This window comes from Paraburkholderia sp. BR10937 (assembly GCF_040965695.1).
Lineage (GTDB): Bacteria > Pseudomonadota > Gammaproteobacteria > Burkholderiales > Burkholderiaceae > Paraburkholderia.
Map to the genome: position 1 here is coordinate 1 of NZ_JBFRCL010000071.1, position 44,763 is coordinate 44,763.

Genomic DNA, 44,763 nt, shown 5'->3' on the forward strand with positions numbered 1-44,763 from the left:
TCCCAGCGCTGGTACGCCGAGCGATGGCTGTTCGCGGAGCTGGTGTCAGACATAAGCGTCTTCTGCCTTGCCGCCTAGAACGATCTGGCCGCTCTCGGCGAGGTTGCGCACGATCTGCAGGATGCGGCGCTGCTGTGCCTCGACTTCCGACACGCGCACCGGACCGCGCGCATCGAGGTCTTCGGCGAGCAGTTCGGCCGCACGCTGCGACATGTTCGAGAGGAACTTGGTGCGCAGCGCGGGCGGCGCACCCTTGAGCGAAATGATGAGCGACTCCGACTCGACTTCCTTGAGCAGCAGCTGGATCGCGCGGTCCTCGAGGTCGAGCAGGTTCTCGAACACGAACATCTGATCGATGATCTTCTGCGCGAGTTCCGCGTCGTACTGGCGGACGTTCTCGATCACCCCTTCTTCGTGCTGGCTCGTCATGAAGTTGAGGATTTCGGCCGCCGTGCGGATGCCGCCCATCGGGCTGCGCTTGAGGTTGTCGCTGCCCGAGAGGAGGTTCGTGAGCACGTCGTCGAGTTCGCGCAGCGCCTGCGGCTGGATGCCGTCGAGCGTCGCGATCCGCAGCAGCACGTCGTTGCGCAGGCGCTCGGTGAAGCACGAAGCGATTTCCGAGGCCTGGTCGCGGTCGAGGTGCACGAGGATCGTCGCGATGATCTGCGGGTGCTCGTTCTTGATGAGCTCGGCCACCGACCCCGAATCCATCCACTTGAGGCCTTCGATGCCGCTCGTGTCGCCGCCTTGCAGAATGCGGTCGATGATCGCGCCGGCCTTGTCCTCGCCCAGCGCCTTGTTGAGCACGTTGCGGATGTAGTCGTTCGAGTCGAGCGAGAAGGCGGTGTGCTGCTCGGCTTCCTTGACGAATTCCTGCAGCACGACTTCGATCTCTTCGCGCTTGACGTTCTTGAGCGCCGCCATGGCGGCGCCGATTTTCTGCACTTCGCGCGGACCGAGGAACTTGAAGACCTCGGAGGCCTCTTGCTCGCCGATCGACATGAGCAGCAGCGCGCTCTTGGTTGCGCCTTCAGCGTTCATCGTTCACCCAGCTTTTCACGACGGTTGCGACGATCTTCGGATCCTGGCGCGCGATGTTGCGCGCGTATTCCAGGTTGCGTTCGAATTTGTTCTTCTCGTTTTCGAAGGCGAGCAGGGCGGCTTCGCTTTCCGCGTTGTCTTCGCCTTCCGCGCCGGTGCCGCCAATGCGCACCGCTTCGGGGAGACCGTCGAGCAGCAGCGGCTCGCCGTCGGCCATGCCGGGCAGCGCGGGCGCAACCGGCTCGGGCGGCGGGAACGCGCGGCGCAGCGCCGGCTTCACCATCACGAAGTAGAGGAAGAGAGCCACCGCGCCAATGCCGAGCCACGTCGCAATCTGCTTGGCAAGCGCGAGGATGTCGGGCTGACGCCACCACGGCAGGTTCGCGTTCGGGTCGACTTCGGTCTGGAACGCGGCGTTCACCACGTTCACCGAGTCGCCGCGCCTGGCGTCGTAGCCCATGGCGTCCTTCACGAGTTGCTCGACCTGCGCGAGCTTCTGCGCGTCGAGCGGCTGCATGGTGGCGTGGCCCCTGGCGTCCACCTTCGGCTGATAGTTCACGATCACGGCGACCGACAGGCGCTTCACGTCGCCCGGCGCCTGTTGATAGTGGCGCACGGTCTTGTCGAGCTCGTAGTTCGTGGTGGTGTCGCGATGATCGGAGACCGGCACCGGCGCCGACGCGCCGTTCGCACCCGCAGGCGCGCTGATGGGCGCCGAGGCGGGCTGCGGCGGCTGGTTCGTGAGCGCGCCGGGCACGCCGCCCGCGCCGCTTTGCTGCATTTCCGTGGAAATGTTCTGCTGCTGGCTGCGGATCGCGGCGGCCTGCGGATTGGCGTTCGGACCGTAGGCTTCGGAGGTCTGCTCGAGCTTCGAGAAGTCGAGGTCGGCGCTCACCTGCGAGCGCGCGTTGCCGGCGCCGAACAGGGGCGCGAGGATCGCGTCGATGCGCGCCTGGGTGTCGTGCTCGACCTGGCGCACGTACTTGAGCTGCGAGGCGTCGAGGCCCACGCCCGTGGCGCTCTGGGTGAGCAGGTTGCCGTCCTGGTCGACCACCGTCACGTTGCGCACCGGCAGGTCCGGCACGGCCGAAGCCACCATGTGCGTGATCGCGGCGACCTGGCCGTCGTCGAGGATGCGGCCCGGATACAGGTTCACGAGCACCGAGGCGGAGGGCGCTTCGCGCTCGCGCACGAACACCGACGGCTTCGGAATGGCCAGATGCACGCGCGCCGACTTCACGCTCGCGATCGACTGGATCGTTTGCTCGAGCTCGCCTTCGAGCGCGCGCTGGTAGTTGACCTGCTCGGCGAACTGGCTGATGCCGAACTTCTGGTTGTCCATCAGCTCGAAGCCGACCGAACCGTTCTTCGGCAGGCCCTGGGAGGCGAGGCGCAGGCGCATTTCGTTGACCTGCTCGGCCGGCACGAGAATGGCGCCGCCGGCGTCCGAGAATTTGTAGGGAACGTTTGCGGCCTGGAGCGCAGTAATGATGGCGCCGCCGTCACGGTCCGACAGGTTGCTGTACAGCACCTTGTAGTCGGGCGCGCGCGACCACAGCACGAGACCCGCGACCACGGCCACGAGCACCGCCACGGCAAAAATGAGCGGCGCGCGCGGGTTGCCGCGCACGTTGCGCAGCGACGAGAGCGAGCCGAGGCGTTGCGCGAAGCCGCCGCCGAGGTCATCCGCGCCGCCCAGGCCTGCGCCCGCGCCAGCGCCGGGCGCGGCGCCCGCGCCAGAGGTGGCGAGGCCCATGCGGGCGTCGGGGTTGATCAAAGAATTGGCAGTCGAATCCATGCGACGGGTATCTCCGGAGGCTTCCAGGTCTCGCCTTGCATGGCGGAGACTTTCACGTGACGCATTATCCGGGGCCACTGGCAAGCCGATTGCGCGAATAGAGCCGGGTTTTCCCCCTAGTTTCGGGGCTGCCGAAACAGACCCGCTGCTATGCTCTCCTCCAGATTCGGCATCCTGTCAGTGCGCCGTCTCGGCCGGGCCCGCAGAATTGCTGCGCAAACGCTGCCACTCCGGCCCTGGGGCTCGTCCCCGGAATACCCTGCTGTCCCCTTTTCGTGGAGCAAACATGACCGTGCCAGTATCCCCGCTCACGTCCGCCTTGGCGCAAATGCAGTCGATGGCGACCCAGGCGGCCGGCGGCCCCACCGCAGCCGACGAAAAGTCGGGCGCGGCCACGGCCGGCGGGTTCGCGGCGGCGCTCAAGTCGTCGCTCGACCAGATCAGCGACGCCCAGCAGAAGGCCGTTGGCGAGTCGCAGGCGTTCGAACTGGGCGCGAACAACGTGTCGCTCAACGACGTCATGGTCGACATGCAGAAAGCCAACATCGGCTTCCAGTTCGGCCTGCAGGTGCGCAACAAGCTCGTGGCCGCCTATACCGACATCATGCAGATCCAGGTGTGACGGTGCCCGAAGCCTTCGCCCGCTCAACGCGCTAAAGCTTCTTCCCCTACGATCCGATAACCCGGCTAGAAGAGTCCGTCGCTCGTGCTTGCACAGCGCGTCGGACGACCGCATTCAAGCCAAACGTATCAAGGAGAAGCGCCGATGTTTTCCCCTGCCCAATCTGGAGCTAACGCCTATGCACGTGTGGGCGTCGAAACGGGGGTCATGGGCGCGAGCCCGCACAAGCTGATCGTTCTCCTGTACCAGGGAGCGCGCCAGGCCATCGCGCAGGCACGTATGCATTTGCAGGCCGGCAACGTCGGCCCGCGTTGCGAGGCGATCGCCAAGGCGATCCGGATTATCGAGAGCGGACTTCAGCTCGCGTTGAACGTCGAGGCCGGCGGCGAGATCGCCCAACGCCTGAATGCGCTGTACAGCTACATGACGAAGCGCCTGCTGGAAGCCAATATTAAACAGAGCGAGACCATGCTGGTCGAGGTCGATCGACTGCTGGCTACGCTCGAAGAAGCCTGGTTGGGGATAGCGCCGGAAGTGGCGAGGATGGCCGAACAGGCATCCGCGTCAGCGTCCGGCTCATTGATGAGATGATTTCAAAAGCAGACTACTTCGCCCGCTACGAAGCGATAGCGGCCGTGTCGGAGCAGATGCTCCACGCGGCGCGCGATGCGCACTGGAACGATCTGATCGGCTTGCAGGAGGAGTACCGGATCCTCGTCGATGCCTTGAAGGACGCCGAAGCCGTGGTGCGGCTCACGGTTACCGAACGGGCGCGCAAGTACGAGCTGATCCGCCAGATCCTCGCCGACGACGCCGCCATTCGCGATCTCGCAAGCCCTTGCATGGCACGGCTTTCGGCACTCTTTTACGGCACCGTGCAGCCTGCGCGGGTCTTGCAGGAAATCTACGGAGCCCGCTAGCGCGGCGCGTGGCGCCTCGCGAGGCAACGGCGCGCAACGCCCCATGAACCGGCAGCTCAGCGCCGTGCGCAGATCCGGAACACCATGAACGGAATCGACACCGGAGCCGCCGCGCTCCTCGCGAGCCGCATCGCGGCGCTCACGCCGGTCGGGCCGCAGAGCGCCTCCGGCGCGGCGCAGACGGGCGTCTCCGCGCTCGCCACGGGCACCGCCGCGCTCGCCGACGCCGCAACCAGCACCAGCAGTACGCAGGACTCGACCGAGACCGTGCTTTCGGCGGTTGCGCTGGCGCTCGACGCCATCATCCGCTCGGGCGGCGAAGCGACGCCCGCCGTGGTGGGCCGCGCGCCGCTCTGGGCCAGCCCCGACGCCGAGGCGGCGCCCGGCGGCGCGGCCACCTTGCCGCTGCCGGGTCTCGCCGGCGAGCAGGCGCAGGCGGCGCAAGCCGCGCTGCTCGCTGACGTGGCGCTCGCGGCCCAGGGTCTGGCCAGCGAGGCGCTGGCCGGAGCGGCCGACGCCGGAACCGATGCTTCCGCGCAGACGGCGTCCCCGCAAAACCCGCAAGCCGGGCAAACCGCCCAGACTGCGCAAACGGCACAAACCGCCGCCGCACAGGCCGGCCCGGTCGCCGCGCTCGCGGCGTCGCTCGCGCAGACGGTCAGCTCGAGCGGGCTCTTCTACGAAGCCCACCTCGCGCAATGGTTGCGCGGCCAGCTCTCGCCCGCCGAACTTGCCGACGAGCCGCAGAACCGTCTGCTCGGTGCGCACTCGCAACTGCCGCTCGACTGGAGCCCGGCCGGCGACGACATCGACGACGTGCAATGGACCGAGACCTTCTCCGACGCGCCGGGCGCCGCGCGCGGCGAAGCGGGCAATGCCCAGAACGCGGCCAACGCGCTCAATGCCGCACTGGCGCGCGCCTTCCCCGGGTTGGCCGATGCGCACGGCGAAACGGCCGCAAGCCAGGCCCAGGCGCGCGCGACGCTGGCCGACACCCTGTTGCCCGCCATGCACGAGGCCGCCGCGCAGGCCGCCGGGCCGACGGTCCATCCGGCCGTGATCCCGCTCGTGCGCCAGCAGCTCGATCTGCTCGCGACCGGTGAGTTTCGCTGGAACGGCGAGGCGTGGCCGGGCGTGCGGGTGGACTGGAGCATCCAGCAGGACGACTACGATGCCCGCGACCCGCACCCGGGCGCAGGCGGTGTGGACGCCGACGACATCCCATGGCGCACGCGGCTCACGCTTGCGCTGCCGAAGCTCGGCACCGTCGACGCGGAACTCACGCTGACGGGTTCGACGCTCGCGGTGCGCGAGCAGGCGAACGCGGGCGGCGCGGCGCGCCTCACGGCGGACAGCGAGTCGCTGCGCGGGCGGCTCGAAGCGCTCGGGCTCACGCTCGCGGGGCTCTCGATCCGCGAGATCGGCAGCGGCGCGGCGGCGAGCCCCGCCGAGGCCGCGAGAGCGGCGAGCGCCGCGAGTGCCTACGCCGCACAAACCACCTCCACCGCATCCGCCGCGCAGACCGCACAGGCCGGCGCCGCGGCGGAGGCGTCCGCCGCGCGACCGGGCGCCGACGCGCCCGATCAGCGGAACCACCGCCTCGACCACGACTGGGAGTTGTGATGAGCCGCACGCACCGCAAGAGCGCCGCCGCGCTCGCCTACGACGCCCCCGAAGGCGACGGCGCGCCGCGCGTGGTCGCGAAGGGCTACGGCCTCGTCGCGGAGATGATCGTGCAACGCGCGAAGGAAGCAGGCCTCTACGTGCACGAAGCGCCGGAGATGGTCTCGCTTCTCATGCGCGTGGACCTCGACGCGAAGATCCCGCCGCAGCTCTATCAGGCGGTGGCCGAACTGCTCGCCTGGCTGCATCGCCTCGAAGCGGACAACGACGCGAAGGCCAGGGCGGCCGCGCAAGCGCAAGCCGCCGCATCGGCCGCAACCGCGGCCGGCGGCGCCCCGCGCGAGATCAGCGACATTCGCAGGATCGCCGGCACCCGCCCAGCACTGCCCTTCAACCCCTCAACATCAACTTGATCAGCCAGGCGACGCGCTTGCCGTAGGGCGGCGCGATGAGCCCGCGCGCATTCAGCCGCGCCTGGGTGAAGACGGGCTTCATCTTCGAGAACGTGACGAAGCCCTCGTAGCCGTGATACGCGCCCATGCCGCTCGGGCCGACGCCGCCGAACGGCAGTCCCTCGGCGGCGATATGCATGAGCGTCTCGTTCACCGACATCCCGCCCGCCACCGTTTCGTGCGTCACGCGCTCGACCGTGCGCGCGTCGTCGGCATAGAGGTAGAGAGAGAGCGGGCGAGGGCGCGCATTCACGTAGCGCAGCGCTTCGTCGAGCGTGTCGTAGGGCACGAGCGGCAAGAGCGGCCCGAAGATTTCCTCCTGCATGAGCGCCGTCTGCGCGCCGACGTTCGTCACGATGACGGGCGCGAAGCGCCGCGTGGCGGCGTCGTGCGTGCCGAGCGCGTGCAGCTGAGCGCCGTTCGCCTGCGCTTCGTCGGCGAGGCGCTGCAGGCGCTCGAAGTGGCGCGCCGAGATGATCGACGTGTAGTCGCGGTTGTTCGCGAAGTCCGGATAGAGTTGCGCGAAGCGCGTGCGCGCGCGGGCGATGAACGCCTCTTCCTGGCCGCGCGGCAGCAGCACGTAGTCGGGTGCGATGCAGGTTTGCCCCGCGTTCAGCGTCTTGCCGAGCAGCAGGCTGTCGACGGCGGAGTTCAGGCGCGCGTCTTCGCCGATGATCACGGGCGACTTGCCGCCCAGTTCGAGCGTGACCGGCGTGAGGTTCGCGGCCGCCGCGCGCATGACCTCGTGCCCCACGCGCGTCGAGCCGGTGAAGAGCAAATGGTCGAACGGCAGCGCGCTGAAGGCGGCGCCCACCGACGCGTCGCCGTTCACGACCGCCACGTGATCGCGCGCGAAGGTCTTGCCGATCAGCTCCGCGAACAGCGCGGACGTGCGCGGCGTCAGCTCCGACATCTTGATCATGGCGCGGTTGCCCGCCGCGAGCGCACACACGAGCGGGCTCGCGGCCAGCTGCAGCGGATAGTTCCACGGCACGACGATCCCCGCCACGCCGAGCGGCTGCGGCACCAGCTTCGCGCGCCCGGGCAGCAGCCATTTGCCGACCGGTCTGCGGCGCGGCTTCATCCAGCGCGCGCCGTGCCTGAGCGCCGCATCGATCTCCTGCTTGAGGACGACGAATTCCGCGAGCGCGACCTCCGCCTTCGCGCGCTGGCCGAAGTCGGCGTTCATCGCCTCGGCGAGCGCGTCGCGATTCGAGAACAGCACGTCGCGCAGCGCCTTGAGATGGCGCGCGCGTGCGTCCCAGGACGGGAACGGGTCGCGCAGGAAGGCTTCGCGCTGCGCGGCGAGCAGCGTGTCGAGCGCGGCGCGCGGGTCGTCGGGGGCGCTGCGGGCGAAGTCTTCGGGCAGGTCCTGCTTCATGGTCGGTCCTCTTGGGTTCACCCACGCCTCTGGCGCGCGGGCGAACGGAAAAATCGGTTTGTCTTATCGGGGGCGCTGAGTGTCACACCGGGCGCGACGGAAACGCCCGCTCGATGATCGCGGCGTGATCGAAGCGCGCAGGCAGCGTACCGAAGACGCGGTCGCAGTCGGCGTCGTGCTCGTCGAGGCGCGTGGCGATGAACGCTTCGGCGATCTCCGGCGGTCCGTCGCGCAGCAGCATGGCCTGCGCGATCAGCACGATCTGCTGCGCGATGCGCCGCGCGCTCGCCTCGCGCGTGCCCGGCGCGCCGTTGAGCAGCACCGAGAGGCGGTCGAGCGCGGCGTTCAGAACCGGGTGAGTCTGCGCGTCGCGCCGCCACGCGAGAAAGAGCGCCTGGGCGGCGTCGGCCTCGCGCTCCAGCGCGCGCAGCACGTCGAGGCACATCACGTTGCCCGAGCCTTCCCAGATCGAGTTGACGGGCGCTTCGCGATAGAAGCGCGCCATCGGCCCTTCCTCGACGTAACCGTTGCCGCCCCAGACTTCCATGGCCTCGCCCGTGAACGCGAGCGCGCGCTTGCAGACCCAGAACTTCGCCGCCGGCGTGACGATGCGCCGCCAGGCGCGTGCTTCGAGCAACGTGTCGTCGGTATCGCCGGGTTTCGCTTCGGCGCTGTCTTCGAAGGCGCGCGCAAGACGCATGAAGAGCGCCGTCGCCGCTTCCGATTCGAGCGAGAGATCGGCGAGCACGTTTTGCATGAGCGGCTGCTCGGCGAGCACGCGGCCGAACGCGCTGCGGTGACGGGCGTGGTGGATCGCCTGCACGAGCGCCGCGCGCATGAGCGCCGCGCTGCCGATCACGCAGTCGAGCCGCGTGTAGTTCGCCATCTCGATGATGGTCGGCACGCCGCGGCCTTCGTCGCCGATCATCACGCCGTACGCATCGAAGAACTCCACTTCGCTGCTCGCGTTCGAGCGGTTGCCGAGCTTGTTCTTCAGGCGCTGCACATTGACCGCGTTTTTCGTGCCGTCCGGCCGGTAGCGCGGCACGAAGAAGCACGAAAGGCCATCGTGCTCAGTGGTGCGCGCGAGCACAAGATGCGCGTCGCACTGCGGTGCCGAGAAAAACCACTTGTGGCCGGTGAGCAGATACGCCGCGCCGCGTCCGGCTTCGATGCCCGCGGGGCGCGCCTCGGTGCGGTTGCTGCGCACGTCCGAGCCGCCTTGCTTCTCCGTCATGCCCATGCCGATCATCATCGAACGCTTCTGCGCGAGCGGCAGGTCGCGCGCGTCGTGCTCGCGGGTGTAGAGCGGCGCGCGCAGCGTTTCGAACAGCGCCGGTTCGCGCTGCAGCACGGCGATGCTCGCGAACGTCATGGTCAGCGGGCATAGCGAGCCCGATTCGAGTTGCGCGTGCAGGAAGTAGCCTGCGCAGCGCGCGGCCATCGCGCCGGGCTGCGGGTCCGAATACGGCAGCGCATGCAATCCCTGCTCGCGCAGCAGCGCGAGCAGTTCGTGCCAGGCGGGGTGGAATTCGATCGCGTCGATACGCTCGCCGCGCGGGCTATGCGTGTGCAGTTCGGGCTCATGGCGATTGGCGAGGTCCGCGAGCGCGAGCGTTCCGGCTTTGCCGAGCGTCTCGCCATGACGCGCGAGCGTTTCGCGGTGCCAGTTCGCGCCCGCGCGCGCGAGGGCCTCGCCGAGCGCCGCGTCGGTGGTGAAGAGGTTGTAGTCGGCGAGCGGCGGCGCCTGGTTCGTCACTTCGTGGGTCGTGCCGGGGCGATGCGTGACTTCCGTCGAGTTCATCTGCCTGTCTCCGATGCAAGGCTGCTGCGTGCGGCGTGCTTCACGCGCGGCCGTTCGTGTTGTATTCGCTGTCGTGACGGGGAGGCGTGCGCAGCGGCCGCTCCATGGGAAGCGTCCGTGAGGTGAGTGATTCTTGTGCGCTCCAGCGCTCCCTTTGCCGCTTGCTGGAATCTTGCGGGTTTCGGCTCTGGCGGCTGAACCGCCTTCCATCATAGGCGCCGATCCGCTGTCAGGTTTAGAGGGGATGCTCTGACATAAAAGCTGACCTCGGAATCAGACGCTTCCTACAATGCGCCATTGAAGCCGAAAACGAACGAGCGTGCAAATAGCGCGCCGGGGCCTCGCAAGGGGCTGGCGGACTGCAAGGGAGACGGAGACGATGCAATACGATTACATCATCGTAGGCGGCGGCTCGGGCGGCGCGTCGCTGGCGGGCCGGCTGGCCGACCGTTGCCCGCAGGCGAGCATCGCGCTCGTCGAGGCCGGACCGCACACGGCGCGCAATCCGTTCGTCAACATGCCGCTCGGCGTCGCCGCGCTCGTCCCGTTTCGCACGAAAAACAACTACGCCTATGAAACCGTGCCGCAGCCGGGACTCGCCGGTCGGCGCGGTTACCAGCCACGCGGCCGCGGCTTTGGCGGCTCGAGCACCATCAACGCGATGATCTACACCCGCGGCCATCCGCTCGATTACGACGAATGGGCGCAGCTTGGCTGCACGGGCTGGGCGTGGCGCGACGTGCTGCCGTACTTTCTGCGCGCCGAGGACAACGAGCGCGGCGCGAGTGCCTGGCATGGCGCGGGCGGCCCGCTGGCCGTAGCCGACCTGCGCGAGCGCAATCCGGTCGCCGCGCGCTTCGTCGAGGCCGCGCGCGAGGCGGGCTTTCGCCTGAACGACGACTTCAACGGCGAGGAACAGGAGGGCGTCGGCTTCTATCAGGTGACGCAGCGCGGCGGCGAACGCTGCACGGTGGCGCGCGCGTATCTGTATGGGCGCGAGCGGCCGAACCTGCATCTGATCGCCGACGCGACGGTCCTGCGCGTGAGCTTCGACGGCGCTCGAGCGAGCGGCGTGGAGCTTGCGCGCGGCGGCGCGATCGAAACCCTGCAGGCGCGGGCCGAGGTGATCCTCGCGGCGGGCGCGTTCAACTCGCCGCAATTGCTGATGTGCTCGGGCATCGGCCCCGCCGACGCACTGCGCGCGCTCGGCATCGCGGTGCGCCACGACGCGCCCGAAGTCGGCCGCAACCTGATCGACCATATCGATTTCACCTTCAACAAGCGTGTGCGTTCGAGCGACACCGTGGGCTACTCGCTGCGCGGCGCGGCGCGCATGACCGCAGGGTTCGTGCGGTATCTGCGGGGGCGGCGCGGCATGCTCACGACCAACGTGGCGGAGGCGGGCGGCTTCCTGAAGGGCCGCCCCGAACTCGACCGGCCCGACCTGCAGCTGCACTTCTGCACGGCGCTCGTCGACGATCACAGCCGGCGCCTGCACTGGGGCCACGGCTATTCGCTGCACGTGTGCGTGCTGCGCCCGGCGAGCCGCGGCACGGTCACGCTCGCGAGCGCCGACGCGCGCGTGGCGCCCGTGATCGACCCGCGCTTTCTCTCCGATCCGCGCGATCTCGACGCCCTCGCGCAGGGCGCGCGCCTCGCGCGGCGCATACTCGACGCGCCCGCGCTGGCGCAGCTGGGCGGCCGCGAACTCTACACACATGGCGAGCAGAGCGACGCGCAATTGCGCGAGACGATCGCCCGCCATGCCGACACGATCTATCACCCCGTCGCGACCTGCCGCATGGGCGGCGACGCGCGTTCCGTCGTCGATCCGCAGTTGCGCGTGCGCGGCGTGACGGGGCTGCGCATCGCCGACGCCTCGGTCATGCCGACACTCATCGGCGGCAACACGAACGCGCCGAGCGTGATGATCGGCGAGCGTGCGGCCGACTTCATCGCACAGGCGCAGTACGCGCCCGATACGGCGGCTCAGCGTGTCGACGCCTGACGTTGCGCTCCTTCAGCCAGGCTTGCCCGGCTGCTTCTCCATCCCCGGCGGATGCACGAAGTCGTCGAGAAACGTGAAGGGCTTGCCGTATTCCGAGCGCGCGACGTCGAGCCACGCGCGCGCCGCGTGCGAGAGATAGCCGCTGCGTTTCCAGCCGATCGCCATGTCCCAGGTGATCTGCGGCTCGCTCACGGGCAGGCAGGTGAAGCGCTCGGCGTCGAGCCGGCGCACGTACGGCGCGGGCAGTAGCGCAATGCCCACGCCCGCGAGCACGAGCGCCGCCATCAGGTCCCAGTGGCCGCTGCGCCCCACCACCTGCGGCACGAACCCGGCCGTGCGGCACGCGTTGAGCACGACGTCGTTGAGCGCGAGGCTTTCGCCGTAGAACACGAACGGCTCGCCGGCCAGTTCCCCGAGCGGCACGGCGAGCTTGTTGTCCCAGCGCGAGCCGCGCCGCGCGACGAGCCACAGCAGCTCGTGCGAGATCGGCAGGACGTCGATCAGCGCGGGATCGACGGGCAGCAGCACGCCGCCCAGCTCCAGCTCGCCCGAGATCAGCGCGGCTTCAATGGCGCGCGAGCCCTGCTCGAAAAGCTTCAGCTCGATCTTCGGATAGCGCTGGCGGAACGTGGCGATGGCGGGCGTGAAGAGCGAGCCGCCCATCGGCGGGATGCCGATGGTGAGCTCGCCGCGCCCGAGCGTGCCGAGATCGGCGAGTTCGGCCTGCAGCTGCGCCTGCGCGGCGAGCACGTCCTGGCCGCGCTGGTAGACGATGCGCCCGGCGTCGGTGAGCACCATCTGGCGCGCGTCGCGCAGCAGGAGCTGGGTGCCGGTCTCGTCTTCGAGCGCCTTCACCATCTTGCTGATGGTCGGCTGGGTGACATGCAGTTTTTCGGCCGCGGCGGTGAAGCTCTGTTGCCGCACCACCTCGATGAAATAGCGAAGCGCGCGCAGTTCCACGATCGGGACTCCACAAATGTGCAGAAAACACGCTCAGCCGGGTGCTGAGTTGGTGCATTCCAATATGGAATGTAGCAGATGATCTTAAGTCATTATGTTTATGCTGCGCTGCACCCTATACTGACTTCCATTCCAGTGTCACTTAGGGTTTGCCATGACTACCTCCAACGCGACCGCGAAAGTCTCCGAAAACGCCGAGCGTAAAGCGGGCGGCATGGCGAGCTTCGGGCGCCGTATCGGCCGCATTACCGTGCAATCGGCGCTGCTCGCAGGCGTCTGGTATGCCGCCGACGCCCTCACGCGCTTCACGCACCTGCCGGTGCCGGGTGGCGTGGTGGGCCTCGTGCTGCTGCTCGCACTGCTCTTTTGCGGCGGCGTCACGCCGCGCTGGGTCAAGGCGGGCGCCGACTGGCTGCTCTCCGACATGCTGCTGTTCTTCATTCCGGCTGCCGTGGCCGCCGTGAAATACGGTGGCCTCTTTCGCGCCGACGGCTGGCGACTCGCGCTCGTCGTGGTCGGCGGCACGCTGATGGTGATGGTGGCCGTGGCGTTTGCGGTCGAACAGGCCGCGAAGCTCGAGCGGCGCCTCGCGCTGCGCCGCGTGCGCGATTCGCGGCACTCGCGCCATCTGGCGCGGGCTTGAGGCTGCAACGTCCTGAATAGAGTGAGGATGATTCCGTCATGAACACGTTTTATTCGTCCCTGTTCGCCGACGACGCGGCGCGGCTCATCGCCGCCGGCTGCTTCATCCTCACCGTTGCGCTCTATTTCGCCTCGAAGGCGCTCTATGCGCGCTTTCGCTCGCCCTGGCTCACGCCGCTCGTCGCGGTCCCCGCGGTGCTCGGCGTGTTCGTGCTGGTGCTCCATATTCCGTACCCTGTGTACTTCCAGGACACGCGCTGGCTCATGTGGCTGCTCGGCCCGGCCACCGTGGCCTTCGCGGTGCCGATCTACGAGTACCGCGACCTGCTCAGGCGCCACTGGATCTCGCTCACCGTGGGCGTGACGGTCGGCATCATCGTGGCAGTGGGCGGTTCGCTCGCGCTGGCCAAGCTCCTGCACCTGTCGCCCGATCTGCAGCGCAGCCTGATGACGCGCTCGATCTCCACGCCGTTCGCGCTCGCGGTGTCGGACAAGATCCACGCGCCGCGTGACCTCACCGCGCTCTTTGTGATCGCCACGGGCGTGTGCGGCATGCTGTTCGGCGAACTGGTGCTGGGCCTCGTGCCGCTGCGCACGCGCCTCGCGCGCGGCGCGCTCTTCGGCGCGGCGGCGCACGGCGTGGGCACGGCGAAGGCGCGCGAGCTGGGCAGCGAAGAAGGCGTGGTGGCGAGCCTCACGATGATGATCGCGGGCGTGGTGATGGTGCTGCTCGCGCCGGCGCTCAGTTTCTTGCCGGTTTAAAGTCCTGCGGGCGCGTTCGCGCCCGCTTTTATCGGCAATGCGCACGCGCGCGGACGCCATCCCGATTTGCTACAATCTCGGCTCGCTTTCGAGGAGCGTTGCGACGGGTTTTCTGTAACCCGCCAGGCTCGAAAGTGCTTCAATCCGGTTGAATCCACTGAATCAACCGCACTGAAACGGCGCTCACGTCTTTAATTTCTAGTCACTTTTAGAAAGGAGGGCGTGATGAACGCCGCAGTTCCGCAAGATCAAGCCAAAGATTTCATCGTCGCCGATATGTCGCTTGCCGCCTGGGGCCGCAAGGAACTCAATATCGCCGAGACCGAAATGCCGGGCCTCGTGCAAACCCGCGAAGAGTACAAGGCGCAGCAGCCGCTCAAGGGCGCGCGCATCGCCGGTTCGCTGCACATGACGATCCAGACGGGCGTGCTGATCGAGACGCTCACCGCGCTCGGCGCCGATGTCCGCTGGGCCTCGTGCAACATCTTCTCGACGCAGGACCACGCCGCCGCCGCGATCGCGCAGGGCGGCGTGCCGGTGTTCGCATTCAAGGGCGAATCGCTCGACGAGTACTGGGAGTTCTCGCACCGCATCTTCGAATGGCCGAACGGCGAGTTCGCCAACATGATCCTCGACGACGGCGGCGACGCCACGCTGCTGCTGATCCTCGGCTCGAAGGCTGAAAAGGACCGCTCGGTCATCGCCAAGCCGACGAACGAAGAGGAAGTCGCGCTCTACAAGTCGATCGCCGCGCACCTCGACGTCGATCCGCAGTGGTACTCGAAGCGCCTTTCGCACATCCAGGGCGTGACCGAAGAAACCACGACCGGCGTGCACCGCCTGTACCAGATGGAGAAGGAAGGCCGTCTGCCGTTCCCGGCCATCAACGTCAACGACTCGGTCACGAAGTCGAAGTTCGACAACCTGTACGGCTGCCGCGAGTCGCTCGTGGACGGTATCAAGCGCGCGACCGACGTGATGATCGCGGGCAAGATCGCGGTCGTGGCCGGTTACGGCGACGTGGGCAAGGGCTGCGCGCAGTCGCTGCGCGGTCTCGGCGCCACGGTGTGGGTCACGGAAATCGATCCGATCTGCGCGCTGCAGGCGGCGATGGAAGGCTACCGCGTCGTGACGATGGAATACGCCGCCGACAAGGCCGACATCTTCGTGACGGCCACGGGCAACTACCACGTGCTGAACCACGATCACCTGAAGGCGATGCGCCACAACGCGATCGTCTGCAACATCGGCCACTTCGACTCGGAAATCGACGTTGCGTCGACGCGCCAGTACCAGTGGGAAAACATCAAGCCGCAAGTCGACCACATCATCTTCCCGGACGGCAAGCGCGTGATCCTGCTGGCCGAAGGCCGCCTCGTGAACCTCGGTTGCGCCACGGGCCACCCGTCGTTCGTGATGTCGAACTCGTTCACGAACCAGACGCTCGCGCAGATCGAACTGTTCACGCAGGGCAAGAAGTACGAGAACAAGGTGTACGTGCTGCCGAAGCACCTGGACGAGAAGGTTGCACGTCTGCACCTCGCGCGCATCGGCGCGAACCTGACCGTGCTGTCGGACGACCAGGCGTCGTACATCGGCGTCGACAAGAACGGTCCGTTCAAGCCGAACCACTATCGTTATTAAGCCGATACAACGCGATACAAAGCGGGCTGCCGTTTTAAGCCCGCTTTAAGCGGTCAAGCGGATGCTGACCCCAATCCCTGCGCGCGCAACGTGCGGGGATCGCGGGCGGCATCCGCCGCCGGCACCTGGCGATACAAAAGCAACGACGCAAAAGGAGTCCTTATGACCGTGCTGCTGACCTGGCTGATCAACGCGCTCGCGCTCCTGATCATCACCTGGCTCGTTCCGTCGATCCATATTCGCAGTTTCGGCACCGCGCTCATCGTCGCGATCGTGCTCGGCCTCATCAACGCCGTGCTGCGCCCGCTGCTGATCGTGCTCACGCTGCCCGTGACCATCCTCACGCTCGGCCTCTTCATCCTCGTGGTGAACGCGCTGTGCTTCTGGCTGGCGGCGTCGCTCCTCAAGGGCTTCGAGGTGTCGGGCTTCTGGTCGGCATTTTTCGGCTCGATCCTGTACAGCATCGTGTCGTGGCTGCTGTCGGCGCTGATTTTCGGCAACCGCAGCCTCGGCTGACGCGGGCCCGGGCCGCCCACGTGCGCGGCCCGGCCTCACTGGCCTCATCAACATGAAACCGATCGAACTCTCATTCGAATTCTTCCCGCCGAAGACGCCGGACGGCCTGGAAAAGCTGCGCGCTACGCGGGCGGAACTTGCCACGCTCAAGCCGAAGTTTTTCTCGGTGACGTTCGGCGCGGGCGGCTCGACGCAACAGGGCACGCTCGACACCGTCATCGATATCGCGAAGGCGGGCATCGAGGCGGCGCCGCACCTCTCGTGCATCGGCTCCTCGAAAGAGAGCCTGCGCGCGATTCTCGGCGAGTACCGCTCGCACGGCATCCGCCACATCGTGGCGCTGCGCGGCGACCTGCCCTCGGGCATGGGCGCGGTGGGCGAACTGCGCTATGCGTCGGAACTCGTCGCCTTCATCCGCGAGGAAACCGGCGACGCATTCCACATCGAAGTGGCCGCGTATCCCGAGTACCACCCGCAGGCGCGTTCGCCGCGCCACGACCTCGAAGCGTTCGCGCAAAAGGTCAAAGCGGGTGCCAATTCGGCGATCACGCAGTACTTCTTCAACGCGGATGCGTATTTCCGCTTCGTCGACGACGCGAAGAAGCTGGGCGTGGACATTCCCATCGTGCCCGGCATCATGCCGATCACGAACTACTCGCAGCTCATGCGTTTTTCGGAGATGTGCGGCGCCGAAGTGCCGCGCTGGGTCGCGAAGCGTCTGGAAAGCTTCGGCGACGACCGCGAGTCGATCCGCGCGTTCGGGCTCGACGTGGTGACCGACCTGTGCCGCCGTCTCGTCGAGGCGGGCGTGCCGGGCATCCACTTCTACACGCTCAACGCGGCGCCGGCCACCAAGGCCATTTGCGAGCGGCTCGGCTTCTAGGGCGCTTGCTCCCGCCCCGCCAGGCGGCGACGAACCGCGCGGTTACCGGACTCCCGGGCCGCGCGGTTTTCTTTTGGATAGCGCGATCCGGATTACTCCGGGTGCCCCAGGTCAGGCGCTCAGGCCCGCCCGGGAGCGCGCGTCAATTCGGCGCGCTATTGTCAGTTTCCGGCGCAACAAAAAGGGGCAAAGCTACGTTGCAGCGCACCATGCGACAACAAGCGATCCTGTCAACCCGGCGTTTTCCACAGGCGACGGGACTTTTGGCTTGCTTGTGACTGCGGCACCTGCTGTGTAAGATCGCGCTACGCTGGCGCAAGCCGGCACTGAACTGGAGGAAACATGAAAGAAAACAAACTGTTGCGTGCTGCACGAATGACGTCTCTCGTGGCGCTCGCAGCGGCATCGATTGCTGGAGTCCCGCTCGCGCACGCCGCGCAAAGCATTCCGAACAAGACGCTCGTCTACTGCTCGGAAGGCAGCCCCGCTGGCTTCGATCCGGCCCAATACACGACCGGCACCGACTTCACCGCGAACACGTTCACCGTCTACAACCGCCTCGTCGAATTCGAGCGCGGCGGCACCAAGGTCGAACCGGGCCTCGCAGAATCGTGGGACGTTTCGCCGGACGGCAAGACCTACACGTTCCATCTGCGTCATGGCGTGAAGTTCCAGACCACCTCGTTCTTCAAGCCCACGCGCGAATTCAATGCGGACGACGTCGTGTTCTCGTTCGACCGCATGCTCGACCCGAACAATGCGTTCCGCAAGGCCTACCCGGTGTCGTTCCCGTACTTCACCGACATGGGCCTCGACAAGCTGATCGCGAAGGTCGAGAAGGTCGACCCGTACACGGTCAAGTTCACGCTGAACGAGCCGAACGCGCCGTTCATCCAGAACATGGCGATGGAATTCGCCTCGATCCTCTCGGCTGAATACGCGGATCAACTGATGAAGGCCGGCAAGGCCGCCGACATCAACCAGTTCCCGGTCGGCACGGGTCCGTTCATCTTCAGGAGCTACACGAAGGACGCGACGATCCGCTACGACGGCAATCCCGACTACTGGAAGCCGGGCGCCGTGAAGCTCTCCAAGCTGATCTTCTCGATCACGCCGGACGCCAGCGTGCGCGTGCAGAAGATCAAGCGCGACGAATGCCAGGTGATGAGCTATCCGCGTCCCGCCGACATCGCGCCGCTGAAGGCCGAGCCGAACATCGCGATGCCGTCGCAGCCGGGCTTCAACCTGGGCTACCTGTCGTACAACGTCACGCACAAGCCGCTCGACAACGCGGACGTGCGCCACGCGCTCGACATGGCGATCAACAAGAAGGCGATCATCGACTCGGTGTACCAGGGCGCGGGCCAGCTCGCAACCAACCCGATGCCGCCGACGCAGTGGTCGTACTACAAGAACCTGCCGGCCAATGCGTACGATCCGGAAAAGGCCAAGGCGCTGCTCGCGAAGGCGGGTCAGGGCAACGGCTTCGAGATCACGCTGTGGGCCATGCCCGTGCAGCGCGCCTACAACCCGAACGCACGCTTGATGGCCGAGATGATCCAGGCCGACTGGGCGAAGATCGGCGTGAAGGCGAAGATCGTCACGTATGAGTGGGGCGAGTACATCAAGCGCGCTCACGCAGGCGAAGACGATTCGATGCTGATCGGCTGGACGGGCGACAACGGCGACCCGGACAACTGGCTCGGCACGCTGCTCGGTTGCGAAGCCGTGAACGGCAACAACTTCGGCAAGTGGTGCTACAAGCCGTTCGACGACCTGATCCAGAAGGGCCGTCAGACCTCGGACGTGGCGCAGCGCACCAAGTTCTACCAGGAAGCGCAGCAGATCTTCGCGAAGCAACTGCCGTTCTCGCCGATCGCTCACTCGACCGTCTATCAGCCGGTCAGCAAGAAGGTGACCGACATGCGCATCGAACCGCTTGGCTACGCACGCTTCGACGGCGTGGGCATGCAGTAAGGATAATCGGGTAAGACTTTCCGCTCGGTCCGCATATCAGCCAGGACCGGCGGAAAATGGTCCGGCGACCGGGGTCACGAGCCCCTGTCGCCGGTTGCGTTTCATTTCAAGCTTTTGGGGGAACACCACATGTTCCGCTTCGTATTGCGCCGCATCGGCATGGTCATACCCACGTTCATCGGGATCACCATCCTTGCGTTCGCACTCATCCACCTGATTCCGGGCGACCCCATCGAAGTGATGATGGGCGAGCGCGGCGTCGATCCGCAAATGCACGCCGAGGCGATGCACCGCCTGGGGCTCGACGAGCCCCTGCCGATGCAGTATGTGCACTACGTCTGGCACGCCGTACACGGCAATCTCGGCACCTCGATCATCACCAACACGAGCGTGATGGGCGAGTTTCTCGCGCGCTTTCCCGCCACCGTCGAGCTGTCGCTCTGCGCGCTCATTTTCGCGCTCGTGATCGGCTTGCCCGCCGGCGTGTTCGCGGCACTGCGGCGCGGCACCGTCGTCGATCACGGCGTCATGGGCACCGCGCTCACCGGCTACTCCATGCCGATTTTCTGGTGGGGGCTCATCCTCATCATGGTGTTCTCGTCGAAGCTCGGCTGGACGCCCGTGTCGGGCCGCATCGCGGTGGAATTCGACATTCCGCACGTGACCGGCTTCATGCTGATCGATTCGCTCCTGCCCGGCACCGACGAAGGCGCGTTCAGGTCGGTGCTGAGCCACCTGATCCTGCCGGCCATCGTGCTCGGCACGATTCCGCTCGCCGTGGTCGCGCGCATGACGCGCTCGTCCATGCTCGAAGTGCTGCGCGAGGACTACATCCGCACCGCGCGCGCCAAGGGGCTTTCGCCCGTGCGCGTGATCGTCGTGCATGCGCTGCGCAACGCGCTCATTCCCGTGGTGACCGTGATCGGCCTGCAGGTCGGCACGCTGCTCGCGGGCGCGGTGCTCACCGAAACGCTGTTCTCCTGGCCCGGCATCGGCAAATGGCTGATCGACGCGATCAGCCGGCGCGACTATCCGGTGGTGCAAGGCGGCATTCTCATGATCGCGACGCTCGTGATCGTCGTGAACCTGTTCGTCGATCTGCTGTACGGCGTGCTCAACCCGCGCATTCGACATACGAGGTAAGCGAGCCATGAAAATGCGAACCCCACAACACCACATTCAACACCAGGAGGCATGATGGCTGACATTCAGAACACCGTGCCTCGCGCCGTCACGCCGCCTTCTGGCCGCGCGCTCGTGCTGCGCGAATTCTGGGCGAACTTCTCGCGCAACAAGGGCGCCGTGGGCGCCGGCGTGATCGTGCTCGCGCTGATCGTCATCGCGATCTTCGCGCCGCTGATCGCGCCACACAGCCCCATCGAGCAATATCGCGACTACGTGAAGATTCCGCCCGCGTGGCTCGACGGCGGCAACTGGAAGTTCATTCTCGGCACCGACGAAGCGGGCCGCGACATCCTCTCGCGTCTGATGTACGGCGCGCGGCTCTCGCTGTGGATCGGCTGCGTCTCGGTGGTGCTCGCGCTGATTCCGGGCATCGTGCTCGGGCTCGTCGCCGCGTTCTTCGAGAAGTGGGCCGATACGCCGATCATGCGTCTCATGGACGTGCTGCTCGCGCTGCCTTCGCTGCTGCTCGCGGTGGCCGTGGTCGCGATCATCGGTCCGGGTCTCACGAACACCATGCTCGCCATCGCGATCGTGGCGCTGCCCGGCTACGTGCGTCTCACGCGCGGTTCTGCTTTGGGCGAACTGCACAAGGAGTACGTGACCGCTTCGCGTGTGGCCGGCGCCGGCACGCTGCGCCTGATGTTCTCGCAGGTGCTGCCCAACTGCACGGCTCCGCTCATCGTGCAGGCGACGCTCGGCTTTAGCTCGGCGATTCTCGACGCCGCCGCGCTCGGCTTCCTCGGCCTCGGCGTGCAGCCGCCCCGTGCGGAGTGGGGCGCGATGCTCGCCTCGGCGCGCGACTACATCGACAGCGCATGGTGGATCGTCACGATGCCGGGTCTGTCCATCCTCATTTCGGTGCTCGCGATCAACCTGCTCGGCGACGGGCTGCGCGACGCGCTCGATCCCAAGCTCAAGCGGATGGCCTGACATGAAGACGACCCCCACACTCCCTTCGGTCGTTGCCCCCCGAGGGGGCGTCAGTCCTCTTGGGGCGGCCCGGCGAGGACTGACATGAACAAAGAACTTTTGACCATCCGTAATCTGGCCGTGAACTTCAACGGCCTGCCCGCCGTTGACCGCGTGAACCTGTCGGTGGCGCCTGGCGAAGTGCTCGGCATCGTCGGCGAATCGGGCTCGGGCAAGAGCGTGACGATGATGGCGCTGATGGGCCTCATCGACGCCCCCGGCAAGGTGACGGCGGATTCGATCACCTTCGACGGCCGCGATCTGCTGGGCGCCACGGGCAATGAGCGCCGCCGCATCGTCGGCAAGGACATCGCCATGGTGTTCCAGGACGCGCTCACGAGCCAGAACCCGAGCTACACCGTCGGCTATCAGATCAAGGAAGTGCTCAAGCTGCACGAGGGCCTGCGCGGCTCGGCGCTGCACGCGCGCGCCATCGAACTGCTAGACCAGGTCGGCATTCCCGACGCGAAGAACCGCATCGACAACTTCCCGCATCAGATGTCGGGCGGCATGAACCAGCGCGTGATGATCGCGATGGCCGTGGCCTGCAACCCGAAGCTGCTGATCGCCGACGAGCCCACCACGGCGCTCGACGTGACGATCCAGGCGCAGATCATGGAACTGCTCGTGCGCCTGCAGAAGGACCGCGGCATGGCGCTCGTGCTGATTTCGCACGATCTGGCCGTGGTTTCCGAAGTCGCGCAACGCGTGGCCGTGATGTACGCGGGCGAGATCATCGAAACGAACCGCGTGCCGGACATCTTTTCGCGCCCGCATCATCCCTACACGGAAGCGCTGCTCGCCGCGATTCCCGAGCACAACAAGGGGGCGATGCGGCTTGCCGCGCTGCCCGGCATGGTGCCCGGCCGCGACGACCGGCCGAGCGGCTGTCTGTTCGCGCCGCGCTGCAAGTATGTCGTGGATGACTGCATGAAGGCGCGGCCGGCGCTCGACGCGGTGACCGATGAAAGTGGCTACGCGCAAGTGCGCTGCATCAAGCCGCTGAACGCGGCGGTGACTCAATCCAGTGGAGGCGCGCGATGAACGCAGTCCAGCAACACGCGGCTCATCAGGACCATCAGGACGACAAGGTTCTCATCGCCGACGATCTCAAGAAGCACTACACCGTCAAACGCGGCGTGTTCGGCACGGGGACCGTGAAGGCGCTCAACGGCGTGTCGTTCTCGCTCACACGCGGGCGCACGCTCGCCGTGGTCGGCGAGTCCGGCTGCGGCAAATCGACTCTCGCGCGCCAGCTCACGATGATCGAGCCGCCCACCGCGGGCAAGCTGACGATCGACGGCGAGGATGTTGCGCACGCCAACGCCGCGAAAATCGCCGCGCTGCGCCGCCGCGTGCAGATGGTGTTCCAGAACCCGTTCGCCTCGCTCAATCCGCGCAAGACCGTGGAGCAGACGCTCGGTGAGCCGCTTGCCATCAACACGCGGCTCACGGCGAGCGAGCGCGCGGACCGCATCGCGCACATGATGCGCATCGTCGGCCTGCGCCCCGAGCACGCCAAGCGCTATCCGCACATGTTCTCGGGCGGCCAGCGTCAGCGCGTGGCGATCGCGCGGGCCATGATTCTCGACCCGCAGATCGTCGTGGCCGACGAGCCGGTTTCCGCGCTCGACGTCTCGATCCAGGCGCAGATTCTCAATCTGTTCATGGACTTGCAGGAGCAGTTCCGCACGAGCTACGTGTTCATCTCGCACAACCTGGCCGTGGTCGAACACATTGCCGACGACGTGATGGTGATGTATCTGGGCGGCGTGGCGGAACTGGGCGACAAGGACACGGTGATCTCGCGGCCGCGTCATCCGTACACGCGCTCGCTGCTCTCGGCCACGCCCGCGATCTTCGAAGCGGACCGCCGCGTGAAGATCAAGCTCGAGGGCGAATTGCCTTCGCCGCTCAACCCGCCGTCTGGTTGCACGTTCCATCAACGTTGTCCATACGCGGTCGAGCGGTGTCGTAAGGAAGTGCCTGTTCTTCGCGAAGTGGACGGCCGTCAGGTATCCTGCCATCGTGCGGAGGAGGTGGGGGAAGAGGATGGGCGGCCCATGCCGGCCTGAAGCGACGGCGGCGCGTCGTTTTATTGCTACGCGCCGCCAGTTGATGGGCGGCCGTCGTGCCGCCTTTTTCACTGTTTTTTCCACCGTTTTCTCCGCCGTCCTTTCAATCATTCCGGCTGCCGCGCTTGCCGTGGCGGCCGGGCTGGGTACGGCTGTTCGTGTGACATTCGGTGTGGCTTTTGGTGTGGCATTCGCGGTGGCGTTGCGTGCGGCGTTGAAGAAAGCGTCGCGCGCTGCGGCGCGCGTGGTGCTCACGCTGGCGCTCGCGGTCGGCGTGCTCGCAGGCGCAGCGGGCCAGGCGGTCGCTGGCGGCGCCGTCGCCAACACGCCCGGGGTGCACCCGGCCGTGCCCATGCCGCGCGGCGCGAACGGCGGCATTCCCGGCTTTCACGCCGCGCCCGCCGCGCCGAGCTACGCATCGGGCACGACGGCTGGCGGCCCGGTGCGCACCCAGCCTGCGCGCATGCCGTTCTATGTCGCCACGCGCGGCAATCTCACGATCTATCTGCTCGGCACGCTCCATGTGGGCGACCCTGCCGACTATCCGCCCGGCCAGCCGTTTCGCCCGCAGATTCTCGCGGCGCTCGCCGCGTCGCCCATTCTTGCGCTCGAGCTATCCCCCGACGATCTGCTGGTGTCCCAGGACGACGTCTCGAAATACGGGGTGTGCAGACGGCCCTGCCTGCCGGGTCTCTTGCCCGATCCGCTCTGGCAGAAACTCGAGGCGCGCATGCGCGGCAATCCGGAGGCGCTCGCCGAGATCCGCAAGATGCGGCCGTGGCTCGCCTCGCTGCTGGTGGAAACCTACGACTCGCTGAGCGCCGGCCTGCAGACCGAGTACGGCACCGAGGCGCAGCTGCAGAACGTGTTCCTGCGCTGGAAGGGCCGCCGCATCGTCGGGCTGGAGACGCTCGGCGAGCAGATGCGCGCCTTCACGAACCTGAGCCTCGCGCAGCAGCGCGAGATGCTCGCACAGGACCTGGCGCAGACGCCGGCGCAAAACGTCTCCGACGTGCAGACGCTCCTGCACCTGTGGCGCGTGGGCGACGCCGACGCGATCGCCGCCTGGGAATCGGCGCGCACCGAAAAGCTCTCGCACGACGCGCGGGTGGCGGCGTCGGTCGACAACCGCATCGTCTACGAGCGCAACCGGCGCTTCGTTTCGCGCATGCAGCAGTACGTGGCGCCCAACAAGCCGCTCTTCGTCGCCGTCGGCGCGCTGCACCTGGGCGGACCTAAAGGCGTGCTTCAGCTGTTGCGCCAGCGTGGCTTCAACGTCGACCCGGGTTGAGCCGGGTCGGGCCTTTACGCTCGCATCTTGCGCTCGCGCGCGGGCTGAATGCAAAAAGCCGGCTTTCGCCGTTTTTTTGCAACCGCATGCGTAAGTGTCTTCAAAACCCGAACACGTTCAGCAGCACGATATTCGCCGCGAGGATGCCCAGCGCCGTGGGCACCTGCACGCGGATCACCGCGTTCTTGTCGGGCAGCTCCAGCAGCGCGGCGGGCACCATGTTGAAGTTCGCGGCCATCGGCGTCATGAGCGTGCCGCAGTAGCCCGAGAACATGCCGATGGCGGCCATCATCGCCGGATTGACGTGGAACACGCCCACCAGCACCGGCACGCCCACGCCGCCCGTCATCACCGGAAACGCGGCGAAGCCGTTGCCCATGATGATCGTGAAGAGCGCCATGCCCACGCAATACACGACGACAGCGACGAAGCGCACGTCCATGTTGATGTACGACGTCGTCACGTGCGCGACGGCCTTGCCGACGCCCGCGTCCGAGAACACGAGGCCGAGCATGCCGAGCATTTGCGGCAGGACGGCGGCCCACGAAAGCGCGTCGACGAGGCGGCGCGTTTCCTTCATCGACTGGCCGACGCTGTCGCGCGTGATGATGCAGGCAATCACGAGCGCGATCACGCAGCCGATGCCGAAGCCGATCAGCGTGACGTTCTTCGGGTCGATGAGCGGCTTGCCGCCGAATACGAGATGGCTGGCCGCGAGCGTGAGCACGACGGTGATGACCGGAATGGTGAGCGCGGGCACGAAGAGCTTGTTGCCGAGGCGCTTCGCGCTGGCGATACGCGTTTCGAGCGCAAGCACCTTGGGCTTCGCGGCCGTCACGCCGCCGAGACCCGCGATCAGCGCCATGGCGAGCACGAGCACGCCCACGACTTCGGCGGGCAGCAGGTCGCCGACGAGAAAGATGAGCGCATAGAGCAGCCAGAAGCCGCCCGCCGTGAAGCGGCGTGGATGCTCGCGGTCCATCACGATCATGCCGCCGACGATGAGCAGCACGATGCCGAGCAGCCAGAAGAGCCAGTTGAGGGTGAGCGTCATGCTTCGTCTCCCTGTGCGCGGTTTGCAGCCTTGGCGTCGCTCCCGTTGCGCATGGCGCCCAGTTCGCGTTCGAGCTTGCGGTCGAGCAGCCAGAGCCGGAAGCCGTGAATCAGGAACGCGCAGATCGCCGTCGGAATGCCCCAGAACGCCACATGGATCGGCTCGACCGAAACGCCCGCTTCCTTGAGCAGCGTGACCATCAGCACGATCGCGCCGAACGCGACGAAGATGTCCTCGCCGAAGAAGAGACCCACGTTGTCGGTCGCGGCCGAATAGGCGCGCAGCTTGTAGCGCACGGCGTCGGAGAGCTTGCCGAAGCGGTTTTCGGTGGCGCCTTCGGCCATCGGCGCGATGAGCGGACGCACCATCTGCGGATGGCCGCCGAGGCCCGTCAAGCCGACGGCGGCAGTCAACTCGCGCACGAGCAGATAGACGATCAGCAGGCGCCCGGCGGTGGCCGCCTTGATGCTGCCGATCCAGATCTGCGCGCGCTCACGCAGGCCGTGGCGCTCGAGCAGCCCGATCACGGCGAGCGGCAACAGGATGATGAGCGGAATGTTGCGGGTCTTGATGAAGCCGGTGCCGATGGCGGCGAGAATCTTCGCGACCGGGAAGCCCCCGGCGAAACCGGTGACGACGGCCGCCGCGGCGACGATCAGCATCGGATTGAAGCGTAGCAAGAAGCCGGCGATGATGACGGCCACGCCGATCAGCGGCCATAAGTTGACGGTGCTCTGCATGTAGATCTCCAAACGTATTGGCTTGTCATTGATTGCCGCGGATAGCGGCGTTGACTTCGTGGCTCTGTCGGCCATTCGCACAACTACGAACCTGCTGGATACGACTACGGACCTGCTGGGTACAACTACGCCTGGCAAGCTTGCGCTGCCGAGGGATTGCCTGGTGAAAACCTTCGGTGATACGGCTCGAGCGGCGCGCGGCGCATGCCGCGCGCCTTGCTGCATTCAAACTCGCGTGCGTCAGGCTTCGCCGGCCCCCGCCGCGCGCACGCCGATGCCGGCGTCGTCGAGCGCCGTACGGATGCGCCGCGCGAACGCGAGTGCGTGCGGGCCGTCGCCATGCAGGCAAATGGTCTGCGCGTTGAGCGCCACCCAGGCGCCGTTCACGGCCTGCACGCGCTGCTCGCGGATCATCGCGAGCGTGCGCGCGAGCACGGTGTCTTCGTCGTCGAGCAACGCGCCCGGCTCGCTGCGCGGCACGAGCGAGCCGTCCGCGCGATAGCCGCGGTCGGCGAACACTTCCTCGATCGCGACGAGCCCCGCCTCGCGCGCCGCCGTCACGAGGCCGCTGCCCGCGAGCGCGAACACCGTCACGGAAGGATCGAAGTCGTGCACCGCGGAGACGATGGCCTCGGCGATCTGCGGGTCACGCGCGGCCTGGTTGTAGAGCGCGCCGTGCGGCTTCACGTGGGCGATGCGTCCGCCTTCGGCCTGGGCGATCGCGGAGAGCGCGCCGAGCTGATACAGCACGCCCGCGTAGATTTCCTCGGGCGGCAGGTTCATCTCCTTGCGGCCGAAGTTCTCAGGGTCGTTGAAGCTCGGATGCGCGCCGATCGACACGCCTTTCTCCACTGCCCAGCGCACGCATTCGCGCATGGCGTTGGCGCCGCCGGCGTGCCAGCCGCATGCGATGTTGGCGGAGCTCACGAGGTCGAGCAGCGCCTCGTCGGAGCCGCAGCCTTCGCCGAGATCGGCGTTCAGATCGATGGTGGTCATGATGTGTTCCTCTTGCTGCTCGTCTTGCCTGTGGTGCCTGAAAATCACGCGCTCGCGGCCGCGTTCGCGCGGCGGGTCGCAAGGCGTTCGTCGTGCATGGCGATCGCGGTGTCGATCTGCCGCAAATACGCCCGTTCCTCTTCCAGCGCCGCGCGCGCGGCGGCCGGCGTCGCTTCCACGAAACGCACGCCCCCGGTGAGCCGCACCTGGGCGAGCTTCCACCAGTCGGCGCGAATCACGGAGCCGATCTTCGGGTAGCCGCCCGTGGTCTGCGCGTCGGCCATCAGCACGATGGGCTGGCCGCTTGGCGGCACCTGGATCGTGCCGGGCAGCACGGCGTGCGAGAGCAGGTCCGCGCCGCTCGCGCGCGCGAGCGGCGTGCCCGTGAGCCGAAAGCCCATGCGGTTGCTGTTGGGCGTGAGCTGCCATTCATCGGACCAGAGCGCCCGCTGCGCCTCGGCTGTGAAGCTGTCGTACTCGGGGCCGCGCAGCACGCGCACGGGCACGGCCCAGGCCATGCCGTCCGGATGGCGTCCGCGGCGGTGATGCGGCTCGTCCGCGAGCGCGAAGTTGCACCACACGGGCGCCTTCACGCCGAAGGCCGGCGCGCCCGGGTCGAGCGCGGCGCGCTCGCGGCCCGGCGCGAACGAGGCGCCTGTGGCGAGCCGGTCGCCGTCCTTGAGCGCGCGGCCCGCGAGGCCGCCGAAGCCCGCCGCGAGGTCGGTGCTGCGCGAGCCGAGCATGGGCAGCACGTCGACGCCGCCGGCCACGCACACATAGGCGCGCATGCCGCGCTTCGCGCCGTTCAGCACGAGTTCCTCGCCGGCGGCCACGGGCAGGCTCCACCACGACCAGACCGGGCGGCCGCCGAGCGTCGCGCCGAAGTCGGTGCCGGTAATGGCGACGCGCGTGGCGCGCGCGAAGCGCAGCGCGACGGGGCCGAAGGTGATTTCCACGCCGGCGGCGTCGGGCCGGTTGCCGACGAGGCGGTTGCCCACTTCGAGCGCGAGCGTATCGAGCGCGCCGCCGGTGGCGACGCCCAGATGCCGGTAGCCGGGGCGGCCGAGATCCTGGACCGTGGTGAGCAGGCCCGCGCGTAATACTTCGATCATGCGTGGAGCTCCGCGATGGTGAAACGCACGCGGTCGCCCGGCATGAGCAGCGAAGGCGGATTGCGCGAAGGGTCGAACAGCTTCACGGCGGTGCGGCCGATCAGTTGCCAGCCGCCTGGCGAAGCGGCCGGATAGATGCCCGTCTGCTCCCCGCCGATGCCCACCGACCCGGCCGGGACGGCCAGGCGCGGCTCGCGGCGGCGCGGCGTGTGCAGCGCGGGTTCGAGACCGCCGAGATAGGCGAAGCCGGGCTGAAAGCCGAGGAAGAACACCGTGTAGATGCCCGCGGCATGGCGCGCGGCGACGTCGGCGGCCGCGAGCGCGCAGTGCTGCGCGACCGCTTCGAGATCGGGGCCGTGTTCGCCGCCGTAGACCACGGGTATTTCGACTTCGCGGCCTGCCGCGCTCGCGTCTTCGGCCTCGCGCCATGCGTCGCGCAGCGCGAGCGCGAGCGCCGCGGCGTCGGCCGAGAGCGGATCGAAGGTGATCGTCAGGTTGTTCATGCCGGGCACCACTTCGCGCACCGGCGCCCACCCGCGCGCGAGCGCGGCGACGGCCCAGACGCGGCGCTGGACCTCGAGCGTGGCGGGCGGCGGCGCTTCGCAGACGAGCGCTTCGTCACCGAGAGGAAAAATGCGAGGGTCAGAATTCGGCATGTTGGATCGATCAGGGGACGGTTCGACCGGTCGAAAATTAGCGCACGGGGATGCACAGGCGGGGCCGGTGCCGTTCCTTCCTAGCGTACATTGTCGATAAATTATCTACAAATTATCAATAAGCGTTTTCGCCAGGCGCGCGGCAAACGCGCTGCAATTACACTCACGCCACGCCGCTTTGCCTTTTCGAACACCGACTACCGGGTTATCTGCCATGTCGCGCCAGCCGACCAAGATCGTTTCGTCCGAACATCTCGTCTCCGAGACGAGCGCCGAGCTTTCCGAGTTCGAGTACGCGCTCATCATGGCGAGCAACGCGTTCAACCGCTGGATGGTGCGCTGCATGTCGGCGGCGGGCGTGAAGGACATGACGCCGATCGAGGTGTCGCTGCTCCATCACGTCGGCCATCGCGAGCGGCGCAAGAAGCTCGCGGATATCTGCTTCGTGCTCAACATCGAGGACACGCACGTGGCCACGTATGCGCTGAAGAAGCTTGTCTCCAGAGGGTATGTAAAAAGCGAAAAGACCGGCAAGGAAGTCTTCTTTTCGGTCACGCCGGAAGGCCAGGCGTTGTGCCTGCGCTATCGGGACGTGCGCGAGAGTTGCCTCATCGCGACGCTCAAGGAGAGCGGCCTCACGAACCAGCAGATCGGCGACGCCGCGCAACTCATGCGCAATGCGTCGGGGCTCTATGATACGGCCGCGCGCGCGGCGGCCTCGCTCTGAGCGATCAAGACGCGTTCAGCGCTCACGTGAACGTTGGCAAAGATGCGTGGCGGCCTCGGTCACCACGGCGTCGAGCGGCAGGTCGTGCGCCTCGCGCGCGAGCACGCCGTCGTCGATGCGGCAGGCTTCATACGCAATGCCCACCGTGACGGGCAACGCAACGCCGGGCCAGGCGGCCAGCGTGCGGTCGTAGTAGCCGCCGCCGTAGCCGAGGCGATAGCCGTCGCGATCGAAACCCACGCAAGGTACGAGGAGAAGATCGGGCACGATCACTTCCTGTGACTGCGGCTCGAGGATCCCGTGATGGCCCTCGCGCATCGGTGCGTCGGGCGCCCAGGCGTGAAAGACGAGCGGCGTGTGGCGCTCGGGAATGGCGGGCAGGGCGGCGCAGCGTGACGCATCGGCGGCGAGCCAGGCGGTGATCCAGGCGCGCGCATCGAACTCGCCGCGCAAGGGCCAGTAGAACCCGATCGAACGCGGCGAAAATTGCGCGACGAGCGCATCGAGACGGGCCGCGAGCGCCGCACCGATTGCCACGTCGGAAGCCGCCTCAATTCGCCGAGGAAGCAGCCTTGCACGCCAGTCCTTTTTGGATTCCGTGTGAGGGTTGCGTGCTATGCTTGGGTTCACCTCGCGCTCCAGAAATAACGATGTCCAAACGCCTTGTCCGAGTATATCGCGTGGTCGGTCTCGCACTGACTGCCGCGGCACTCGTAGCATGCAGCACGGCGGACGCCGTGCGCCCCGTCGCACTGCCCCCAGGCGCAGTCCTTACGAACGACGATCAGACTTTCATCCAGCTTCGCGAAGCCGCGCGCAACAACGATCCGGCGCGCGCCGCGCAACTCGCTGCGATGATTCCCGATTACCCGGCGCCGTCGTACCTCGAATACTTCCAGCTCAAGCCGCAGCTGTTCGATTCGCAAGGCCACGCGCGCATCGACGCGCCCGATGCGCCGGTGCTGTCGTTCCTGCAGCGCTACGACGGCCAGGCGATCGCCGACCGCATGCGCAACGACTATCTGACCGTGCTCGGCGCGCGCCACGACTGGGCGAACTTCGACCAGCAATATTCGCGCTTCGTGCTCAACGACGACACGCAGGTGAAGTGCTACGCGCTGGAGTCGCGCGCGGCGCGCGGCGAGAACGTCGCGAACGACGCGCGTGCGCTGCTCACCGAGCCGCGCTATTACGGCGACGGCTGCGTCGATCTCATCACCGCGCTTGCCATCAAAGGCCAGTTCTCGAGCGACGACGTGTGGCAGCAGATCCGCCTCGCCTACGAGCAAAACCAGACCTCGACCGGCGCGAAGCTGCTCGACGGCCTTTCGCAGCGCCCCGACCCGACCGCGTTCAGCCAGGCCGTAAGCACGCCTCCGCTCACGCTCGCGCAAGGCGTCACCGCCGACCCGCAATCGCACCAGCTCGCGCTGCTCGCCACCACCGTGATGGCGGCCAACGATCCGGCCATGGCAGCAGCCACCTTCGCCACCGTCGCACCGCAGCTCAGTTCGCCGGAGCGCGCGATAGGCTGGGGCACGATCGGCTATCAAGGGGCGTTGAAGCGCCTGCCCGCTTCGCTCGGCTGGTACCGCCTCTCGGCCAATGCGCCTCTCTCGAACCCGGCTTACGAATGGCGTACGCGCGCCGCGCTGCTGGGCGGCGACTGGACCATGGTGCGCTGGTCGATCGAACAGATGCCGGCCGCGCTGCGCGCGCAGCCGTCGTGGGTGTACTGGCACGCACGCGCGCTCAAGCAGGCCGGCGAAACGGGCGCAGCGAACCAGGAATTCGCGTCGATTTCGCAGGGCTATAACTTCTACGGACAACTCGCCACCGAAGAACTCGGCCAGAAGATCACCATCCCGCCGAAGACCACGGTGAGCGACGCCGACATCGCCCAGGTTGCGCAAACGCCGGGCTTCGCGCTCGCGCAGCGCTTCTATGCGCTGAATCTGCGGCTCGAAGGCAATCGCGAATGGAACTGGCCGCTGCGTGGCATGAGCGACCGGCAGCTGCTCGCCGTCGCCGAATACGCGAAGCGCATCCAGCTGCTCGACCGCACCGTCAACACGGCCGACCGCACGCAAACAGAGCACGACTTCTCGCTGCGCTATCTCGCGCCGTTCCGCGACGTCGTGGAGCGCGACGCGCAAACCAGCGGCCTCGACGTCGAATGGGCCTACGGCCTGATTCGCCAGGAATCGCGTTTCATTCTCAATGCCAGGTCGGGCGTGGGCGCGAGCGGCCTCATGCAGATCATGCCGGCCACGGCGCAGATGGTGGCGAAGAAGATCGGCCTCGGGCCCCTGTCGCGCGACCAGCTCAACGATCTCGACACCAACATCCTGCTCGGAACGAATTATTTGTCGATGATCTACAATCAGTTCGACGGCTCCGCCGTGCTCGCCACCGCGGGCTACAACGCCGGGCCGGGCCGCCCGCGCGCATGGCGCCAGACTTTGCAGGGCGGCGTCGAGGGCGCCATCTTCGCGGAAACCATTCCGTTCCAGGAAACCCGCGATTACGTGAAAAACGTGTTGTCGAACACGGTCTACTATGCGGCGCTGTTCGAGGGCCGTCCGCAATCGCTGAAGGCGCGTCTCGGCTATATCTCGCCGTAAGCGCCGGGCCGGCAGGCCGCGGCGCTTCCCTTCATACGGAAACGCGCGCGGCATGACGGCACGCTGCGTGCTCCGTCTTCCGATTGGCGCGCTGCGGGACGAACCGGACCTCGTACGCGGCGGCGCCGTCTGCCCGAGGAGGTCGAAGATGCGACATCAAGCCATTGCGGTCATCGGCGGTTCGGGATTCATCGGCAGCCATCTCGTCAACGCGCTCGTCGAGGCGGGCAAGGACGTGCGCGTCGCCACCCGCCGCCGCTACAACGCCCGCCATCTCACCCTGCTGCCCGTCGACGTGGTCGAGGCCGATGTGTCCGATCCGGTCGCGCTCGCGGCGTTCGTCGAAAATGCGGACGCGGTCATCAATCTCGTCGGCGCGCTCAACGGCGGGCGCGGCGATCCCTACGGACCGGGCTTCGCGAAGCTGCACGTCGACTTGCCCACGAAGATCGTCGCCGCCTGCGAGGGCAAGGGCGTGCACCGCCTGATCCACATCAGCGCCCTCGGCGCCGACCCGCGCGGGCCGAGCATGTACCTGCGCTCGAAGGGCGACGGCGAGAAAGCCGTGCACGCGGCCACGGCGCTCGCCACGACCATCTTCCGGCCTTCCGTCGTATTCGGTCCCGAGGACACTTTCCTCAACCGCTTCGCGCTCCTGCAGCGGCTCTTCCCGATGATTCCGCTCGCCATGCCCGACGCGAAGTTCCAGCCGGTGTTCGTGGGCGACGTGTCGAAGGCGATCGTCAACGTGCTCGATCTCGACGCCGCGAGCGGGCACACTTACGAACTCGGCGGCCCGACGGTCTACACGCTCGAACAGCTGCTGCAGTATTGCGGCGAAGTCGTGGGCCGGCACGCGCGCATCGTGCGGCTGCCCGACGCGTTCGGGCGCCTGCAGGCGCTCTCGTTCGAGATGGCGCCGGGCGTGCCGGTGCTCACGCGCGATAATCTCGATTCGATGAAGGTGGACAGCGTGCTGACCGGGCCGCTCGCACCCGAGCTCGATATCGAGCCCGCGAGCATCGAGACGATCGCGCCGCTCTATCTCGCCGACGCCTCGCTGCGTTCGCGGCTGAACATCTTTCGCGCCAGTGCCGGCCGATAGTCCACAGCGGACGATCAGCCGGCGCTCTTTCAACTCACAACGGTCATTGGAACAATGAAGCTCGTAATCGGAGACAAGAACTATTCGTCGTGGTCGATGCGTCCGTGGGTGCTGCTCAAGCACTTCGGCATGGCGTTCGAGGAGGTGTTGATCGAACTCGACGAGCCGGGCACCAAGTCGTCGATCCTGGCGTTCTCGGCCTCGGGCAAGGTGCCGTGCCTCGTTGGCGACGACGGCTTTGCCGTATGGGATTCGCTCGCGATTGCCGAGACGCTCGCCGAGCGCTTCCCGCAGCACGCGCTGTGGCCGCGCGACGCGAACGCGCGCGCCCGCGCGCGCAGCGTGAGCGCGGAGATGCATGCGGGCTTCGGCGAAGTGCGCAACCACATGCCGATGAACATCCGCAAGGTGAAGCCGGGCGCCGGCGCGACGCCGGGTGCGCTCGCCGACGTCGCGCGCATCGACGCGCTCTGGCGCGAGTGTCTCGCCGCGAGCGGCGGGCCGTTCCTGTTCGGCGAGTTCAGCATTGCCGACGCGATGTACGCGCCGGTCGTCATGCGCTTCAACAGCTACCAGCCGAAGCTCTCGCCAGAAGCGGCGGCGTACGCGCAGCGCGTGAGCGCCCTGCCCGCGGTGGCCGAGTGGGTCGAGGCGGCGCGCCGCGAAACGCACATCGTCCAGGACGACGAACGCGACGACGAATGAAGATCTATGTCGTAGGCGGCGCGATCCGCGACGAGATGCTCGGGCTGCCCGTGCGCGACCGCGACTATGTCGTGGTGGGCGCGACGCCCGAGCAGATGGCCGCGCAGGGCTATCGTCCGGTGGGCAAGGACTTTCCCGTCTTTCTGCATCCCGAAACGCATGCGGAGTACGCGCTCGCGCGCACCGAGCGCAAGACGGCGGCGGGCTATCACGGCTTCCAGTTTTTCTACGCGCCTGACGTGACGCTCGAGGAGGACCTCGCGCGGCGCGATCTCACCATCAACGCAATGGCGCAGGAGATGCAGCCGGGCGGCGTGCTCACGGGGGAAGTCGTCGATCCGTTCGGCGGCGCGCGCGATCTCGAAGCGCGCGTGTTCCGCCACGTGAGCGACGCGTTTCTCGAAGACCCCGTGCGCATTCTTCGTATCGCGCGCTTTGCCGCGCGATTCGCCGATTTCACCGTCGCGCCCGAAACGCTCGAACTCATGCGCGAGATGGTCGCTTCGGGCGAAGTCGATTCGCTCGTGCCCGAGCGTGTGTGGCAGGAAATCGCCCGCGGTCTCATGGAAGCGAAGCCGTCGCGCATGTTCGAGGTGTTGCGCGATTGCGGCGCGCTCGCGCGCGTGCTGCCCGAAGTCGATGCGCTGTGGGGCGTACCGCAGCGCGCCGACTATCACCCGGAAATCGACACGGGCGTGCACGTGATGATGGTGATCGACCATGCGGCCGCTCAGGGCTACACGCTGCCGGTACGCTTCGCGGCGCTCACGCACGATCTCGGCAAGGGCACGACGCCCGAGGACGTGCTGCCGCGTCACATCGGCCACGAAGGGCGCAGCGTCGATCTGCTCAAGCCGCTGTGCGACCGTCTGCGCGTGCCCAACGACTGCCGCGAGCTGGCGGTGCTGGTCGCACGCGAGCATGGCAACGTGCATCGCGTGGTGGAGATGGGCGCGGCGGCGCTCGTGCGCATGCTCGAACGGTGCGACGCGCTGCGCAAACCCGCGCGTTTCGCCGAGGCGCTGCAGGCCTGCGAGGCCGATTTGCGCGGGCGGCTGAACTGGGAGAACGCGCCGTATCCGCAGGCGGAGCGCCTGCGTGTGGCGCTCGTGGCCGCGCGCGGCGTGGATGCGGGGGCGATTGCGCGCTCGATCGAACGCGGCGGCGCCGAGAAGATCAAGGAAGCGGTGCACGAGGCGCGCGTGGCGGCCGTGGAAGCCGCGCTCGCGACGGCTTGAGCCGTTCAGTGCGCGCGTTCAGAGCACGCGCACGAGAAACGAAAGCGCCATCGAAAGCACAAGCGTCGACATGAACGGCAGCGGATACTCGCGGCCGAAAATGCGCAGCGTGATGTCGCCGGGCAGCCGCCCGATGCCGAGCTTTTTGAGCCACGGCTGGGCGCTCGAGAGAATCGCCACGGCGATGAAGGTGGTGAGAAACCAGCGGATCATGGTCGCGTGGCGTGAGCGTCAGAGTGTGTGGCTGCGGTCGCCGCGCGCGAACGCCGCGATGGTCTCGCCGATGCCGCGCGAAAACGCGATCACCTTGAATAGCTCGCCCATCTCGCTTTCCGAAACGAGTTTCTGCACCGCGTTCGCGGCGGGCAGGAAGCGCTGCGCGTCGCGCGGATCGATCTCGCCCAGCACCTCGGTGATGCCCGCGTTCATCAGAAAGCGCGCCTGCGTGGTGTAGCCGAGCAGGTCCGCGCCCGCTTCGACGCCCGCTTCGGCAATGCCCGTGAATTCCACGTGCGCGGTGATGTCCTGCAACCCGGGGTAGAGGAACGGGTCGCCATGCGCGCGGTGCCGGTAGTGGCACATCAGCGTGCCTTGCGCGCGCTGCGCGTGGTAGTACTCGTGGCGCGGAAATCCATAGTCGATGAAGAACGCCGCGCCGCGCTGGAGCATCGCGCAAACCGTGCGCGTGAAGGCGAGTGCGGCTTCGTGCGTTTCGGTCACGTAGTCTTCGCTGCCTTCCACGCCCGCGAGCGCGCTCTCCGGCCAGTTCGCGTCGCGCCCGGAGTTCGCCGGCTGGTCGGAAAAGACGAAGGCGCCTTCTGCGTTTGCGCTCACGCCGCGCTCGTGCCAGACGGCGTCCTTGCGCGAGAACAGGCGCACCGGCATGGCGTCGAGCACCTCGTTGCCGGTCACGACGCCTTCGAACTGCGCGGGCAGCGCATCGAGCCACGTCACGCGATTGAGCAACGCCGGCGCGAGTTGCGCGATGGTTTTGCGCTGGCGCTCGCGCAGCTCGCCCGATAGATCGACGATGGCGTAGGAGTCGAACGCCACGCCGGCGGCGTCGAGTGCGACCATCACGCCCGCCGCGAGGCGGCCCGTGCCCGCGCCGAATTCCATCAGGCGGCGCGTGCCGCTGGCGGCGAGCGCTTCGCCGACAGCGCGCGCGAGCGTCGCGGCAAACAGCGGCGAAAGCTCGGGCGCGGTGACGAAGTCGCTGCCGTCATCGGCGAACAGGCCGAACTTGCGTGCGCCGCCGCCGTAATAGCCGAGTCCCGGCGCGTAGAGTGCGCGTTCCATGTAGCGGTCGAACGGCAGCCACCCGCCCGCTGCGGCGATTTCGGCGCGCAACGTGGCCGCGAGCGCCTCGGACTGCGCGAGCGCGATCGGCTCGGGAACAGGTAAACTATCGGGTTCGTGAGCTTTCGGATTCATCCCGGCATTGTAAATGAGCGCAACTCCCGGCATCCGCCCGGCTGACGCCGACATGAGCGCATCCGGCGAAGGATCGCGCCCCGATTCTGACGTAGTGGCGCCCGTCGTACTGGTGACGGGCGGAGCACGCCGCATTGGCCGCGAGTTCTCGCTCGGCTTTGCGGCGCGCGGCTGGGACGTCGCGGTCCATTACGGCGAGTCGCGCGAAGCCGCCGACGAAGTCGTCGCGCAGATCGCGGCGCTGGGCCGCCGGGCCGTGGCGCTGCACGCCGACCTCGGCGACGAAGCCCAGGTGGCGCGGCTCGTGCCGGACTGCACAGCGGCGCTCGGCCGTCCCGCGTGCGTGCTCAACAATGCTTCGCGCTTCGACGAAGACACGGCGCAGGATGTGGGCTACACGAAGCTGCTGCAGCTCATGGCGATCAACGTGGGCGCGCCGCTCGTGCTCGCGCGCATGCTGTACGAGGCAACGCCCGAGGCGGCGGCGGACGACGAGACGCTGCGCACGTGCGTGATCAACGTGCTCGACCAGAAGCTGTACAACATGAATCCCGACTATCTGTCGTACACGCTGACGAAGGCCGCGCTGCAGAACGCCACCGTCGCGCTCGCCCAGGCGCTCGCGCCGAAGGTGCGCGTGGTGGGGCTCGCGCCCGGCCTCACGCTGCAGTCGGGCGACCAGACGCCGGCGAGCTTCGCCGCCGCGCACCAGGTCACGCCGCTCAAGCGCGCGTCGCGGCCCGCCGATCTCGTGGAAGCCGCGCTGTATCTGGCGCGGGCAACCGGCGTGACCGGCACGACGCTCGTCGTGGACGGCGGCCAGCACCTCGTCCCGCTGCCGCGCGACGTGATGTTTTTGACGGGCGGCTGACGCCCGAACGTGGGTTGCATCTAAATTTGCAACTAAATGCATAGCCCGTTGCGCGCAGAACTGCGAGCAAGCGGTGCCGACGAAGACAAAGGAACGCAAGCCGCCGCGCACGAGCGGTTTTGCAGACCGGCTGAACGACCCGCCGGGCGCGCCGCGCCGGCATACGTGCGAGAGAACGCACGCTTTTATCGACTGGAACCCGTATGTCCACCGTATTGCTTCACCCCCGGCTCGCCGACTGCCGCCGGCTTTTCCTGCGCGACTACGAAGTGCACATCAACATCGGCGTGCACGACTTCGAGAAGCGCGGCGAGCAGCGCGTCGTCATCAATGTCGATCTGTTCGTGCCGCTCGCTTCGACCACGCCGCAAGAGGACAAGCTGCGTGAAGTCGTGGACTACGACTTCATGCGCTCGACCGTTGCCGAACGCGTGGGCAAGGGGCATATCCATCTGCAGGAGACGCTCTGCGACGATCTCGCCGCGGCGCTGCTTTCGCACGAACTCGTGCGCGCAGTGCGCGTCTCGACCGAGAAGCCCGACGTTTATCCGGACTGCGACGCGGTGGGCGTCGAAGTCTTTCGCATCAAAGAGGACTGATTCATGAACGCCCCCGAAACGCTACCCGTTGGCGAGGACGCCGCGACCGAAGAAACGGGCCGCCAGGCGCTCACGCGCCGCGAGCAGAAGGAAGCCTACGAGAACAACAAGCTGTTCAAGCGCATCGTGCGTCAGGTCGGCCAGGCGATCGGCGACTACAACATGATCGAGAACGGCGACAAGGTCATGGTCTGCCTGTCGGGCGGCAAGGACAGCTACGCGATGCTCGACGTGCTGCTGCGCCTGCGCGAGCGCGCGCCGATCGACTTCGACATCGTGGCCGTGAACCTCGACCAGAAGCAGCCGGGCTTTCCGGAGCATGTGCTGCCCGAATATCTCGACAAGGTCGGCGTGCCGTACCACATCGAGAATCAGGACACGTACAGCATCGTCAAGCGCCTCGTGCCCGAGGGCAAGACCACGTGCTCGCTGTGCTCGCGCCTGCGTCGCGGCATTCTGTACCGCGTGGCGGGCGAACTGGGCGCGACCAAGATCGCGCTCGGCCATCATCGCGACGACATTCTCCAGACGCTGCTGCTGAACCTGTTCTACGGCGGCAAGCTCAAGGGCATGCCGCCCAAGCTGCAGTCCGACGACGGCAAGAACGTCGTGATCCGGCCGCTCGCCTATGTGAAGGAAACCGATCTCGAGAAGTACGCGGTGCTGCGCGAATTCCCGATCATTCCGTGCAACCTGTGCGGCAGCCAGCCGAACCTGAAGCGCGCAGAGATGAAGGCGCTGATCCGCGAGTGGGACAAGCGCTTCCCGGGCCGCGTGGAGAACATGTTCAACGCGCTCGGCAACGTCGTGCCGTCGCATCTCATGGACGCAAACCTGTTCAACTTTGCGGACCTGCGCGCGACGGGCGTGGCCGATCCGGCCGGCGACATCGCGTTCGACGAAGAGCCGTGCTCGACCGACCCCGCGCCTGCGGAAGGCACGGCCATCAAGTTCACGCCGTTCGACGATCTTTGAGCCGCCTTTGAGTCGTCCCCGCGGTTCGACTCAAACGCTCCGACCCCGCATCGGAGCGTTTTTCACATCTGGCCGCCGATCCGAAGAAAAGCAGTTGTAAAACAATGTTTTTCGGGGCACGAGAGCCCGGCCGGCCGGCGTGTCGGGGATATCCCGCATGCTAAAATCAGCCGCTTCATTCCTCATCCAGTCACTGATGCAATGAACATCGTGATCCTCGCGGCAGGCATGGGCAAACGCATGCACTCCGCGCTGCCGAAAGTGCTCCATCCGCTCGCCGGCAAGCCGCTCCTCTCGCACGTCATCGATACTGCCCGCACGCTGTCGCCCACCCGCCTCGTCGTCGTGGTCGGCCATGGCGGCGAAGCCGTGCGCGAAGCCGTCGGCGCGCCCGACGTCCAGTTCGCGCTGCAGGCGCAGCAGCTCGGCACGGGCCACGCGCTCGCGCAGGCGCTGCCGCTGCTCGACGCGAACGTGCCCACGCTCGTGCTCTATGGCGACGTGCCGCTCACGCGCGCGTCGACGCTCAAGCGTCTCGTCGAGACCGCTGGCGAGAACGGCTACGGCATCCTCACCGTCACGCTCGCCGATCCGACCGGTTACGGTCGCATCGTGCGCGACGCGGCAGGCAAGGTCGAGCGCATCGTCGAGCAGAAGGACGCGAACGAAGCGCAGCGCAGGATCGCCGAGATCAACACGGGCATCGTCGTGACGCCGACCGCGCCGCTCGCGGTCTGGCTCGCCGCGCTGAAGAACGACAACGCGCAGGGCGAGTACTACCTCACCGACGTGGTGGAAGCCGCGATCGCCGCCGGTCATCCGGCCGTGACCGCGCAGCCCGACGACGAATGGGAAACGCTCGGCGTGAACAGCAAGCAGCAGCTCGCCGAACTCGAGCGCGTGCATCAGCGCACGGTGGCCGAAGCGCTGCTCGTGGCGGGCGTGACGCTCGCGGACCCGGCGCGCATCGACGTGCGCGGCTCGCTTCACTGCGGGCGCGACGTGTTCATCGACGTGAACTGCGTATTCGAGGGCGAGGTGACGCTGGCTGACAACGTGAGCGTGGGCCCGAACTGCGTGATTCGCAGCGCGTCGATCGGCGCGGGCACGCGCGTGGACGCCTACACGCATATCGAAAACGCGGCGGTCGGCGCGAACGCGGTGCTCGGGCCTTACGCGCGTCTGCGTCCCGGCGCGAAGCTCGCCGATGAAGTTCACGTGGGCAACTTCGTCGAGGTGAAGAACGCGATCATCGGCGTGGGCTCGAAGGCGAATCACCTGAGCTACGTGGGCGATGCCGATGTCGGCGCGGGCGTGAACATCGGCGCGGGCACCATCACCTGCAATTACGACGGCGCGAACAAGCACCGCACGATCATCGAGGACAACGTGTTCGTGGGCTCGGACACGCAGCTCGTCGCGCCCGTGCGCGTGGGCCGCGGCGTAACGATCGCGGCGGGCACGACGGTGTGGAAGGACGTGCCGGAAGCCACGCTCGCGCTCAACGAAAAAACGCAGATCGCGAAAACCGGCTACGTTCGGCCGGTGAAGAAAAAGAACTGAACGGTTGAATTGCGGGTGCCGCCTGTCGCGCGACAAGCGTGCGGCGCCCACGCCTCTCATTGCAAAGGATCGAATCCATGTGCGGCATCGTCGGCGCGGTTGCGCAACGTAACATCGTTCCCGTCCTGATCGAAGGACTGCGGCGGCTCGAATATCGCGGCTACGACTCGTGCGGCGTGGCCGTCGTGACGGCCGACGGCCCGCAGCGCGTGCGCAGCGTGGCGCGCGTGGCCGAGCTCGACGAGCAGGTGCGCGAGGCGCACTTCGAAGGCGTGACCGGTATCGCGCATACGCGCTGGGCCACGCACGGCGCGCCCACGGTGAACAACGCGCACCCGATCTTCTCGCGCGACACGCTCGCGATCGTGCACAACGGCATCATCGAGAACTACGAGTCGCTGCGTGAAATGCTGCGCGCGAAGGGCTACGAATTCGTTTCGCAGACCGACACCGAAGTCATCGCGCATCTGATCCACAGCCTGTATCAGGGCGACCTGTTCGCCGCCGTGCGAGCGGCCGTGCAGCAGCTCGCGGGCGCGTATGCGATCGGCGTGGTGCACAAGAGCCAGCCGCATACGGTGGTCGGCGCGCGCGCCGGTTCGCCGCTCGTGGTGGGCCATGGCAAGGGTGAGAATTTCATCGCGTCGGACGGGCTTGCCATCGCGGGCAGCGCCGAGCACATCAGCTATCTGGAAGAGGGCGATGTGTGCGAGATCACGCTGGAAGGCGTGCGCATCGCCGATCGCGCCGGCAATATCGTGACGCGCGAAGTGCGCGACGTGCAGGCCTATGGCGCCTACGGCGGCGCGGTCGATCTCGGCCCGTATCGCCACTACATGCAGAAGGAGATCTTCGAGCAGCCGCGTGCGATCTCCGACACGATTCCCGCCACCGACGCCTTCACGCCCGAGCTCTTCGGCGAGAACGCGGGCGAGGTGTTCAAGGGCATCGACAGCATCCTGATTCTCGCGTGCGGCACGAGCTATTACGCGGGCCTCACGGCGAAGTACTGGCTCGAGTCGGTCGCGAAGATCCGCACCGATGTCGAGATCGCGAGCGAATACCGCTATCGCGAGTCGGTGCCGAATCCGCGCGCACTCGTCGTGACGATCTCGCAGTCGGGCGAAACCGCCGACACGCTCGCCGCGCTCAAGCACGCGCAGTCGCTCGGCATGGCGCACACACTCGCGGTGTGCAACGTGGCGACGAGCGCGATGGTGCGGCTCACCGCGCTCAAGTTCCTCACGCACGCAGGGCGCGAGATCGGCGTGGCGTCGACGAAGGCGTTCACGACGCAGCTCGTCGGCCTCTTCATTCTCGCCGTCACGCTCGGCAAGCTGCGCGGCCATGTGAACGCCGAACAGGAAACCGCGTACCTGAAACTGCTGCGCCACCTGCCGGCCGCGCTCAACGGCGTGCTCGCGCTGGAGCCGCAGATCATCGCGTGGTCCGAAGAGTTCGCGCGCAAGGAAAACGCGTTGTTCCTCGGGCGCGGGCTGCATTACCCGATCGCGCTCGAAGGCGCGCTCAAGCTCAAGGAAATCTCGTACATCCACGCCGAAGCGTATCCGGCCGGCGAGCTCAAGCACGGGCCGCTCGCGCTCGTGACCGAGGCGATGCCCGTGGTGACGGTGGCGCCCAACGACGCGCTGCTCGAGAAGCTCAAGTCGAACATGCAGGAAGTGCGCGCGCGCGGCGGCCAGCTGTACGTGTTCGCCGATGCCGATACGCACATCACGAGCGAAGACGGCATCCACGTGATCCGCATGCCGGAACACTACGGGCTGCTCTCGCCGATCCTGCACGTCGTGCCGCTGCAACTGCTCGCGTATCACACGGCGTGCGTGCGCGGCACCGATGTGGACAAGCCGCGTAACCTGGCGAAGTCGGTCACAGTGGAGTGAGGGTGTTCGCGCGCTGATCGCGCCGCCGCCGGTTGAAAAAGGGGATGCCATTGCGGCATCCCTTTTTTATTGGACCAATCTATTGGGTCGATCGCAGCAGGAGACGCTCAGAGGCCGCTCAGGCGGCTGCCGCGGTTCAGTGCATGGACGGGGCCGATCAGACGCGCTGCGGCGCCTCTGAGGGCGCGTAACGCTCGTCTGGACCATGCGCCTGTCCGCCATGGCGAACCTCTGCCGAAACGCCGCTGGACGGTCATAATGTCGCCGTTCGATCAAGGAGACGACAGTGGCAAACGTGGCGCAATCCCGGCAACCGGGGCAGTCCGGCAGACTCCCCCGCCTGTTCGTGTTTTCCGGTGCGGGGCTGTCTGCGGAAAGCGGCATTTCGACGTTCCGCACCGGCGATGGCATCTGGTCCCATGCGAGCGTCGACGAGGTCTGCAATTACCTCACGTGGCGCCGCAACCGGCCCGCGGTGTTCCGATTCTACAACCAGCGCATCGCCGAATGCGGCGACGCGCGCCCGAACGCCGCCCACGAACGGCTCGCGAAATGGCAGGACGCCTGGGGCACGGAGCGCGTGCATCTCGTCACGCAGAACATCGACGACATGCTCGAGCAGGCCGGCGCGCGCCAGGTGACGCATCTGCACGGCGACATGATTTCGCTGCTGTGCACCGACTGCGACTATCGCTTTCCCGTGTCCGGCCGCGCGCTCGATCCGCAGGCGGCCTGTCCGTCGTGCGGGCAGGTGGAGGGCGTGAAGCCCGGCGTGGTGTTCTTCAACGAGGCTGCGCCCGAGTACGAGACGCTCTGGCGCATTCAGGGCGACATGACGCCGGACGATCTCTTCATCGCCGTGGGCACCGCGTTCGAGGTGATCCCGCCCGAGCGGTTTCTGCCGCCTGCGCGTTGCGGGCACTACGCGCGCAATTTCCTCGTCGATCCGGCGCCACGGCGCAGGGAATGCTTCGGCGTCGTCGAGGCCAAGCCCGCGACCATCGGTTTGCTCGATCTCGAGCCGACGATCGAGCGGATGATGGCGGGCGACTAGCCCCCACGCTGATCTTCACGCGATGCAATGAAAAAGGGCGTACCTCCTCGGGGGCACGCCCTTTTTCATTGCGCCTGCGTGCGACACTGGCTTTTCCTGATTCATTCGTTGCCGCCATGAACATTGCGAAGCAGATCGTTGGTTACCTGAAGTCGCGCTCGCTCGTGCTCGTGAGCGTCGAGACCGGCACGGCGGGTGCGATCGGCGCGATGCTGGCCGACCAGCGCGGAGCGTCAGGCTGTCTCGATCCCGGTTGCGTGGCGCATTCGCAGGCGGCGCTTGCGGCGCTGCACGGCGTGGATGCGGGCACGAGCGAGCACAACGGGCTCGTTAGCGAAGCCCTGGCGCGTGAAACCGCCGAAGGCGCGCTTGCGCGCAGCGCAGGACGCGCGAGCGTGGCGCTGGCGAGCATCGGCTGGTTCGCCAGCGAAGACGAGGAGCCCGGTGCAATCGTGACGCATTGCCTCGCATGGGCGTGCATCGAACGCGGCCGCGTGCATAGCGCAGGCGAGACGGTGTGCTTCTCCGGCAGGAGAAGCGAGATCCGCAGATCGATCGAGCGACGCGCGTTGCTCGGCTTGCCGCGATTCGTCGACGGTGTTCTTACGCGCGATTAAAACCAGTGTGGAATGACTTTGCGCGAATGCGCAGCACGCGAGCGCAGCGAGCGTCGCGATTTTCCCCATAGTCTTTTCAGTATTTATATTTATAAGTAGTAACAGTTAAGGAAGGTCTGCAAAAGTCCTGGCGTTGAAGTCACGTTGTCCTATCCTGGAAGAACGCGAATTAAAGGAGTTCCTCGATGACACAGCTCGGTCTTGGCCTGGATCTTTCAACGAAACGCACGCGCAAG

42 protein-coding genes and 1 riboswitch are annotated in these 44,763 nt (G+C 67.0%); of the genes, 29 read left to right on the forward strand and 13 right to left on the reverse strand.

Translation table 11 applies throughout. The annotated features are described in order from the left end of the window. Positions 1–45: 45 nt before the first annotated feature. A complete protein-coding gene (gene fliG, locus AB4Y44_RS36775; RefSeq protein WP_042269052.1) occupies positions 46–1,041 on the reverse strand; it encodes a flagellar motor switch protein FliG in 996 nt (331 codons plus the stop codon). Next, positions 1,031–2,839, reverse strand: coding sequence for a flagellar basal-body MS-ring/collar protein FliF (gene fliF, locus AB4Y44_RS36780; protein ID WP_368702240.1), 1,809 nt, complete (start codon positions 2,837–2,839; stop codon positions 1,031–1,033). Before fliF ends, fliG begins: the two co-directional genes overlap by 11 nt. Positions 2,840–3,125: 286 nt before the next feature. Here fliF and fliE point away from each other — a divergent pair, with 286 nt between their 5' ends. The 5 genes from fliE to AB4Y44_RS36805 all read left to right on the forward strand — a co-directional run bounded on the left by fliE (position 3,126) and on the right by AB4Y44_RS36805 (position 6,417). Continuing rightward, positions 3,126–3,461: a flagellar hook-basal body complex protein FliE gene (gene fliE, locus AB4Y44_RS36785; protein WP_069264308.1), complete on the forward strand. Its 336-nt coding sequence runs from the start codon at positions 3,126–3,128 to the stop codon at positions 3,459–3,461. A 144-nt stretch (positions 3,462–3,605) separates the two neighbouring features. After that, positions 3,606–4,052 (forward strand): flagellar export chaperone FliS, encoded by a 447-nt coding sequence (fliS, locus tag AB4Y44_RS36790; protein ID WP_069264306.1) that lies wholly within the window; start codon positions 3,606–3,608, stop codon positions 4,050–4,052. Beyond that, complete coding sequence (locus tag AB4Y44_RS36795) at positions 4,049–4,381, forward strand: flagellar protein FliT (protein WP_368702241.1); 333 nt, start codon at positions 4,049–4,051, stop codon at positions 4,379–4,381. Before fliS ends, AB4Y44_RS36795 begins: the two co-directional genes overlap by 4 nt. 84 nt (positions 4,382–4,465) lie before the next feature. Next, positions 4,466–6,004: a flagellar hook-length control protein FliK gene (locus AB4Y44_RS36800; protein WP_368702242.1), complete on the forward strand. Its 1,539-nt coding sequence runs from the start codon at positions 4,466–4,468 to the stop codon at positions 6,002–6,004. After that, positions 6,004–6,417 carry an EscU/YscU/HrcU family type III secretion system export apparatus switch protein gene (locus AB4Y44_RS36805; RefSeq protein ID WP_368702243.1) on the forward strand — a complete coding sequence of 138 codons (414 nt, stop codon included), beginning with the start codon at positions 6,004–6,006 and terminating at the stop codon, positions 6,415–6,417. Before AB4Y44_RS36800 ends, AB4Y44_RS36805 begins: the two co-directional genes overlap by 1 nt. On the opposite strand, the gene AB4Y44_RS36810 is transcribed toward AB4Y44_RS36805, so the two are convergent. Together AB4Y44_RS36810 and AB4Y44_RS36815 are read right to left on the reverse strand one after the other, a co-directional pair. Next, entirely contained in the window at positions 6,395–7,837 is a 1,443-nt protein-coding gene (locus AB4Y44_RS36810) for a coniferyl aldehyde dehydrogenase (protein ID WP_368702244.1), read from the reverse strand. The two genes, AB4Y44_RS36805 and AB4Y44_RS36810, sit on opposite strands and share 23 nt — an antisense overlap. Positions 7,838–7,919: 82 nt before the next feature. Further along, positions 7,920–9,641, reverse strand: coding sequence for an isovaleryl-CoA dehydrogenase (locus AB4Y44_RS36815; RefSeq protein WP_368702245.1), 1,722 nt, complete (start codon positions 9,639–9,641; stop codon positions 7,920–7,922). Positions 9,642–10,020: 379 nt separating this feature from the next. Here AB4Y44_RS36815 and AB4Y44_RS36820 point away from each other — a divergent pair, with 379 nt between their 5' ends. Then, positions 10,021–11,649, forward strand: coding sequence for a GMC family oxidoreductase (locus tag AB4Y44_RS36820; RefSeq protein ID WP_368702246.1), 1,629 nt, complete (start codon positions 10,021–10,023; stop codon positions 11,647–11,649). 12 nt (positions 11,650–11,661) lie between these two features. On the opposite strand, the gene AB4Y44_RS36825 is transcribed toward AB4Y44_RS36820, so the two are convergent. Continuing rightward, positions 11,662–12,609: a LysR substrate-binding domain-containing protein gene (locus tag AB4Y44_RS36825; RefSeq protein ID WP_368702247.1), complete on the reverse strand. Its 948-nt coding sequence runs from the start codon at positions 12,607–12,609 to the stop codon at positions 11,662–11,664. Between the two features lie 214 nt (positions 12,610–12,823). Between AB4Y44_RS36825 and AB4Y44_RS36830 the strand changes: the two genes are divergently transcribed. The 11 genes from AB4Y44_RS36830 (at position 12,824) to AB4Y44_RS36880 (ending at position 24,553) form a co-directional block, all read left to right on the forward strand. Continuing rightward, positions 12,824–13,252 (forward strand): CidA/LrgA family protein, encoded by a 429-nt coding sequence (locus tag AB4Y44_RS36830; RefSeq protein ID WP_035512721.1) that lies wholly within the window; start codon positions 12,824–12,826, stop codon positions 13,250–13,252. Between the two features lie 38 nt (positions 13,253–13,290). Next, positions 13,291–14,013 carry an LrgB family protein gene (locus AB4Y44_RS36835; RefSeq protein WP_342949222.1) on the forward strand — a complete coding sequence of 241 codons (723 nt, stop codon included), beginning with the start codon at positions 13,291–13,293 and terminating at the stop codon, positions 14,011–14,013. Positions 14,014–14,097: 84 nt separating this feature from the next. Further along, positions 14,098–14,205, forward strand: a riboswitch (S-adenosyl-L-homocysteine riboswitch). Positions 14,206–14,238: 33 nt separating this feature from the next. Continuing rightward, positions 14,239–15,657, forward strand: a complete 1,419-nt coding sequence (ahcY, locus tag AB4Y44_RS36840) for an adenosylhomocysteinase (RefSeq protein ID WP_069264292.1) — start codon at positions 14,239–14,241, stop codon at positions 15,655–15,657. Between the two features lie 162 nt (positions 15,658–15,819). Further along, positions 15,820–16,173, forward strand: a complete 354-nt coding sequence (locus AB4Y44_RS36845; protein WP_028203399.1) for a phage holin family protein — start codon at positions 15,820–15,822, stop codon at positions 16,171–16,173. Positions 16,174–16,225: 52 nt separating this feature from the next. Continuing rightward, positions 16,226–17,056 carry a methylenetetrahydrofolate reductase [NAD(P)H] gene (metF, locus tag AB4Y44_RS36850; RefSeq protein ID WP_368702248.1) on the forward strand — a complete coding sequence of 277 codons (831 nt, stop codon included), beginning with the start codon at positions 16,226–16,228 and terminating at the stop codon, positions 17,054–17,056. A 342-nt stretch (positions 17,057–17,398) separates the two neighbouring features. Continuing rightward, positions 17,399–19,033 carry an ABC transporter substrate-binding protein gene (locus AB4Y44_RS36855; protein ID WP_368702249.1) on the forward strand — a complete coding sequence of 545 codons (1,635 nt, stop codon included), beginning with the start codon at positions 17,399–17,401 and terminating at the stop codon, positions 19,031–19,033. A gap of 129 nt (positions 19,034–19,162) precedes the next feature. Continuing rightward, positions 19,163–20,176 carry an ABC transporter permease subunit gene (locus tag AB4Y44_RS36860; RefSeq protein WP_342920389.1) on the forward strand — a complete coding sequence of 338 codons (1,014 nt, stop codon included), beginning with the start codon at positions 19,163–19,165 and terminating at the stop codon, positions 20,174–20,176. A gap of 54 nt (positions 20,177–20,230) precedes the next feature. Continuing rightward, entirely contained in the window at positions 20,231–21,148 is a 918-nt protein-coding gene (locus tag AB4Y44_RS36865) for an ABC transporter permease subunit (RefSeq protein ID WP_342920443.1), read from the forward strand. 84 nt (positions 21,149–21,232) lie between these two features. Beyond that, the gene (locus tag AB4Y44_RS36870; protein WP_368702250.1) at positions 21,233–22,231 is read left to right on the forward strand and encodes an ABC transporter ATP-binding protein; all 999 of its coding nucleotides are present in this window, start codon (positions 21,233–21,235) and stop codon (positions 22,229–22,231) included. Next, entirely contained in the window at positions 22,228–23,262 is a 1,035-nt protein-coding gene (locus AB4Y44_RS36875; RefSeq protein WP_368702251.1) for a peptide ABC transporter ATP-binding protein, read from the forward strand. The genes AB4Y44_RS36870 and AB4Y44_RS36875 overlap by 4 nt, the downstream gene beginning before the upstream one ends. Positions 23,263–23,434: 172 nt before the next feature. Then, a complete protein-coding gene (locus tag AB4Y44_RS36880) occupies positions 23,435–24,553 on the forward strand; it encodes a TraB/GumN family protein (RefSeq protein WP_368702261.1) in 1,119 nt (372 codons plus the stop codon). A gap of 100 nt (positions 24,554–24,653) precedes the next feature. Here the strand turns inward: AB4Y44_RS36880 and AB4Y44_RS36885 are convergent, their stop codons facing one another. The 5 genes from AB4Y44_RS36885 to pxpB all read right to left on the reverse strand — a co-directional run bounded on the left by AB4Y44_RS36885 (position 24,654) and on the right by pxpB (position 29,111). After that, positions 24,654–25,607, reverse strand: a complete 954-nt coding sequence (locus AB4Y44_RS36885) for a DUF979 domain-containing protein (protein WP_342920393.1) — start codon at positions 25,605–25,607, stop codon at positions 24,654–24,656. Further along, positions 25,604–26,347 carry a DUF969 domain-containing protein gene (locus AB4Y44_RS36890; RefSeq protein WP_342920394.1) on the reverse strand — a complete coding sequence of 248 codons (744 nt, stop codon included), beginning with the start codon at positions 26,345–26,347 and terminating at the stop codon, positions 25,604–25,606. The genes AB4Y44_RS36885 and AB4Y44_RS36890 overlap by 4 nt, the downstream gene beginning before the upstream one ends. Before the next feature lie 240 nt (positions 26,348–26,587). Then, positions 26,588–27,343, reverse strand: coding sequence for a 5-oxoprolinase subunit PxpA (pxpA, locus tag AB4Y44_RS36895; RefSeq protein WP_368695091.1), 756 nt, complete (start codon positions 27,341–27,343; stop codon positions 26,588–26,590). A gap of 44 nt (positions 27,344–27,387) precedes the next feature. Beyond that, positions 27,388–28,455 (reverse strand): biotin-dependent carboxyltransferase family protein, encoded by a 1,068-nt coding sequence (locus AB4Y44_RS36900; protein ID WP_368702252.1) that lies wholly within the window; start codon positions 28,453–28,455, stop codon positions 27,388–27,390. Continuing rightward, complete coding sequence (gene pxpB, locus AB4Y44_RS36905; RefSeq protein ID WP_368702253.1) at positions 28,452–29,111, reverse strand: 5-oxoprolinase subunit PxpB; 660 nt, start codon at positions 29,109–29,111, stop codon at positions 28,452–28,454. The genes AB4Y44_RS36900 and pxpB overlap by 4 nt, the downstream gene beginning before the upstream one ends. A 214-nt stretch (positions 29,112–29,325) precedes the next feature. Between pxpB and AB4Y44_RS36910 the strand changes: the two genes are divergently transcribed. Next, a complete protein-coding gene (locus AB4Y44_RS36910; RefSeq protein ID WP_342920398.1) occupies positions 29,326–29,838 on the forward strand; it encodes a winged helix DNA-binding protein in 513 nt (170 codons plus the stop codon). 15 nt (positions 29,839–29,853) lie between these two features. Here AB4Y44_RS36910 and AB4Y44_RS36915 read toward each other — a convergent pair whose 3' ends face one another. Continuing rightward, on the reverse strand, positions 29,854–30,480 hold the full coding sequence (locus tag AB4Y44_RS36915; protein ID WP_368702262.1) for a 5-formyltetrahydrofolate cyclo-ligase: 627 nt from the start codon (positions 30,478–30,480) through the stop codon (positions 29,854–29,856). Between the two features lie 8 nt (positions 30,481–30,488). Between AB4Y44_RS36915 and AB4Y44_RS36920 the strand changes: the two genes are divergently transcribed. The 4 genes from AB4Y44_RS36920 (at position 30,489) to AB4Y44_RS36935 (ending at position 35,510) form a co-directional block, all read left to right on the forward strand. Further along, positions 30,489–32,462, forward strand: coding sequence for a transglycosylase SLT domain-containing protein (locus AB4Y44_RS36920; protein WP_342920399.1), 1,974 nt, complete (start codon positions 30,489–30,491; stop codon positions 32,460–32,462). 148 nt (positions 32,463–32,610) lie between these two features. After that, positions 32,611–33,567, forward strand: coding sequence for a complex I NDUFA9 subunit family protein (locus tag AB4Y44_RS36925; protein ID WP_368702254.1), 957 nt, complete (start codon positions 32,611–32,613; stop codon positions 33,565–33,567). Positions 33,568–33,621: 54 nt separating this feature from the next. Beyond that, entirely contained in the window at positions 33,622–34,272 is a 651-nt protein-coding gene (locus AB4Y44_RS36930; protein WP_368702255.1) for a glutathione S-transferase family protein, read from the forward strand. Continuing rightward, positions 34,269–35,510 (forward strand): multifunctional CCA addition/repair protein, encoded by a 1,242-nt coding sequence (locus tag AB4Y44_RS36935; RefSeq protein WP_368702256.1) that lies wholly within the window; start codon positions 34,269–34,271, stop codon positions 35,508–35,510. The genes AB4Y44_RS36930 and AB4Y44_RS36935 overlap by 4 nt, the downstream gene beginning before the upstream one ends. 18 nt (positions 35,511–35,528) lie before the next feature. Here AB4Y44_RS36935 and AB4Y44_RS36940 read toward each other — a convergent pair whose 3' ends face one another. Together AB4Y44_RS36940 and AB4Y44_RS36945 are read right to left on the reverse strand one after the other, a co-directional pair. Beyond that, a complete protein-coding gene (locus AB4Y44_RS36940; protein ID WP_321915292.1) occupies positions 35,529–35,723 on the reverse strand; it encodes a DUF2905 domain-containing protein in 195 nt (64 codons plus the stop codon). An 18-nt stretch (positions 35,724–35,741) separates the two neighbouring features. Continuing rightward, entirely contained in the window at positions 35,742–36,944 is a 1,203-nt protein-coding gene (locus AB4Y44_RS36945; RefSeq protein WP_368702257.1) for a class I SAM-dependent methyltransferase, read from the reverse strand. A gap of 52 nt (positions 36,945–36,996) precedes the next feature. Here AB4Y44_RS36945 and AB4Y44_RS36950 point away from each other — a divergent pair, with 52 nt between their 5' ends. From AB4Y44_RS36950 to AB4Y44_RS36980, 7 genes are all read left to right on the forward strand, one after another. Continuing rightward, positions 36,997–37,815: an SDR family oxidoreductase gene (locus AB4Y44_RS36950; RefSeq protein WP_342920445.1), complete on the forward strand. Its 819-nt coding sequence runs from the start codon at positions 36,997–36,999 to the stop codon at positions 37,813–37,815. Between the two features lie 203 nt (positions 37,816–38,018). Then, the gene (locus AB4Y44_RS36955) at positions 38,019–38,414 is read left to right on the forward strand and encodes a dihydroneopterin aldolase (RefSeq protein ID WP_028203420.1); all 396 of its coding nucleotides are present in this window, start codon (positions 38,019–38,021) and stop codon (positions 38,412–38,414) included. 3 nt (positions 38,415–38,417) lie between these two features. After that, positions 38,418–39,389, forward strand: a complete 972-nt coding sequence (ttcA, locus tag AB4Y44_RS36960) for a tRNA 2-thiocytidine(32) synthetase TtcA (RefSeq protein ID WP_158758826.1) — start codon at positions 38,418–38,420, stop codon at positions 39,387–39,389. 201 nt (positions 39,390–39,590) lie between these two features. Then, positions 39,591–40,952: a bifunctional UDP-N-acetylglucosamine diphosphorylase/glucosamine-1-phosphate N-acetyltransferase GlmU gene (gene glmU, locus AB4Y44_RS36965; RefSeq protein ID WP_368702258.1), complete on the forward strand. Its 1,362-nt coding sequence runs from the start codon at positions 39,591–39,593 to the stop codon at positions 40,950–40,952. 77 nt (positions 40,953–41,029) lie between these two features. Next, on the forward strand, positions 41,030–42,856 hold the full coding sequence (gene glmS / locus AB4Y44_RS36970) for a glutamine--fructose-6-phosphate transaminase (isomerizing) (protein WP_342920406.1): 1,827 nt from the start codon (positions 41,030–41,032) through the stop codon (positions 42,854–42,856). A 286-nt stretch (positions 42,857–43,142) separates the two neighbouring features. Then, positions 43,143–43,910 carry an NAD-dependent deacetylase gene (locus AB4Y44_RS36975; RefSeq protein ID WP_368702259.1) on the forward strand — a complete coding sequence of 256 codons (768 nt, stop codon included), beginning with the start codon at positions 43,143–43,145 and terminating at the stop codon, positions 43,908–43,910. Positions 43,911–44,026: 116 nt separating this feature from the next. After that, positions 44,027–44,527: a CinA family protein gene (locus AB4Y44_RS36980; protein ID WP_368702260.1), complete on the forward strand. Its 501-nt coding sequence runs from the start codon at positions 44,027–44,029 to the stop codon at positions 44,525–44,527. Positions 44,528–44,763 lie beyond the last annotated feature (236 nt).

What these genes read in the sequence shown, in the direction of transcription:
- fliF (WP_368702240.1), bottom strand. Translation starts at nt 2,839, where the DNA reads ATGGATTCGACTGCCAATTCTTTGATCAACCCCGACGCCCGCATGGGC.
- fliG (WP_042269052.1), bottom strand. Translation starts at nt 1,041, where the DNA reads ATGAACGCTGAAGGCGCAACCAAGAGCGCGCTGCTGCTCATGTCGATC.
- fliS (WP_069264306.1), top strand. Translation starts at nt 3,606, where the DNA reads ATGTTTTCCCCTGCCCAATCTGGAGCTAACGCCTATGCACGTGTGGGC.
- AB4Y44_RS36860 (WP_342920389.1), top strand. Translation starts at nt 19,163, where the DNA reads ATGTTCCGCTTCGTATTGCGCCGCATCGGCATGGTCATACCCACGTTC.
- AB4Y44_RS36930 (WP_368702255.1), top strand. Translation starts at nt 33,622, where the DNA reads ATGAAGCTCGTAATCGGAGACAAGAACTATTCGTCGTGGTCGATGCGT.
- AB4Y44_RS36875 (WP_368702251.1), top strand. Translation starts at nt 22,228, where the DNA reads ATGAACGCAGTCCAGCAACACGCGGCTCATCAGGACCATCAGGACGAC.
- AB4Y44_RS36950 (WP_342920445.1), top strand. Translation starts at nt 36,997, where the DNA reads ATGAGCGCATCCGGCGAAGGATCGCGCCCCGATTCTGACGTAGTGGCG.
- AB4Y44_RS36900 (WP_368702252.1), bottom strand. Translation starts at nt 28,455, where the DNA reads ATGATCGAAGTATTACGCGCGGGCCTGCTCACCACGGTCCAGGATCTC.
- AB4Y44_RS36945 (WP_368702257.1), bottom strand. Translation starts at nt 36,944, where the DNA reads ATGAATCCGAAAGCTCACGAACCCGATAGTTTACCTGTTCCCGAGCCG.
- ahcY (WP_069264292.1), top strand. Translation starts at nt 14,239, where the DNA reads ATGAACGCCGCAGTTCCGCAAGATCAAGCCAAAGATTTCATCGTCGCC.
- AB4Y44_RS36925 (WP_368702254.1), top strand. Translation starts at nt 32,611, where the DNA reads ATGCGACATCAAGCCATTGCGGTCATCGGCGGTTCGGGATTCATCGGC.
- AB4Y44_RS36815 (WP_368702245.1), bottom strand. Translation starts at nt 9,641, where the DNA reads ATGAACTCGACGGAAGTCACGCATCGCCCCGGCACGACCCACGAAGTG.
- AB4Y44_RS36795 (WP_368702241.1), top strand. Translation starts at nt 4,049, where the DNA reads ATGATTTCAAAAGCAGACTACTTCGCCCGCTACGAAGCGATAGCGGCC.
- pxpA (WP_368695091.1), bottom strand. Translation starts at nt 27,343, where the DNA reads ATGACCACCATCGATCTGAACGCCGATCTCGGCGAAGGCTGCGGCTCC.
- metF (WP_368702248.1), top strand. Translation starts at nt 16,226, where the DNA reads ATGAAACCGATCGAACTCTCATTCGAATTCTTCCCGCCGAAGACGCCG.
- AB4Y44_RS36870 (WP_368702250.1), top strand. Translation starts at nt 21,233, where the DNA reads ATGAACAAAGAACTTTTGACCATCCGTAATCTGGCCGTGAACTTCAAC.
- AB4Y44_RS36920 (WP_342920399.1), top strand. Translation starts at nt 30,489, where the DNA reads ATGTCCAAACGCCTTGTCCGAGTATATCGCGTGGTCGGTCTCGCACTG.
- AB4Y44_RS36980 (WP_368702260.1), top strand. Translation starts at nt 44,027, where the DNA reads ATGAACATTGCGAAGCAGATCGTTGGTTACCTGAAGTCGCGCTCGCTC.
- fliE (WP_069264308.1), top strand. Translation starts at nt 3,126, where the DNA reads ATGACCGTGCCAGTATCCCCGCTCACGTCCGCCTTGGCGCAAATGCAG.
- AB4Y44_RS36890 (WP_342920394.1), bottom strand. Translation starts at nt 26,347, where the DNA reads ATGCAGAGCACCGTCAACTTATGGCCGCTGATCGGCGTGGCCGTCATC.
- AB4Y44_RS36845 (WP_028203399.1), top strand. Translation starts at nt 15,820, where the DNA reads ATGACCGTGCTGCTGACCTGGCTGATCAACGCGCTCGCGCTCCTGATC.
- AB4Y44_RS36940 (WP_321915292.1), bottom strand. Translation starts at nt 35,723, where the DNA reads ATGATCCGCTGGTTTCTCACCACCTTCATCGCCGTGGCGATTCTCTCG.
- AB4Y44_RS36820 (WP_368702246.1), top strand. Translation starts at nt 10,021, where the DNA reads ATGCAATACGATTACATCATCGTAGGCGGCGGCTCGGGCGGCGCGTCG.
- AB4Y44_RS36885 (WP_342920393.1), bottom strand. Translation starts at nt 25,607, where the DNA reads ATGACGCTCACCCTCAACTGGCTCTTCTGGCTGCTCGGCATCGTGCTG.
- AB4Y44_RS36855 (WP_368702249.1), top strand. Translation starts at nt 17,399, where the DNA reads ATGAAAGAAAACAAACTGTTGCGTGCTGCACGAATGACGTCTCTCGTG.
- glmS (WP_342920406.1), top strand. Translation starts at nt 41,030, where the DNA reads ATGTGCGGCATCGTCGGCGCGGTTGCGCAACGTAACATCGTTCCCGTC.
- AB4Y44_RS36865 (WP_342920443.1), top strand. Translation starts at nt 20,231, where the DNA reads ATGGCTGACATTCAGAACACCGTGCCTCGCGCCGTCACGCCGCCTTCT.
- AB4Y44_RS36835 (WP_342949222.1), top strand. Translation starts at nt 13,291, where the DNA reads ATGAACACGTTTTATTCGTCCCTGTTCGCCGACGACGCGGCGCGGCTC.
- ttcA (WP_158758826.1), top strand. Translation starts at nt 38,418, where the DNA reads ATGAACGCCCCCGAAACGCTACCCGTTGGCGAGGACGCCGCGACCGAA.
- AB4Y44_RS36810 (WP_368702244.1), bottom strand. Translation starts at nt 7,837, where the DNA reads ATGAAGCAGGACCTGCCCGAAGACTTCGCCCGCAGCGCCCCCGACGAC.
- pxpB (WP_368702253.1), bottom strand. Translation starts at nt 29,111, where the DNA reads ATGCCGAATTCTGACCCTCGCATTTTTCCTCTCGGTGACGAAGCGCTC.
- glmU (WP_368702258.1), top strand. Translation starts at nt 39,591, where the DNA reads ATGAACATCGTGATCCTCGCGGCAGGCATGGGCAAACGCATGCACTCC.
- AB4Y44_RS36935 (WP_368702256.1), top strand. Translation starts at nt 34,269, where the DNA reads ATGAAGATCTATGTCGTAGGCGGCGCGATCCGCGACGAGATGCTCGGG.
- AB4Y44_RS36910 (WP_342920398.1), top strand. Translation starts at nt 29,326, where the DNA reads ATGTCGCGCCAGCCGACCAAGATCGTTTCGTCCGAACATCTCGTCTCC.
- AB4Y44_RS36955 (WP_028203420.1), top strand. Translation starts at nt 38,019, where the DNA reads ATGTCCACCGTATTGCTTCACCCCCGGCTCGCCGACTGCCGCCGGCTT.
- AB4Y44_RS36805 (WP_368702243.1), top strand. Translation starts at nt 6,004, where the DNA reads ATGAGCCGCACGCACCGCAAGAGCGCCGCCGCGCTCGCCTACGACGCC.
- AB4Y44_RS36800 (WP_368702242.1), top strand. Translation starts at nt 4,466, where the DNA reads ATGAACGGAATCGACACCGGAGCCGCCGCGCTCCTCGCGAGCCGCATC.
- AB4Y44_RS36830 (WP_035512721.1), top strand. Translation starts at nt 12,824, where the DNA reads ATGGCGAGCTTCGGGCGCCGTATCGGCCGCATTACCGTGCAATCGGCG.